We start from the raw sequence: 57266 nt of genomic DNA, 5'->3' as shown, positions 1-57266 counted from the left end.
TAAAGTCATTTGAATTATGGCCAATGGAAAACTATATATAGCTACCTATGAAATACAGAATTTTATTCCTTTTATTAATTTTCAGTTTATCTTCCTTTAAGAAAACCCATAAATTTTATGTAAGCGTAACAGAAATTGAATATAATGAGGAGATTCAAAGTCTTCAGATAATCTCACGTGTTTTTACCGACGATCTGGAAGCGCTTCTTCAGGAACGTTACGATCTATCTATTAAATTGCTGTCCTCCGGAGATGAAGGCGACGTAGTGGCAAATCTTAATAAGTACCTTGGTCAGAAATTTCGGGTTCAGGTAAATGGAAAGTCGTACGAGGTTAATTATTTGGGGAAGGAATATGAAGATGATATGACCTTATTGTACCTGGAAGTTCCAAATGTTTCTTCAGTAAAATCTGTAAAAATCAAAAATGCCGTTCTTACCGATCTTTTTTCGGAACAGAAAAATTTGGTTCATGTTGAAGTAAGGGGGAAAACCAAGAGTTTGATTTTGACGGGAGAACGGGATGAAGATGAATTAATTTTCAACGAATAAATTGGCTTAATCATATAAATTCTTAATTTTAGCAACTTAAAATAACAAAAAACAGAATGAAAAAAATCAATATTGCGATTTTATCAATTTCACTAATTTTTTCAACAGGAATTTTTGCTCAGGAAACCGAAGCGCCTAAAGAAGAAGTTAAGGAAATGGGGCATTTTAATGAAAATAAATTCAGGCAGATGTACCAGGAATTTTCAACGCCCAATCAATATCGTACAGGTTCCGGTGCTCCCGGAGAAGCCTATTATCAGAACCAGGCCGATTATAAAATGGATATCGAACTGGACGATAAAAACAAAAAATTAACCGGTGTAGAAACCATTACCTACCATAATAACTCTCCGGATGATCTGGAATACTTATGGGTTCAGCTGGATCAAAACATAAGGTCAAAAAATTCTCCGGCTTTGGATAAAGATGGCAGCGGAATTGCTCCGGTAGCTCAACCCGGAGGATTTGTAAATCAGTTCATGAAGGAGCCATTTGATGGTGGTTTCAATATTGAAGAAGTTTCCAAAGACGGAAAAAATTTACCCTACACCATTAACTATACAATGATGCGTGTAGATTTGCCTCAGCCTCTAAAAGCAGGGGAAAGTTATAGTTTTACCATAAAATGGAACTATACTATCAATAATCACGTAACCGATAGAGCCAGGTCTGGTTATGAGCATTTCCCAAAAGACGGAAATGATGTGTATGTAATCGCGCAATTCTTCCCAAGAATGGCGGTTTATAATGATGTAGAAGGATGGCAAAATATGCAATTCTTCGGAAATGGGGAATTCGCATTGCCTTTTGGAAACTATGAAGTGAACATAACCGTGCCGGCAGATCATATTTTGGATGGAACAGGAGAAATAGTAAACAGAAAGGAAGTCTATTCAAAAGAGATGATGAACCGCTATGAGCGGGCAAAAAAAGAAACTGAAAACCCTGTAATAATCGTTACTCAGGAAGAAGCGGAAGCTGCAGAAAAAGGATTTTCAGATAAAAAGAAAACCTGGAAATTAAAAGCTGAAATGGTACGTGATTTTGCATTTTCTTCATCCAGAAAGTTCATCGTGGATATGATGAATGTAAATGTGATGGGAAAAGATGTGATGGCTGTTTCTATGTATCCAAAAGAGGGAAATCCTTTATGGGAAGAATATTCAACAAGAGCTGTTGCAAGCACTTTGAAAACCTTTTCAAATCACACCTTCCAATATCCATATCATAAAGCAATCTCTGTTCACGCAAAAAATCAGGGGATGGAATATCCTATGATTTGCTGGAATTATGGTCGTCCTGAAGAAGACGGAACCTACAGTGACAGAGTGAAATACGGAATGATAAGCGTTATTATCCACGAGATTGGTCATAACTTTTTCCCAATGATCGTTAATAGTGATGAGCGCCAATGGGGTTGGATGGACGAAGGTTTAACTACCTTTTTACAGTATTTGGCTGAACAGGAATTTGGAAAAGAATATCCTGCGGCAATTGCTCCTAAAGAGGTTTATCCTTCAAGGAGGGGAATTCCCGCCAATATAGTTCCTTATATGAAAGGTGATCAAAAGTTTATTTCGCCAATTATGAGCAATCCTGAAAATGTGTATCAGCTGGGAAATAATGCCTATGGAAAACCGGCTACTGCATTAAATATTTTGAGAGAAACTGTAATGGGACATGAGCTGTTCGATTATTCATTTAAAACATATTCACAACGATGGATGTTCAAACATCCTACCCCCGAGGACTTTTTCAGGACGATGGAAGATGCTTCCGGAGTTGATCTTGACTGGTTTTGGAGAGGTTGGTTCTACGGTACAGATTTCGTGGATATAGGAGTAAAAGATGTTAAAAAATATTATGTAACCGATAAAGCTACCAAAGAAGGCGCAGCCTTTTTAGAGCGATATGGAGTAACAGATCCATCTTCGGTAGAAGCCGTTTATGTAGTGGAGGAAGGTAGTGAAGAATTTATCGAGGATATGAAGGGTAAAAATCTTCTGGAAACCGCACCAAAATTGAACGAATATCTAATGGATAATTTTTCAACCGCAGAACGCGAAGGAATGAAGGTCCCCAAGTATTTCTATGAAGTTACATTTTCAAAACCCGGAGGACTTGTAATGCCACTAATAGTGGAATATACCTATGCAGATGGGACTACGCAAAATGTAACCTATCCTGTACAAATTTGGCGTAAAAATGACGACCAGGTGAGTAAAGCAATTGCTACAGATAAGGAGATCATTAAAGTAGTGGTAGATCCCAATATGGAAACCGCCGATATTGACTTAGAAAACAACAGCTGGCCACAACAGGTAAAAGAAGATAAATTCCAGCAGTTTAAAAATTTAGAAGGAAATTAATCAGGAAATATTTTTTTTAAATTAAGCCGACTTTAACGAGTCGGCTTCTTTTTTTAAAAGAAATTGTCATTATCTTTGTCTCTATGATAACACTTCCTTTATTTATAAGTGGTGCAGAAATAGCCTTTATCATGTTTATATTGGTGATGGTTTTTGGTGCCGATAAAATCCCTGATATCGCACGGGGATTAGGAAAAGGTATGCGTACACTCCGTAACGCCTCAAATGACATTAAAAGCGAAATTCAAAAAAGTGCCGAGAAGCAAGGTATAGATACCGACATTTCTAAAGATGTACGCAGTGAGATAAGCAAGGTAAAAGAGGATATCGAAGAAATCACGGGCTCGGTAAAACGAAGGTTGTAACGCGAACTTTGTATAAGAAAGTGCGATCAGGAACTTAAATTCATTAGCTAGTTTCAGGATTTATTTTTGGGAATCCCTCTCTTTCCCCTTTTGCATTAATTATCCTTTACCCTGCTTATGCTCAGGCCATCTCTAATAGGGAGCATAACCGTTTCTAACCGCTTGTCTTCCACCACCATTTTATTATAACGCAGGAGCGCTATAGTAGATGCATCATCTTCTTTTACTTTTTCAACCACTTTTCCGCTCCAAAGGACATTATCGGTTATAATAATTCCTCCAGGATTCATTTTTTCTATGATTAATTCAAAATAGGCGGGATAATTTGGTTTATCAGCATCTATAAAAACCAGATCAAATTTCAATTCAAGCCTTGGAATAATTTCCAGTGCGTTTCCCAAATATTGACGGATCTGTTCTTTATATTCTGAAAGATCAAAATATTTTTTCTGGATTTCGGCCAGTTCCTCATTAATATCAATGGTTTGTAAACTCCCTTCTTTTTGTAAACCTTCAGAAAGACACAAAGCAGAATACCCGGTATAAGTGCCAATTTCCAAAATATTTTTCGGGTTCACCAATTTAGAGATCATACTTAACAACCTTCCCTGGTAATGGCCGCTTAGCATCCGCGGCTGAAGGATCTTTTGAAAAGTTTCCCGTGTGAGCTTAGCCAGTAATTCCGGTTCCTTTTGAGTATGTTTTACTGCGTAATCGTCTATATTCGTCGGAATAAAATGCATCAGATTCTTAATTTCAGCAAATTTAAGCATATCAAATGAGCATAATGGAAATTCGAAGCAAATACCAATAAAGAATCAGCCGGAAATACAATCCGCAGGCAGGAATAAATAGTATTTTTACAAAAAAAACCGCTTATATGGAATTCAGAAATACAAGGGAATTTGCACGCACATTGGACAAAGAAGATCCTTTAGCAAAGTATAAAGATGAATTTATATTTCCTGAAATAAATAATAAGAAGGTGATTTATTTCACCGGAAATTCCCTCGGTTTACAACCTAAATCGGCTAAAAAATATGTAGATGAGGTAATGGATGATTGGGCAAAGCTCGCGGTGGAAGGCCATTTTTATGCGGAAAAACCCTGGTGGGATTATCATGAGCGGTTTTCTGAAAAACTTGCTAAAGTGGTTGGAGCAAAACCCTCAGAGATTACCGTAATGAATACGCTTACCGTGAATCTTCATTTATTGATGGTGTCTTTTTACAGGCCTGATAAAAAGCGCTTTAAGATCATTTGTGAGGAAAAGGCCTTCCCAAGTGATCAGTATATGATCGCTTCTCAGGTGAAATTCCATGGGTTTAACCCGGAAGATGCCGTTGTTGAAGTGAAAAAGAGACCTGGTGAAAATCACTTCAGAACAGAAGATATTCTCAAGAAAATTGAAGAAATAGGAGATGAGTGTGCTTTGGTTCTTTTTGGAGGTGTTAATTATTACTCTGGACAGGTGTTGGATATGGAAACAATTACCAAGGCCGGGCATAAAGCAGGAGCAAAGGTAGGCTGGGATCTCGCCCATGCTGCCGGAAATATTGAACTTAAATTACACGAATGGGATGTGGATTTTGCTGCCTGGTGCAGTTATAAATACATGAATTCCGGCCCCGGAAATGCCTCGGGATGTTTCATACACGAGCGCTACCACGGGCTTAAAGAAATTCCCCGTTTTGAAGGCTGGTGGGGTCATTCTAAAGATCGCCGTTTTCTAATGGAACCAGAATTCCTACCAGAACCGGGCGCACATGCCTGGCAAATAAGCAATGCACCTATTTTGGCACTTGCGCCTTACCTAGCATCGCTCGATATATTTGATAAGGTGGGAATGCCTGCGCTTATTGAGAAACGGGATAAAATTGTGGCTTACCTGGAATTTATTTTACATCAAATTGATGAAGAGGTGGAAAGTGATTTTGAGATCATTACTCCATCGAACCAAAACGAGCGTGGAACCCAACTTTCGGTTTTTCTGCACGGGGAAGGAAAGGAATTGTTTAATTTTTTAATGAAAAATGGGGTGATAACCGATTGGAGGGAACCAAATGTGATACGACTGGCTCCGGCACCATTTTATTGTTCTTATGAGGATATGTATGAATTTGGTCAGATTTTAAAAAGAGGGATCCTGAAGATTTAAAAACAGTAATGTCTGGTAAAGAGTCAAGATCGTGAGATGTGAGTATTGAGAAATTTTCATTAACTGATAAACATTTAGATATGATTTCTGTTTTTTCAGGGCATTTTAATTCTCAATATAATTGAAAAACTGAGAATAGTAAGGTTTGTTTATTAAAAATTTAATTGAAATGCCAAATGGATGTGTAATTTCAGCTTTCACATAAATGTTTACCGGATAACAATGATGTTTATATAAAAAATGTAAATACCGCTGGAATTTCCAGCGGTATTTACATTTTAATACTCGATAGTCTTCCTGAATTTGAAGGATTTACTTTACCATGATATCTGTAAAAAATAACTGGAAACTTCCATCTTCAGATTTGTGCATTTTGGCAATAGTTATCCCGTTGAAGGTTTCATAATCTTCCCAGGTAGTGGAAAGACTTCTTCCCCCTGCAGACTGATACGTCCATTCACGAATCATTTTGTCATTTTCATCAAAGTATATCAAATAGGTGTCCCCGGGAGTATACCCGCTGGTATCTGAATATTTAACTGTTATTTGGTGCATTTTCTTTTGACTTAATGGTGCAACCGAATTTCGGTTATGCGCGAATTCATATTCGCTCCATATCAATTCATACGGAAACAATAACCAATACTTATCATTGATGAATTTTTGATCGATTTTAGTTTCTTCTTCATTTAGATCCCCAACTGTGCTGTAACCGGATGTTTCTCCTTTTTCTGTAAGTTCTACTTTGTTCTTTTTTGGAAACCATTTCCAGGAGCGTTCAGAACGCAAGGTATCATTCACTTTTACATTAAAAGTGAAATTGATTTGATTCACGTCTTTAAAATTTTTAAATCCGTTTGCGTAAGCGATCTCTTTTGTAATTGGTTCTTCAAAAGCAGATTCATTTTGAGTGGTTTCGGCTTTTTCAGGATCATTTTTACATGAAACAATAAAGATTAGTAGTGCTAAAAGAGTTAAGATTTTCTTCATGTTTAAATTTTTTACAAAAATAGGCTAAAAGTAGTAAGGTATTTATACTTATATGGCATTTATACTCATTCCACCGTCGGCAATAATATTTTGACCGGTTATATAAGAGGATTTTTCCATGGCAAGAAAAGCTATAATCGAGGCCATTTCTTCTGCTTTCGCAATTCTTTTTAAAGGAGTTCTTCCTAAAATACCATTCATTCTTTCGTCTTGTTTTAGAAATCCTTCGGTAAGCGGAGTTTCTGTAAACCATGGGGAAACAGCATTCACACGAATTCCTTCCTGTGCCCATTCTACAGCCAGACTTCTGGTTTGTTGAAGCAAGCCCGATTTTGCCATGGCATACGGAGTTCCCGTCCCTACATCCTGCAGTGCAGCAACAGATGCAACATTGATTACCGTACCAACTTTCGATTTTTTCAGAAAAGGATGCAATGCCCTGCTTAATTCAAAGGGCGCTATCAAATTGATATTTAAAACTTTTTGAAATTCTTCTTCTGAGTAGTCCAAAGCTTTTTTGCGTATGTTAACCCCTGCATTGTTCACAAGTATATCCAGAGCTTGCCAGTTATTCTGAACCCAGTGTACTGTTTTTTCTCTGTCTTCTTGAACTGAAACATCCGAAACGATCCCAATAGCTTCAAATCCTTTATCCTGAAGTTCTTTTTCAAAATTTACAACGTCTTGTTTATTCCTGGCTGTAAATAAAACTCTTGCTCCCAATTCCAGAAATTCCAGAACGGTTGCCTTGCCAATTCCTTTAGTTCCTCCAGTGACAACAGCAGTTTGTCCTTTTAAATCCCACATACATTTTTGATCCTAAAAATTCAACACTAAGGTAAGTTATAGAAACGATATAAAAAGCGAAGCCCCCTGATAAATCAAGGGGCTTACTTATTTAATGGTATTTACTCCTATTACAATCTTCTTCCGGTAAGTAGTTTGTACAAAATCAATATTACCGCAATCACAATTAAAATGTGAATAATGGCTCCTAAATCGGGAAATGCAAAATATCCTATCAGCCATCCGATAATCAATAAAACTACAATAAGCCAAATTAAATCTCTCATAATTGTTGGTTGTTTAGCGCAACTTGAAGTTGCTATTAATGGTTTAGATTTTTAAAATCGATAGATATTAAATCAGGTAAATCACATCCTGTCATTTTCAAAATCATATAACCCGGTTAGTAATTCTTCTCAAATTTATATAAATAACCATCTATCCTAAACATTTTTAACGTGCGTTTAACTCTAATTTTAAAAATTATCTAAATTTTTAATAATATAGCTGGCTCTTTCTATTATTGCGTTCATTTCAGCGGCCGATTTTTTTTCCAGCATACTCATCATCATGGACATTCTATGGTTGTCCTTAAAAAATTCCCTCTTTACATCAAGAAAATTCCAGTAAAGGCTATTAAAAGGACAGGAGTCCTCTTCAACCTTTTTTGAAACCTTGTAATGACAATCTGCACAATAATTACTCATTTTATTGATATAACTTCCACTTGAGATGTAAGGTTTTGTGGCTACAATTCCGCCATCGGCATATTGACTCATTCCTCTGGTATTTGTTATTTCAACCCATTCGATAGCATCTATATAAATCCCCAAATACCAGGAATCAACCTCGTCCGGATGAGTTTGGGTAAGAAGCGCAAAATTTCCTGTAATCATTAGCCGTTGTATATGGTGGGCATAGGCGTGTTCCAGACTTTGGTTTATTGCGTGTTTTAAACAATTCATTTTGGTCTTTCCTGTCCAATAAAACTCCGGAAGTTTATTGTGGTTTTCGAGTTCATTTTTTTGCTTGTAACCCGGCATTTCTTTCCAGTAAATTCCCCGCATATATTCACGCCATCCCAAAATTTGCCTAATGAAACCTTCAATTTGGGAAATATCTATTTCGTCTTTATGTTCCCTCCAATATTCAATGGTTTTTTCAATAACCTCCATGGGATGAAGCATCTTGGAATTCAAAGCAAAGGATAATCTTGAATGAAAGAGAAAAACCTGTTCTGTATTCATGGCATCCTGGTAATCTCCAAAATGTATCAGCAGGTTTTTACAGAAATAATCAAGAATAGCAAGAGATTCTTTCCTGGTGGTTGGCCAGTTGAATTTTTCAGGATCTATGAATCCTATAGTTTTGATATTTGCTTTTTCAATTTCCTTTTTTATTTCTGAAACATCCTGGTTAAAATAGTACGCATCGGGAATTTCCGGAGAACCCTTCCATTTTTGTCGGTTGCTTTTGTCAAAATTCCATTTTCCACCTTCGGGATCATTATTTATCATCATCACATCGTACTTTTTCCGCATGTCGCGGTAAAAATATTCCATGGTCAATTGCTTTTTCCCCTTGAAGAATGTTGTAAGGTCGGTTCTTTTAGTTAAAAAGTGTTCTGTTTCAAATGCTTCAGAATCGATTTTTAAATCTTTACAGAAGGCTTTCAGTTGTTCATCAAGGCGGTATTCATCCGGAAGTTGATATTCAAACTTTTCAATATCATTTTCTGAAATCAATTGTGAAATATTTTCCTCTAAACTTTGATGGTTATCCTTGTCCGATATATAGTAATAAGTTACCTGGTGGCCACGATCTTTGAGATTCTTTGCAAAATTTCGCATCGCACTGAAAAAGGCAACCACTTTTTGTATGTGATGAACAACATAATCTGTCTCCTGTCGCATTTCCATAAGGACATACGTGACATCTTCATTGGTGTTGTCAAACCAACTGTGTGAATGGTTAAGCTGATCGCCTAAAATAAGTCGAAGTTTACGCATAGTTTAAAAGAGTCTTTCCTGAAGCCAGGTTTGTTGATACTTCCCCGCAGGATCATAGCGCTCTGCCTGGGATTTTATATTGAATTTTCTGTCCCGTGGGTCATTGCCCACGCCGCTGTTATACATCCAGTTTCCCCAATTGCTATGTACGTCGTAATCTATTAACATACTTTCAAAATAAGCAGCACCAATACGCCAGTCCTGTTGTAATTCTTTAGACCAAAAGCTGCATACATTTTGTCGTCCCCGGTTGCTCATGAATCCTGTTTGAGCGAGTTCCTTCATGTTTGCATTCACGAAATTCTCTGTGGTTTTTCCCTGTATCCAGCTATCTTTGATGTGCCCATCCTTTCCCCAGGAATATTCTTTTTTAAGAATTCCACCAACTTTAAAGATCTCATTTCCGTGTTTTAGGGAGATATATTTGAAAAAATCCCTCCATAGAAGTTCAAAAACCAACCAATAGGTATCTTCGTTTTTTGTTACTTCCTCTTCAAATTTCTTAAGCTCCCGGTAAATTAGTGTTGGAGAAATGGATCCATTTGCTAACCAAGGTGAAAATTTTGAACTGTAATCCTTTCCCAAAAGTCCGTTACGTGTTTTTTTATACACTGCAAGCTTTTTGGTCTCCCAAAAATAGTGGTTCATCCTACTTTTCGCCTGATCTTCTCCACCCTTAAATGGAAAAGCAGATCTTGTATCGGTTTCAAAATGCTCAAATCCCAGTTCATTTAAACTTGGTAGGTTTAGATCCTCTGAAAGTAAATTTTCTTCCGGAAATTTTTCAGGAATTGGAACCACCGGTCTAACCCCGGTGTATTTTTCACATTTTTTCCTGAATTCGGTAAAAACCTGAGGGATGTTTTGCAAGGTAGTAAATGGAATATCTTCCGGATGGTATAGAAACTGATTATAGTGTTCTTTAACATTCACATGCTCCGGCAAAATTGATCTTACCTCCTTGAGGGTATTGGTTTCCTCCGGCGTCCATTCTTTTTGAAGATGAACTGATGTGATCTCGAAACGCTCCACCAACTCAGCAAATTTTGCTGGCTTATGCCGGATCACCAGAAGACTGATATTTAATTTTTTTAGATTATCCCGGAGTTCCTGCAAACTTTCCAAAAGGAATCTGGCACGGAATTTTTCGGTTTTTTTAAATCCAAATTTCCCGATTTCAAATGCTTCAGGATCCAGGTAATAAACTCCAATAACCAAATCACTGCTTTTACAAGCCTCGCTTAAACTTTTATTGTCTTCAATTCTTAGATCATTTCTAAACCAAACTATGCTTTTTTCCATTTTTCTGACTGCTGCATTTTTTACTGCAATATTTTACATTGGCCCAGTTTTTTTCCCATTTTTTACGCCAGGAAAATATAAGACCACAGGATTCACATATTTTCGTAGGAAGATCCTGTTTTCTAACCTGTTTCATTCGTAAATTATTCTTTTTTGAAAAAAGATTTGATTTCCTGGCCTGGCCTTGCGTAATGGAACCGATCCAGGAGACCTGGTAGTGCATAGCCATCTAAACCATTTATGGCAACAGTATCGGCATCATCCAATCGCAGCCATCCATCTGGAGTTTGTATTCCCTCTTCAAAATATAGGTGCTCTATCGCTGCAACAACCAAAATGGTGTCGTTTTCAGTGATATGATATTCATTTAAATAGCGGCAACCCATTTTTACGGAAGATTGTTTAACGTAGGGTGCAAAAAAACCGTCCAGATATTCTTCCTCCAAACCTGTTTGGTTGAATTCAGAAATATTATTTTCATATTTTGCCGCGGTTTGATGTGCCTGTTCAATCATATCTTTATGAATATGATTTACAGTAAAAAACCCGGTTTTTTTTATGTTTTCAAAGGTGTTTCTGGGCGCCGTAGTAGGTCTTAATATAAAACCTAACATCGCCGGATTGCTCCCTATATGGTGTACCGAGTTAAAAACAGCCACATTGGTTTGTCCGCTTTTGGATTTGGTTGCCAATAAATTTGCAGATTTATATCCAGTACAACTATTGATTAGATTAAGCCGGAAGAGCTTGTCTAAATTTTTAATATCGGAGGTTGTGTAGTGTTTCATGAAAATAGGTCAGTTAATATTAACTGACCTAAATTTAGCAATACTTAAAAGAATATCCTGTTAATCAATCTTTAAAATCATTCCCTGATTTCTTCCTGATTGATTCTTATTTCATATTCTTCAATTATTTCCCGAATTGCATCTACGTTATCTGATGAATTTTGATGTGCTACTTCCATTGCTTTTTCCAGTTCTTTATCCGGGTTTTGAAAAAGATCTGTAATCACATGGTTAATCTTATCAATAATACTTTCCTGACTGTTTTTTATGTCTTCCAGTTTATTCAACATTGACCTCATTTGTTCCATTTTTGCCTCATCCATAATTTAATCGTTTTATTTAAGGTTAAATTAAAATTATACTCACTAATCTAAAGTTCTGTTAACCAATATTTAGTTCTTTTTAAATCTATTTTAAGAGCTTTTGGCATTTCAGCCTTTATAACGTGGATAATCGGTATATCCTTTTTTTCCGGGAGTGTAAAAGGTGTCTTCATTCCATTCGGCCAAGGGTGCATTTTTTTCGAAACGCTCGGGAAGATCCGGGTTGGAAATAAATAATTTGGCAAAGGAAACCAAATCGGCATTTCCATTTTCAATGATCTTATTTCCTTTTTCCTGATCGAATCCTCCATTTATCATTAAGGTTCCTTTATATATAGGCCGATAGTGTTTTGCGATTTCAGGTTCCAGGAAGGGAATTGCACTCACATCTGTAAAAGGTTCTGAAAGGTGCACATAAGCCAAATCGTATGCATTGAGTTTTTCTATTATATAATCGAATGTTGGAATGCTGTCTTCAGTAGCGATAATTCCGAAGGCGTTATGAAGCGAAGGGTTTAACCTAACCCCAATTTTATTTTCTTGCCAAACCTCGGAAACCGCTTCTATAATTTCAAAAAAGAAACGTGCTTTATTAGGAATACTTCCTCCGTAATCGTCATTACGTTTATTTGAGTTGCTGTTAAAAAACTGGTGGATTAAATAGCCATTTGAGGAATGAATTTCAATTCCATCAAATCCAGCCTTTTTCGCATTTTGAGCTGCTGTTTTAAATTCAAGAACTGTTTCTTTGATCTCTGCCAGGCTCATGTCTTTTGGTTCTTCGGAATCTTCAAAACCATCTTCGGTAAACACCTTTTCATTAGCATTTACGGTGCTGGGAGCAAGAGGTTTATCGCCATTGTGAAATTTTGAATGAGAAATCCGCCCGCAATGCCACAGCTGTATAAAAATTTTTCCACCTTCTTCATGAACTGCTTTTGTAACTTTCCCCCAAGCTTCTGTTTGAGTTGAGGTATAAATCCCGGGAGTGTTGATGTATCCGACCGCCCTTTTAGACACCTGGGAGCCTTCTGTTATAATTAATCCGGAACCACTGCGCTGCCGGTAATATTCTACATGGAGATCGGTGGGGGCATTTTCGCTATTATCTGCCCGGTTACGGGTCATAGGAGCCATAATTACTCTGTTCTTCAGGGTTATTTCTCCCAATTGGTAAGATTGCAGAAGGGGTTGATCCAAATTCATTTTTAGGTTGATTTTATATTCAAAATAAAGTTACAGGTTGTGGGAGTAATGCTTGTTAAACATATTATAAATACGCATATTTTTAACTTATTTTAAGAAGTAATCAATTTATAATAAGAGTAATTATTCACCAAAATAAGATGTTTGGTTTCTAAAGTTTACGGCTAATAAACTCTGAAAATTTTAACCAATCACTAAAATAATCGGTATTTTTGAAGCTTAAGTATATCAATAAAACCCTTACTCCATCCGGTAAATAACTCAACTATATGCAACAAACTAAAAATATAGCAATTATAGGCTCCGGATTAGTAGGTTCCTTATTGGCTATTTACCTGATAAAAAGAGGTCATAGGGTAACGGTTTTTGACAGACGAAAGGATGTTAGAACTATTGAATTCTCCGGAAGATCTATAAACCTGGCAATGTCCAACCGGGGCTGGAGCGCCTTAAGAAAGGTTGGGATTGAGGAAGAAATAAGAAAAATTGCTTTGCCACTGGATAAGAGAGCAATGCATGTGAATGAAAAGCCCGTTTATTTTCAGAAATACGGAAAAGAAGGAGAGGCAATATATTCTATTTCCCGGGGAGTGCTAAATAGAAAAATGATAGATCTCGCAGAGGAAGCCGGAGTGGTTTTTAAATTTGAGGAAAAAGTGTGGGATATCAATCTTCAGGAAGCCACAATTTATACGGGGGAAAGTGAGAAAGGAGAATGGAAAGAATATCAGTTTGATATAGTTTTTGGTGCAGATGGGGCATTTTCAAGGGTGCGGCATAAAATGCAGCGACAAAGCCGTTTCAATTACTCTCAATTCTTTATAGATGTTGGTTATAAGGAGCTCACTATTCCGGCTAATGCCGATGGTTCTCATAAACTCGATAATGCCTCTTTTCACATCTGGCCTCGTGGAGAATTTATGTTGATTGCCATGCCTAACCTGGATGGAAGCTTTACCTGTACCTTATTCCTCCCTTTTGAAGGTGAAGTTTCTTTTGAAAGTATAAAAACCGAAAAAGATGCTGAAGCTTTTTTCGCCATTTATTTCCCAGATATACGAAATGATATTTCAAATTTAACCAGGGATTTTTTTAAAAATCCTACCAGTGCGATGGTAACTATGAAATGTTTTCCCTGGACTTATTGGGATAAAGTTGCGCTCGTGGGAGATGCTGCCCATGCAATAGTCCCTTTTTATGGACAGGGGATGAATGCCGGCTTTGAGGATATTTCTGTTTTGGATGATTTCATGGAAGCGTATGGAGATGATTGGGAACAGATATTTTCGGAATATCAAAACGCCAGAAAGCCTAATACGGATGCTATTGCAGAATTGAGTTACAGGAATTTTATTGAAATGAGCAGTAAAACTGCGGATGCAAAATTTCTTCTTCGGAAAAAAATTGAAAAGCATTTTTCTGAAAAACATCCCGAGCAATGGATCCCGCTCTATTCCAGAGTTACATTTTCAGATAAGCCTTATGCCGAAGCACTTGCTATAGGCGATCATCAGCGCAGAATTATGGATGAGGTAATGAAATTGAAAAATATAGAAGATCGATGGGATAGCAAGGAGGTAGAGAATTTGATTTTGGAACTTCTGGATGAAAATTAAAATAAATCCCTAGGTAAAACTTTCTTCTTCTTCGTTAATCATATCAAGCCCCAGGCTTTCATAGACTTCTTTAAGGGTTTCACTGTCTTCTGTAAGAACAATAAGCATATCATTCGGTTCAATTTCAGTTGTACCGTTTGGAGTAAGAAATTTATCATCCCGGGAAATCATTGCAATAATCGCTTTCCTTGGAAATTTTAATCGCACAATTGGTTTCCCAACTGAATGATTATTTTCCGGAATAATTATTTCTCTTATAAAAGATTTTGCTCCATCTGCCAAAAATGCATCCACAGGAGATTTTGGTTTCACTTTAAATGGAAGTGCGACATGCAGCCATTTTGCAACCAGGGATAAAGTGGTTCCCTGAACCAATACGGAGGAAAGCGACACAAAAAATACAATATTAAAAATCATATTGGCTTTCTCAATTCCGGCCAATAGTGGATAGGTTGCGAAAACTATAGGAACCGCTCCCCGAAGTCCAACCCAGGAAATATACCATCTTCTTCGCATTTTCATTTTAAAGAACATCAAACTTATAAAGACGCTCAAGGGCCTGGCTATAAATATGAGAAATACCGAAACAAACATTCCTATTCCCACTACAGGCAGTACCTGGCTTGGAAAAACCAGCAAACCAAGGGTTAGGAACAGCACTATTTGCATAAGCCAGGCAAGACCATCAAACATTTTCATAATGGTCTTTTTATGGATGATATTATGATTTCCCAAATACACGGCACATAAGTACACCGCTAAAAACCCATTTCCGCCAACAAAATCGGTAAAGGAAAAGGTTATAAACATAAGCGCTATGGCTAAAACCGGATATAATCCTTCAAAATCCAGCCTGATGCGGTTGATCATGTATTTACTCAGTTTTCCAAAAGCAAAACCAAGTGCTCCACCTATTAAAATTTGTTTTAGAAAAAGTGGGATTATGCTGTAAATGCTAAGATCCTGATTGATTACCAATCCTAAAAAGGCAATGGTGAGGAAATAGGCCATAGGGTCGTTACTACCGCTTTCCAATTCCAGGGTTGGCCGAAGGTTTGTTTTTAGGCCAAGGTTTTTGGCCCTGAGAATTGAAAATACCGCTGCAGCATCTGTGGAAGATACAATGGCACCTAATAAAAGGCCTTCATATATGGTGAAATCTGTGATAAATGACACAAAAAAGCCAACAGAAACTGCCGTTAGCAAAACCCCCAGCGTAGATAGGCTTACTCCCTGCCATACCACCGGTTTTATGCTTTTCCAACTTGTATCCAGACCCCCTGAAAACAGTATGAAATTAAGGGAAACGATGCCGATGAACTGAGCTAATTGGGGATCGTCAAAGTTAATTTTTCCTATTCCTTCAGATCCCGCCAAAACCCCAACGAGTAGGAACAAAATTAGGGTGGGAACCCCAAATTTATAGGATGTTTTACCAGCGAGAATGCTTATTAAAAGTAGGAGAGAACCTATTAAAAGTACATTTTCTGTGGTAATGTTCATGGAAGGAGGTTAGGAATTTTCTTGAAAGCTGTAAAAATAATCAAATAAATCCTTTGGGGAAATTAATTAAGGGATACATAAAAAAAATAAGTGAACCCAAAAGATTCACTTTATCAATAATTACGACGGAAGTTTAATGACTATTTTCCTTCAGTAATTCGGGAAATTTTTCCTTAAATCTATTAAGTCTTGGAATAGAAACATTTTGAATATAGGGATTCCCAGGATTATTTTTTTCGTAATTCTGATGATAATCTTCTGCAATCCAAAATTTTTGAAAAGGTAAAATTTCTGCAGCCAGCGGTTTTTCATAATTTTTCGCAACTTCTGCTTTTACGTTTTCAATAATTCCTTTTTGATCCTTGTTTTGATAAAAAATTATAGAACGGTATTGCGAACCATTATCCGGGCCTTGTCCATTTACCTGAGTTGGGTTTTGTGAGCCATAATATACCTTTACCAGAGTTTTAAAATTGATTATTTCAGGATCATAAATCACTTCCACCGCTTCTGCATGTCCGGTTCTTCCGGTATTGCTGGACTCGTAGGTTGGATTTTTTGTATGTCCGCCGGAATATCCTGAAATTACTTCGTCTACTCCCTCAATACTCTCATAAATAGCTTCTACACACCAGAAACAACCGCTGGCGAAATATGCTCTTGCCATTCCGTCCTGAACAGGCACTTCTACCGGTTCTACAGTGGTGATATTTTCTTTGGATACCGTTTGGGTGTTTCCGTTTCCACAGGATAACATAAATAGGGAAAAAGATATTAAAAAAATAGATTTCATATATGTTTTATTTTATTGAAATATAGTTTTGTAGTAGCAACTATAAAAAAATTAACCTTGCACGATTACTTTTTGATGTAATTGCCTTCCAGTGTTTTTTTTCCGAAAAGGGCATAATCCTTTGCTATGTCGCCATTAATTGTGAAACCTAACCAATCAAAATCTATTTCTCCAATATTTTGTGATGTAATAGTAGCAACCGGAATATTTCTGCTGAATTTTGACCATGGGATCGCATCTCCTTCAGTATTTCTATCGGAAGGAGCAATCAGGTATACATTACCCAGTTTTTCATTGACTTTTTCAAATCTTACATTGATATACATCTTATCCGGAGTAAGACATAATTGAGAAGTGGAATTAAATTGTACGTCCAGACAATAACAGGTGCAATTAGCATCATTTTCCAGACCTGCCTTGATATAATTCCCAGCTAAAGTTGCAGTAGAATTGTTTTTTGAATTTGAATCCTGCTTCTGGGATTTCAATTCTGAAGAATCTTTCTGTTTTGAAGTAGCAATGTTTTGATTTTCCCTGTTCTTATTTTCTGTTTCTGAATTTTCTTCCTCCAGGTAGACTTCCTGATTCCGGACATCTTTTTCTGTATCGTTTTTACACGAAGAAACAATAAAAATCATTGTAAGAACTGTAAGAAATAGTTTCATATGTGTTTTTATTGGTTATATGTAATTCGCATATCTCTATCGGTGTTTGTTTCGCGTTTCCGATATGCTCATTTCATACATAGTTATTTATTGACGCTCAAAGTTAGATAGCAAATTGACTCAGACTGTTAAAATGCTGTTATTTTACAATAGGGATTAGATTTTCACGGGATTTGTTTAAAAAGACGATTGTTTTTCGTTTTCTTAATGAAGGTCGCCTGGTGAGTTTTCTAAAAAAAATAAAAGCACAAAAAAAAAAGGATAGTCAAATAGAAATCGGTTTTAGATTCCTTCTGAATATCCTTTTCAATAAGATTTTTTGTCTAGATTTTAGAAAAAAGCTTTTCCATCTTTTCATGCTCTTCTTTTGCAAGCTCTTCATCAACCAAAATTCTACCACTATGTTCATCTGTGATAATCTTTCTTCTGCTTGAAATTTCAACTATTACCTGTGGTGGAATAGTGAAATAAGAACCACCTGAAGCTCCACGTTCTACGGCTACAACCGCCAACCCGTTTTTAACATTGGTCCTTATACGCTTATAGGCACTTATCAACCTATCCTCAATTAGAGTTTCAAATTCATTGGATTTTTTCACCAACTGTTCTTCCTCTTTTTGAGTTTCAGCCAGAATGGCATCCAATTCTCCTTTTTTGTGGGTAAGATGTTTATCACGATCGTTTAACCTTTCTTTGGTTTGAGTGATCACATCCTTTTTGTGCTCGATTTGAGCTTTGTGTTCTTTAATGTGTTTTTCAGCTAGTTCAATTTCAAGTTCCTGAAATTCTATCTCTTTGCTTAAAGCATTAAATTCACGGTTATTACGAACATTTTTTTGTTGTTCGGTATATTTTTTTATTGCTGCTTTGGAATCATCAATAAGAATTTTTTTGTTCTTAATGTCTGCATCAACCGACTCCAAATCAGTTTCTAACTTTTGTATACGCGTGTTTAACCCGGCTACTTCGTCTTCCAGATCTTCTACCTCCAGGGGAAGTTCACCTCGTACATTTCTAATTTCATCGATTCTGGAATCAATTAGTTGAAGATCGTACAACGCTCTTAACTTCTCTTCTACAGTAACATCGGTTTTTTTTGCCATAGTTAATAATACTTGATTGGATTGGTTTTTGTATTCGATAAAATAAGTGCAAAATTACTAATTTTTTTACTAAGATACGAATGTAATAGGTTTTTTGTGTATTGCTCACTTTCATAGTGTCCAATATCTGCAAGTACCAGCTTTTGTTCAGCTTTATAGAAATCGTGATACTTGAAATCTGCCGATATAAAGATGTCGGCACCGGCTTTTTTTGCGTTTTCAATGGCGAAGCTGCCACTCCCTCCTAAAACTGCTACTTTTTTTACTGGTTTTCCCAACAATTCTGAATGCCGGATGCATCCTGTTTTGAATATTTTTTTTATTTCAGAAAGAAAAACAACTTCCTCCATTTCCTGCTTTAGCTCTCCAATCATTCCCATTCCTATTTGCTGGTTTGAATTATCCAGGGTAGTAACTTCATAAGCCACTTCTTCATAAGGGTGGTTTTTAAAGAGCGCTTTAAGAATCTGGGATTCCACATTTAAAGGAAAAGTTACATTTATCTGGGTTTCTTTCTCAAAATGAGTTTCTCCACTTGTGCCTATAACGGGGTTGGCTTGCTCTCCTGGTTTAAAACTTCCAATTCCTTCAAGGTTGAAGCTGCATTCATCATAATTTCCAATACTTCCGGCACCTGCTTCAAACAATTTTTGTCTTAGTTGTGCAGCTTTCGCAGTTGGGATGTAGGTTGTTAATTTTTTGATGTTGTTTTTTTTAGGGATCAGGATCCTGGTATTAAGGAGTTCCAGCTTGTCACAAATCATTTTATTGACCCCTAAATGGTGATTGTCCAAGGCTGTATGTATAGCGTAAATCGCTATGTTGTTTTGAATCGCTTTTATCACGGTTCTTTCTACATAATTGGCACCATTCAATCTCTTTAATCCTGAAAATATGATTGGATGAAAACTCACGATTAAATTACAGTTTGTAGCGATGGCTTCTTCTACAACTTCCTCAAGGGTATCCAGTGTGATGAGAATACCAGTTACTGTTGTTTCTGGCTGGCCAACCAATAAGCCTACATTGTCAAAATCTTCGGCGGTGGAAACAGGCGCGAAATCTTCCAGATGTTTGATTATCTCTGCAATTATCATAAATCTTATTTTATTTCAAATATAAATATTATACTTTCGTCTGGATGAGAATCTTTAGAAAATTCCTTTTTCCATTTGCGCTTCTGTATGGTTTGGTGATGCGTTTTCGCAATTATTTATACGATACAGGTTTTTTAAAATCCACGAAATTTCTATTTCCTGTTATTTGTGTTGGAAATCTTAGTGCAGGCGGAACGGGAAAAACCCCAATGATAGAATATCTTCTGGATTTGCTTTCACAGAGCTATAAAGTTGCTGCGCTTAGCCGGGGTTACGGTCGGGAGACCAAAGGTTTTATTTTGCTGAATGGAAGTGAATCTGCCAGGGAAGTAGGGGATGAGCCGCTTCAATTTAAATCGCATTTTAAGAATGCTATAATTGCTGTAGATGAAAACCGTGTTCATGGGATTTCAATTTTAAAAAACAGGTTTTCTCCGGAAGTGGTATTGTTGGATGACGCTTTTCAGCATAGAAAGGTGAAAGCAGGGCTCAATATACTTTTAACCAGTTATGGCGATTTATATTTGGATGATTTTATTTTGCCAATGGGAAATTTAAGAGAGCCGCTTAGCGGAGCTGAAAGAGCCAGGATTATTGTGGTTACCAAATGTCCTGCGGATTTGTCAAAAATAGAGCAGGATAAAATACGCAAAAGGCTGAAATTAGAGCGCTATCAAAAACTATACTTCAGTTATATCGAGTATGCTGAAAAAATTTATAATGAACATGAAGAAATCTCTTTAAGTGCTATTTTAAATGAAAAAATATCCCTGGTTACGGGAATAGCAAATCCCATTCCTTTGTGCAATCATCTGGATAAAATGAACATGTACTTTACCCATTTTAAATTTCCAGATCATCATAATTTTTCTTCTTCAGATTTGCAGAAGTTTACTTCTGCCACCAGAATTCTTACCACAGAAAAGGACTTTATGAGATTGAAGAATTTAATTTCTCATCCGGGATTATACTACCTGCCTATTAAAATGAAATTTATTAGCAATGCTGAAGGGTTCAACAGGGAATTATCACAATATGTTTTAACTGAAAAATGAGGTGCCACTGGCACCTCATTTAATATTGGCTAACTCAAACCATATATTCTTTTTCGGTATATAATTTTAATTACAATGCCTTTTTCAAAGTTTATGCCAATAGGCTAAACCTGAACTTTATTTGCGGCCAGGTGTAGATTGATCTTATGGAAAAATTCTTCTGTTTTATAGGGTTTGGGTATAATATCCGTAAATCCGTTTAAATAAAATTCATCAAGATTCTCGTCGAGTGTAACTGCTGTTAAGGCAACAATAGGGATTTGGTCATCAAACTTTCTTATTTCAATAGTTGCCTCAATCCCGCTTATTCCAGGCATATGTATGTCCATAAGGATGAGGTCAAAATGATTGTTTTTCACCTTTTCAATAGCAATTGTACCATTATCTGCAATATCACATATCACCTTATGTTTTTCCAGGATCTTGCGGGTAATCATTTGGTTGATCTTGTTATCCTCTACAATAAGAATGCGTTTGTTGTGCATTATATCATTGGAAAGAGGAACATTGGCATCGCCGGGGTTAGTAGTTCCTGCTACTTCTTCGAATGCTTCAAACTTAAGGTCGAAAGTAAAGGCTGAACCTTTGCCTAATTCACTCTCAAGGTGAATATCACTGCCCATTAAATTCAATAAATTCTTAACGATTGAAAGACCTAAACCTGTTCCCCCAAATTTCCTGTTTATTTGTAAGGATCCCTGTGTAAAATTATCAAAAATTGCACTCTGTTTTTCTTTAGTGATCCCTTCCCCGTTATCTTTTATTTCAAAATGAAGAAATAATTGTTTTCCAACCTGGTTCACCTTTTTAACGGCTATCCATATGTCTCCATTATCGGTGAATTTTATAGAGTTTCCTATCAGGTTGATCAGGATCTGGGAGATTTTAAGCGGATCACCTTTTAATTTCTCCGGAATTGTAGGGTCAAAATCAAAATGTAAAGTCGTCTTTTTGTCATCGGCTGAATTTTTCAGGGCGATAAGCACATCAGAAATACGTTTCTCAAGGTCAAATGAAGTTTCCAGGATTTCAACTTTTTTCGCTTCCAGTTTATTGAGGTCTAAAATATTGTTGATGAGGGAAAGCAGGTATTCTCCTGAAAATTTCAGCGAATTTAAATGTTCCTTCTGATTTTCGGTAGGGCTTTCTTCTAAAAGTAAATGTGTTAATCCTGTTACAGCATATAATGGCGTGCGAAGTTCATGGGTGATAGTGGAAAGGAACTGTGCCTTAGCCATAGATGCTTTTTCAGCATTTTCTTTGGCGATGGTCAATTCATCATTTTTCTTCTGGAGCAATTCATTTGCACGGGCGCGAAGATTGTTGTTTTTATATAGCGATAGGGTTAATAAAGACAAAATAGTAATAAGTGCCACACTTAAAATGGTTGTGAGTTTATTGACTTTTAAAGATCGCTCCTGTTCAGCATTTTTTTGTAAAACCTTCTTTAAGTTGCTTCTCATAGCATCAACACCGTAGCGGGCATTCGCGTCAATGGCCAGAACTTCCCTATTCATGTCGAAAATTGAATCCTTTAACCTATTGCTAATTTTGAGATAGCTTAGGGAATTCTTAAAATCTCCTTGTTCTTCAGCAATCTTACTTAAAATTTTGGTGGACTGTATGTACATACTTCCATAATTGTGGTCCTTAGCAATCTTGAGGGATTTTAAAGCTTCAGATTGAGCACTGCCATATTGACCATTTATGAAATAAACCCGTGCTTTATAATAATATAATCTTGATTTTTCATATTGATTTGTACTTTCCGATAAATAGGCCTCCGCATTATTTAATTGGGTAAGTGCGAGCTGCCTGCCTTTTTCGGAATTTTCAGAATTCAGGTTATTTATTCCCCTGTTTAAGGCTACAATTCCCAGATATTCAGTATCATTTACTTTTAAATAATGATCTTCGGCTGAATCTAAATAATTATTAGCCCGATCGAATTTATCCTGAGCGCTAAAAATCTTCGCATAATTAATATAACTGTAAGCAAGTCCTGCCTCATCGTTTATTTCTCTTTGAATTGAAATGGCACGTTGGAGTTCGGTAGCTGCGCGGTTATATTCGTGGCGTATGTAATAAAGTGAGGAAAGAATACTGCTGGATAGAGCAATGTGTTTTTGATCGTTAATTTGTTTTGCTTTATCGAGTGCCTCATTTAGCTGTGTATGGGCCCGCTCAAAATCTAAAACATTTATCGAAATTTCGGCTTCATTTAGTAATTGAAGAATTTCTGTGTTCTTTCTGGAAATTTCATCCTGGTTTTCTTGCTGAAAAGCGTAGGAGGAGTAGCAACTGAATAGTAAAATAAGCGAAAAAAATAGGTTCTTCATCAGGGGGGTGGCTCGTGCTTAATATTGTTAAATATAGTTATTTCTTTGAAACCAAAGAAATTAAATCTATTAACCGGCTGGAATATCCTATTTCATTGTCATACCAGCCTATTAGTTTTACCAGATCCCCTCCAATTACCGATGTCATTTGAGCATCGAAAATACAGGAATGCGGATCGCCGGAAATATCTATGGAAACAAGGGGTTCTTCGGTATAACTAAGATAATTTTTAAGGTAGGTTTTAGCTGCCTCCTTAAATGCCTTATTGATTTCTTCAATTGTGGTGGGTTGCAGAACATTTATAGTCATATCTGTAAGCGAACCATTTGGTACCGGAACCCGTATTCCGCAACCACCAATAACTTCCTTTAAATCTGGAAATATTTTGGTTAAGGCTTTCGCAGCTCCCGTTGTTGTTGGGATGATGGAAAGTGTTGCGGCTCTTGATCTTCTTAGATCCCGATGTGGTTTGTCATGTAAGCTTTGATCGGAAGTATAGGAATGAATTGTGGAAATATAGGCGTGTTTTACACCAAAGTTTCTTTTGATTACATCCAGCATAGGTGCTGCGTTATTTGTAGTACAGGAAGCATTGGAAATTATTTTTTCGCTTCCATCAAGAATATTTTCATTAACTCCTAAAACAATCATTTTTATATGATCATCATCCGGCGGTGCAGAGAGTATTACTTTTTTGACCCCTTCCTGAAGATGAAATTCCAGATCTTCTGTTTTTTTGAATTTCCCGGAACATTCTATTACATATTCTACTCCATATTTTGTCCAGGGAATATCTTTAGGGTGGAGGTGATTTAAAACCGGGATTTTCCAGTCCTCTATTTGGATACTAGCGTTTTCAGAAGAAATATTCTGCTGTAACCTGCCGTGAATACTGTCGTATTTTAAAAGGTGGGATAGGGTAGTAGCATCTGCAATATCGTTGATTGCCACGACTTCTATCTGATTATTTCCGATTAAAATTCTGAATAAGTTGCGACCAATACGACCAAAACCGTTGATCCCAATTTTTATTTTTTCAGCCATATTCCTAGCAGAAGAGAATTAAGTTAAATGTTTTTGGGCCTTATAGGAAGATCTTACAAGTGCGCTGCTTTCTACATGTCGAAACCCTAATTCCAAACCAATAGTTTCGTATTTTTCGAATTGTTCCGGAGTTATAAAATCTTTTACAGGTAAATGTTTTTTACTTGGTTGCAAATATTGACCTATGGTAACAATATCAACATTTACGCTTCGCAAATCTTTAAGACTTTGAATAACTTCATCCTCTTCTTCCCCAAGACCTAGCATGATCCCGGATTTAGTCCTTTTGATCCCGTTCTTTTTTAAATAATTGAGCACTTCCAGACTGCGTTCATATTTAGCCTGAATGCGGACTTCCCGGGTAAGACGTTTTACGGTTTCCATATTGTGGGAAACAACTTCAGGGTTTACAGCAATTATTCTGTCAATATTACGCTCATTTCCCTGAAAATCGGGAATAAGGGTTTCCAGAGTTGTTTCAGGGTTCATTCTCCGGATAGCCTTCACGGTTTCCGCCCATAGAATGGAGCCCATATCTTTCAGGTCATCACGGTCTACGCTGGTTACAACGGCATGTTTTATTTTCATCAATTTAATGGAACGGGCAACTTTTTCAGGTTCATCCCAATCTAAAGTGTCCGGTCTTCCCGTTTTTACGCCACAAAATCCACAGGAACGTGTACATACATTTCCCAGGATCATGAAAGTGGCAGTTCCTTCAGACCAGCATTCCCCCATATTGGGGCAGCTTCCGGAGGTGCAAATCGTATGCAAATCGTATTTATCTACCAATCCTCTTAACTCGGTATATTTTTTTCCGGTAGGCAGTTTTACACGCAGCCATTTAGGTTTTGGAGTTCGTATTGGTGCAGGTATAGTATCTGTAGTCATATCAAAATTCTATGCTTCAAAGATACAATAATATGATGAAACGAGTAATTTAAGAATAGGAGTCTTTCGGGTTTAAATCCCCGATGGAAGCCTGTGCCCCACAATCCGTATTTCATCCAAAAACCAGGGATTTATTCTCCATATTTACCTCGTGAGCGTACCTACTGGTAGGTGATTTAGCTCTTTCGGGATTCGATAATCTGGGATAATAATTTTTTTGCACGCAACAATTTCACCTTGATATTATTCATAGGTTCTTCCAATTCTGTAGCGATCTCCTTGTAGGATTTTTCCTGAAAATATCTAAGGTTTATCACTTTTTGATAATGCGGTTTTAATTGTTTGATATCGCTTAGCAATTGCGCAAGATGTTGCTCCTTGATAAGGATGTCTTCTATGGTAGGAGTTTCATCGGCGATTCTGTATACCTTTTCGTTTGATTCATCTGCGGTATTGCCACGAATGGAAGCTTTCTTTTTTCGAATAAGGTCTATATGGATATTCCTGGAAATGGTTATAAGCCAGGTTTTGAAATTGTAATTCTCATCAAAAGATAAGAGTTTATCAAAGGCTTTCGAGAATGTCTGAATGGTGATTTCTTCCGCATCATACTCATTTCTGGTCCTTTTTAGCTGAAATGCATATACATCACTCCAAAAGGTATCCAGTAAATATTTATAGGCGGCCTGATGCCCGGCTTTTGCTTGCTCTATTTGCTGAATAAGGAAAACAGAATTTATTTCCAATGAGTTGGCTTTGAGAATATATTACTGATAAAGATATAGAATTGCGAGGAAATTAAAAACAATTCCAGAACCGGAAATAACCAAACCAAATCCATTTCATCCAGTTTTTTGGCCGATTTCCAGAAAACAATATATTGAAGTAATAATCTAAAGGCCAAAACACCTAAAACCAATGGCCAGCTAATTTGAAGGATCAATAAAAGGACAAGAAGGCCCCAAAACATTATTTGGGAACTGTAAAAGGTGCCAAGTAGCACTTTATGTTGGAATTTATAATAGGAAGCAGTCGAGGAATGCCTGCGCTTTTGCAGGAACCAGTTTTTATAATTTGATTTTGGAACACTGCGGGTAATTGATTCCCTGTTAAAACATATTGCTGTATTTTTTGAGGTTCCAGCCTGATTTACAAACAGGTCGTCATCTCCCGAGCGTAAGTGTAAATGTGTAGCAAACCCATTTTGATTGTAAAACTCTTCCGAAGAATAGGCTAGATTTCTTCCCACTCCCATGTACGACATTCCCCATTTGGAATAAGAGAAATACTGCACGGCGGTAAGCAGCGTTTCAAAACGTATCAGTAAATTTAAAAATGAATTCTTTTGCTTAAAATATCCACCATAACCCAGGACAATGGTTTTTTCATCCTCAAATCCTGAAGCCATAGAAGTGATCCATTGATCACTTACAGGAGCGCAATCGGCATCGGTAAAAAGAAGACGGTTGTTTTTGGCTTTTTTAATTCCCAGGGTAAGCGCATATTTTTTCTTTCCCCAAAAGGCTTCATTGTTTAAAACATTTACCAGTTTCACACGCCTGTCTTCAGCAGCAAAATTTTCCATCACCTCCAGCGTGTTATCGGTGGAGGCATCATTAATAAGGATTATCTCAAAATTGGGATAATCCTGGTTTAAAATTGAGGGTATAAATTGCTGAAGGTTTTCTGCTTCGTTTTTTGCGCAAATTATTACAGAAACAGGGAAGTCAACTTTTTTAGGATCATGGCTAGCCGCATTGGCAAAACTAAAATATCCTATGTAAAATAGGATATTTATAAATGAGATTATTAAAAAGTAGACCACGAAAAATGTTACCATACAGGTTTAGTTCGTCTTTTTAGGTTCAGCGCAGTCTTTGGCTTCATCTGGCAATTTTCCGCAAAAACTGCAAGCTTCGCCGTCCTTATTTAAAAAAGGACTTTGACTTGCACAGGTTCCTGCAAATTTCCCGTCTTTTTTTCCCCAAATTTTTATGGCAATTCCAGCGAATGCCAGTGCTAATAAAACGAATGTTATAATAAATAATTCCATAATTAAATTTCTTACTGCAAAAATAAGGATAAAATGGATGTTAAGGAAATGAATTGTATTTATTGTGGAGGTAGTTTAATTTTAACTTAAATTTAATTATTATATCGGCAATAATTAGGGATTCATTGTTAAATTGCATCGATTAATTAACAGAAAAAAACTAAATTATGAAATTAAGAAATTTATTTATGATCGCTATAATTTCTGCGGTTACTTTTACTTCTTGTGAAGATAAAGAGAAAAAAGCACAGGAAGAAAAAGAGCGCATGGAAATGGAGCAAATGGAGGCTGAAAGAAAAGCTGAAATGAAGGCTCAGGAGAAAAAAATGGAGATGGAATCCAATTCTATCGCTGCCAAAGCAATGGCAACTCCAACTTTGAGTACTTTGGTAAGTGCACTTCAAAATGCTGAACTTGCCCAAATGATGAAAGAGGATGAAGGTCCTTTTACCGTTTTTGCTCCAACCAACGATGCTTTTTCTAAAGTAGATAAAGCTGCAATGGATAATTTAATGAAACCAGAGAATAAAAAGCAGTTACAAAATGTTCTTAAGTATCACGTGGTTTCAGGAAAAATTACTTCTTCAGATCTTGCTGCAGAAATCCAGGCTAACAACGGAACTTTTAATTTCTCTACCGTAGAAGGTGCTGAATTAACAGCTACAATGAGCGGAGATAAGATTATCCTGAAAGATGGAAATGGTAAAACTGCAAATATCGTACAGGCAGATGTAGATGCATCGAATGGTGTGGTGCATGTTATTGATGCTGTTGTTATGAAAAAATCATAATCACATAAAACTTAAAAATCCCGCCGAAGCGGGATTTTTTTATGATCTTTTTTGTCTAGAATATATTCACTTCCGGTTCAAGGTCAATATGAAATTGTTCCTTTATTTTTTTCTGTACCTTTTGTGCCAGTAAAAGAATTTCCTTTCCGCTGGCATTACCATAATTAACCAACACCAATGCCTGATTCTTATGAACACCCGCATCGCCTTCCCTATATCCTTTTAAGCCGGCTTGATCTATAAGCCAACCCGCAGGGATTTTAGCTTCGTTTTCAGAGACTTTATAATACGGGATTTCTGGATATTCTATAATTAAATGAGTTAACTCTTCCGCGCTAATTACCGGATTTTTAAAGAAACTTCCGCTGTTTCCAAGAACCCGTGGGTCTGGCAGTTTTTGTTGCCTTATTTTTATTATCGCTTTAGAAACGTCCTGAATAGTTGGATCGCTGATTCCGGAACCTTTTAAAAATTCATCAATCGCTCCATAATTCGTCCGGATTTCGTGATTCTTTTTCTTTAGCTTAAAAGTAACTCCGGTAATAATGTATTTTCCTTTAACCTTATTCTTGAAAATGGAATTCCGGTATCCAAACTCGCATTCTTCTGCCGTAAAACTTCTGGATTCCAGGGTTTGTATGTCAATGGCATCACAGGATACAAAAGTATCCTTGAGTTCAACGCCATAAGCACCAATATTCTGAATTGGGGCAGTACCGATATTTCCGGGTATTAAAGATAAGTTCTCAAGCCCTCCCCAGTTATTTTCCAGTGTCCATAACACAAACTGATGCCAATTCTCTCCTGCCAGCGCTTCTACATAAACACTGTTTTTTGTTTTTCTAAGGATCCTTTTGCCCAGGATATTGATATGCGTAACTGTAGCATCAATATCTTTTGTGAGAAGCATATTGCTTCCGCCTCCTAAAATGAACAAATCCCCCGAATAATTCTGTTTTAAAAGCTCCTTCAGTTCATCGATGGTGTTTATAGATATAAACTGTTTTGCGTTTACATCAATTCCAAAGGTGTTATAGGATTTTAAAGAAGTATTGCGGGAAATATTCATTATTTGTTGTATTCCTTTAAAGCCACTTTAAGGATATTAATAGCCTTTTCTAAATTTTCCTTTTTAAGTACATACGCAATTCTTACCTGGTTCATCCCTGTATTTGGGGTAGAATAAAATCCCGCTGCAGGTGCTACCATGACCGTTTCATTATCCATTTGAAAGTCCTCTAACAACCACTTGGCAAATTTATCGGCATTGTCTATCGGTAATTCAGCGATACAATAAAATGCCCCTTTGGGAACCGCCACTTTCACCCCTTCTATTTGTTTTAGTCCTTCGATGAGAAGATTTCTTCTGGAAGTATATTCTTCTATTACATCGTCAAAATAACTTTGCGGAGTTTCTAGGGCAGCTTCACTGGCAATTTGCTCAAAGGTAGGTGGGCTTAAACGTGCCTGTGCAAATTTCATTGCCGTGGCTATCACCTCTTTGTTTTTTGAAACCAGACACCCTATTCTGGCTCCGCACATGCTGTAGCGTTTTGATACAGAATCTATCATGATCGCATGATCCTTCAATTGGGGAAGGCTCATGATTGAAAAGTGTTGGATTCCATCATAGGCGAATTCACGATATACCTCATCGGCCACTATAAAAATGTCATGTTTTAGAGCGAGATCGGCAAGTTGTTTTATCTCTTCTTCTGTATAGAGATATCCTGTAGGATTTCCAGGGTTACAAATTAAAATTGCCTTGGTTTTTGGGCTGATTAATTTTTCAAATTCTGAAATAGGAGGAAGTGCAAAATCGGTTTCGATCTTAGATTCAACCGGAACAATTTTAACCCCGGAAGCAACAGCAAATCCATTGTAATTCGCATAAAATGGTTCCGGAATAATAATTTCATCCCCGGCATCGGCAATGCTACCCATCGCAAAGAGCAAAGCTTCAGATCCACCTGTGGTAATAATAATTTCTTCTCCGGTAACCGGAATGTTCTTTTTCTGGTAATATCCGGCCAGTTTGTTCCTGTAACCTTCAAAACCGGCAGAGTGACTGTATGATAAAACTTCTATAGTATGATTTCTTACAGCGTCTAAAGCAACATCCGGGGTTTTAATATCGGGCTGACCAATATTTAATTGGTATATTTTGCGACCTTTTTTTATGGCTGCTTCTGCAAATGGTACTAATTTTCTAATTGGCGATTCCGGCATGGAACTTCCTTTAACTGAAATTTTGGGCATAACTTATTTATTTTTTTTCTCTGTGCAAAAATGCAAAATTAAAAGCAAATTACCTTCCATCTTAGGGGCATTTATATTTCGCGCTTTTTGTGTTTTAAATCCCTCATTGAGGGTTTTATTCCCCAAGGCATGCCAGGTTGAAAGGCCAGTTTTTCTGTTACCATTATTTTCTGATTTGCTTTTCTTCTGAAAGGGAATAGAATAAAACTTTTATTATTGCTAAATATTGTACCGGAATTTGGTTGCCAAATTGTTTAAAAATCAGAATGGAAAGCTTTTAGGGGGGTATAGAGGGAGAATTTTATAATATCCTGCTTATTTACAATTTAAAAATACTTCAAAAAAAGCTCCCGGATTTCGGGAGCTTTAAGTTTTTTATGATTTATGATTTTTCATCGGGGTCGAGAACCCTGCCTTTTATTTTTATCGCCTTCGGATTTTCTTCGGCGTTGGAATAAACTGTTATGGTTCTTCTTATAGGACCAACAATAGTGGTGTTGTATTTTACTTCAATTTTACCGGATGCTCCAGGGGCAACCGCAGTTTTTGTCCAGGATGGTGTAGTACATCCACAACTTGAATACACATTTTCAATAATTAGTGGAGCATTACCGGTATTTGTGAATTCAAAAACCCGAAGTCCGTCTGCGCCTTTTTCAATTTCCCCGTAGTCTATCACTTCAGATTTAAACTGAAATTTCGCGGTGTCTTGTGCGGTTATCGTGGATAATCCGCCAAAAATTACTATTAATATGGATAAGATTGTTTTCATATGTAAGTTCTTATTGTTTTTCATTTGTCTCCCGATAGCTATCGGGAGTAATTCGCATATCTTCATCGGTGTTTGTATCGTGTTTCCGTTATGCTCATTTCATCATTTTAAATTTAATTATTAGTAAAGATAAGTTCTTTAAGGCCAAATTCAAAAGTATTAACTAAAACTACTTCTTTTATAATCCTCAACTTATAAGTACTTTTGCAGATATTTCAAAAATCAGACCAACTATGTCCTTATCCCAAAAATACGATACTCAACAAATAGAAGAAAAATGGTACAACTACTGGTTGGAACAAGGCTATTTTCATTCTGAAGTTGACGAAAGGACTCCCTATACTATTGTAATACCGCCCCCAAATGTAACCGGGGTATTGCATATGGGCCATATGCTTAATAATACAATTCAGGATGTGCTCATACGCAGGGCACGATTAAAAGGGTTTAACGCCTGTTGGGTGCCTGGTACCGATCATGCCTCTATTGCAACCGAAGCAAAAGTTGTTGCAAAATTAAAGGCTGAAGGAATCAACAAAAATGATCTTTCACGGGAAGAGTTTCTGGCTCATGCCTGGGACTGGACCCATAAACATGGCGGTATTATCCTTGAACAACTAAAAAAGCTTGGAGCTTCCTGTGACTGGGAACGCACCAAGTTTACAATGGATGAAGAAATGTCTGCATCTGTGATAAAGGTGTTTGTAAATTTATACGAAAAAGGCTTGATATATCGCGGTTACCGAATGGTTAATTGGGATCCTGAAGCTAAAACTACCTTATCTGACGAAGAGGTGATCTATCAGGAAAAGCAGGGGAATTTATATTACCTGACATATAAAATTGAAAACAGCGATGAAACTGTAACTATTGCAACTACAAGGCCGGAGACCATTTTGGGAGATACGGCAATTTGCATTAATCCTAATGATGAGCGATTCTACCATTTAAAGGGTAAAAAGGCAATAGTTCCCTTGGTGAACAGGGCTGTTCCTATTATTGAAGATGATTATGTGGATATGGAGTTTGGGACCGGTTGCTTAAAAGTTACTCCGGCGCATGATGAAAATGATAAGGCAATAGGAGAGCGTCACAATTTGGAGGTGATAGACATTTTTAACGATGATGCAAGCCTTAATTCCTTCGGAATGCATTATCAGGGAATGGATAGATTTGAGGCCAGGAAGGCGATGGTAAAAGAACTTGAAGATCTTGGGATTCTTATCAAAACAGAAACCCACATCAATAAAATTGGAACCAGTGAGCGTACAGGTGCGGTAATAGAGCCTAAACTAAGCGATCAATGGTTCTTAAAGATGAAAGATCTTGCACAACCGGCTTTAGATGCGGTTTTGGATAAAGAAGTAAATCTGGTTCCTGATAAATTCGTGAACACCTATAGGCATTGGATGGAAAATGTTCGGGATTGGAATATTTCAAGGCAATTACTATGGGGGCATCAAATTCCAGCTTTCTTTTACGGAGAAGGAAAGGAAGATTTCGTAGTTGCCGAAACCATTGAAGCAGCTTTGGAGAAAGCAATCGCTAAATCCGGAAAAAGGGATCTTCAGCTTAAGGATCTAAAACAGGATTCAGATGCTCTGGATACCTGGTTTTCTTCCTGGTTATGGCCTATAAGTGTTTTCAATGGGATTATGGAACCTGATAATAAAGAGATAAACTATTATTATCCAACAAATGATCTGGTTACAGCTCCCGAAATTTTATTCTTTTGGGTTGCAAGAATGATCATTGCCGGGTATGAATTTAGAGGAGAAAAACCTTTTACGAATGTTTATTTAACAGGGATTGTTCGGGATAAACAACGCCGGAAAATGTCGAAATCCCTCGGAAATTCACCCGATCCTATTTTGTTGATCAATCAATATGGAGCCGATGGAGTAAGAGTTGGGATGTTGTTGAGTTCACCCGCAGGAAACGATTTGATGTTTGAAGAGGATCTTTGTAAGCAGGGGAGTGGGTTTGTAAATAAAATATGGAACTCTTTTAAATTGGTGAAGAGCTGGGAAATTGATCCGTCAAAGGAGCAAAATATCACCTCAAAAATTGCAATAGACTGGTACAAATCGAAATTTCAAAAAGTTTTGCTGGAGATCGAGGATCATTATTCCAAATACCGAATGAGTGATGCTTTAATGGCTACTTATAAACTTATTTGGGACGACTACTGTTCCTGGTTACTCGAGATGGTAAAACCCTCTTATGGAGATTCCATGGATCAGAAAACCTATGATGAGATCCTATCTGTTTTAGAGAATAATTTAAAAATATTACATCCTTTTGTTCCTTTTATTTCTGAAGAGATCTGGCAACAATTGAAACCAAGAACTTCTGAAGAAGCTTTAATAATTTCAAAATGGCCGGAACCTGAAAAAATTGATTTGGTTATCATCAATGAATTCAATATTGCTTCTGAAGTTATTTCAGGTATCAGGAACATCAGAAAAGACAAGAATATTTCTTTTAAAGATTCAATTAAACTGGATGTTCTTAATTCTGAAAAAATTTCAGAAACCTTTAATCCGGTTATTATAAAACTGGGAAATATTTCTGAATTGAATTACGTAGAAAAGCAGGTGGAGGGAACGCTTTCATTCAGGGTAAGATCCAATGAATATTTTATTCCTATTGAAGGTGCGATTGATGTTGAAGCCGAAAGAAGCAAACTTCAGGAAGAGTTAAAATATACTGAGGGCTTTTTAAAATCGGTGGAAAAGAAGTTGTCAAATGAACGTTTTGTAAATAATGCACCTGAAGATGTTGTGGCTATTGAAAAGGCTAAACAGGCAGATGCAGAAGCTAAAATTGAGGTTTTAAACTCCAGCCTGGCAGCTTTAAAATAGGCTATGGAATTAAACGCAAATTGGAAGGGTTTTAAACTTTTCCAATATGTTCTTCTACCATTTCCACATATTTGTTCTTCGCGACGGCCTGACTTATATTTTTTACCTGTAATAAGGCATTTGCCTTAAATCCATTACGAATATCCTCTTCATTTCCGGGGTTGTAAAAACCATCATGGTGTGTTGCTCGTTTGTAATAGGCATAAAAACGCAACATCACATCTGGCGGAAATTTCAAGCCGGTAGTGGATGCCATTTCGTAGGCTTTAAGAAATTTTTGATCAGATATTTCTGTCATATCTTAATTTTTGGTATTGGCAATTACACTAACGCCGCCCTTAACTTTATCATTCAGTTTGACGTTTACCTTAGTGTTTAACGGGAGAAAAACATCTACCCGGGAGCCAAATTTTATAAATCCACTATCACTACCCTGCACAATTTCCATTCCTTCTTCTGCATAATTTACAATACGCTTGGCAAGGGCGCCGGCGATTTGTCTATATAATACTTCCCCGGCGGTTTTGTTTTCTATAACTACGGTAGTTCGTTCATTTTCTTCACTGGACTTTGGATGCCAGGCTACCAAAAATTTCCCGGGATGATACTTGCTTAATTTTATAATTCCACCTATTGGGTAGCGGGTAACGTGCACATTGATAGGAGACATGAATATGGAAATTTGAAGGCGTTTGTCCTTAAAATATTCCTTTTCAAAAACCTCTTCAATCACTACCACCTTCCCGTCTACCGGAGAAACTATATTTAAATCATTTAATTGGGTGGGGCGTCCTGGATTTCTGAAAAACTGTAAAATTAACAACAGGATCAGTATGCTTATTGCTAAAACAGAAAATTTTACCCAATAGATATTAATGGATAAATAGGATATCACATTTATTGCCAGCAGCAGCAAAACTGTGATGAATATTATTTTATTTCCTTCTTTATGAAACATGGTTTATTATTAATAAGTATGCATAAACAAATGGACTTGAAAATATGATACTGTCCAGCCTGTCATAGAGTCCACCGTGACCGGGCATTAGGTTTCCGCTATCTTTTACCCCTGCCTGTCTTTTGAATTTAGATTGGATTAGATCTCCAAGGGTTCCAAAAATACTTAATATTATGGCTAATCCCAACCAAAAAGAAAAGTCGCGATAGAGTGTAAACTGAAATATAAAATAACCACCCACAATACTAAAGATAAGTCCTCCAATAAAACCTTCAATGGTCTTGTTGGGAGAAATTCGCTCATAGAGTTTATTCTTGCCAAAATTCTTTCCTGTGATATAGGCAAAGGTATCATTGATCCAGATAAGCGCAAAAATTCCTACAATAAGTTCCTTATTAAAAATTCCGTTATAGGTTGGAATAAGGGTTAAGAAAACGATTGAGGAGATAAGGTAAAAAATAAGGATGATATACTTCTTTTTTTCAAAGACAGGAATTGTACGAATAAACAGGAGATCCTTTATGAGAAAAAGGTTTACAAAGATCGTAATACACAACAATAAAATTGTGGCATTACTTTCAAATTTTATATAGCTGAATAATATGAAGAAGATGATATGAACCCCGTACAAGGCATAGCTTTTTAAACGCAATAATTTCTCAAGTTCCAATAGACAGATGAAGCCAAGAAGAAAAAAAAGTGAAATAAAGATAAATTCTGATGAAATTATGGAAACTACCAAAATAGCAATATACAATAATCCAGATATTGTTCTTATAATAGATTCCTTCATATGTTATAGATCTTCCCTAAGCAGCAAATATAGGTTTTTTGTGCTACTGCCATAGCTCATAAAATCGCCTTCCTTTTGGGTCTCAAAACTTTTGATAGTAGTAATGTTGGAAGGGATACGTTGCTTATTATTGGATTTAATGCCTCTTAAGCCTTCTCCAATAGTGTCAACCAGCTGGCTGGTGGATGCAAGAATAATGAAGTTATCGGGTAATTCGTTGAATTTTTTCTCTTTTATCTGGTTGGAAGAAATTAAAATTGAACCATCATTGGCAATTAAATATTCACAAGTGGAAAGAAAAAAAGAGGAACTTCCACTTTTGGTAAATTCCAGGTTAAATTTGTCAAATTTGCTTTTTAAATTATCATCAAAACAACAGCAGGAAGTTTCATACCAATCATTTTCCAATAAAATATTGTCAAAAGCCTCTATAATTTCGGTGTCATTTTCGCAATATAAAAACTTACCCCCGTTGTTTTTAAAATTCAACATGAACCGTTCGTCTGTGGGAAGTTTTAAATCTGGCATATATTTGCCACGGTCAGCCTTTTCGGGGATGTCCTGACCTTTGTCTGATTTAGATTTAGGGTTTAAAAAATTTCTAAATAGACTCATATTGCAGTATAGGGGTTATTATGGCGCCTTTAAACCAAAGGTAAAAAAATCTTAATCTAACGCTACATTAAATTAAGATTTTTTACAAGAGATTATGATTTATTTATTAACCGAAGTATCTTCGGGGATTTCCGAATCTTCCGATGGTTTGTCGTCACCATCTTTATCCTCTTCCTTATTGTTCACTTTTTTATCCTTTGGGAAGTAGTCAATTTCTTCCCTTTCTGCGAATGGACGGTCTCCAAAAATCTTTTGAAGGTCGTCTTTAAAGATAACTTCTTTTTCCAGGAGGATATCCGCCAACTGGGTTAGCTTATCTTTATTGGCTTCCAGCAACGCAATAGCTCTTTGATATTGTGTTTCTATTAAGTTGGAAATTTCCTTATCTATTAATTCTGAAGTTTTCTCACTGTAAGGCTTGGTGAAATTATATTCACTTTGGCCTGTGGAATCATAGAATGTAAGATTTCCAATTTTTTCGTTAAGTCCATAGACTGTAACCATAGCACGTGCTTGTTTTGTCACTTTTTCAAGATCGCTTAACGCCCCGGTTGATATCTGGTTGAACATTACCTTCTCTGCAGCTCTACCGCCCATAGTGGCACACATTTCATCCAGCATTTGTTCCGGTCTAACAATAAGTCTTTCTTCTGGCAGGTACCAGGCAGCTCCCAGGGATTGTCCACGGGGAACTATAGTTACTTTCACCAAAGGAGCAGCATGCTCCAACATCCAGCTTGCGGTTGCGTGACCGGCTTCATGGTACGCGATTGCTTTTTTCTCCTCCTGGGTCATGATTTTATTCTTCTTCTCAAGTCCGCCAACAATTCTGTCAACAGCATCCAGAAAATCTTGTTTTCCTACCGCTTTATGTCCTTTACGGGCAGCTATTAAAGCCGCTTCGTTACAAACATTGGCAATATCTGCTCCAGAAAATCCAGGGGTTTGCTTGGCAAGAAATTCTATATCAAGTTCTTCCGCAACTTTAATAATTGGCCTTAAATGGACTTCAAAGATCTCTTTACGTTCCCTTACATCCGGAAGGTCTACATATATCTGCCGATCAAATCGTCCTGCACGCATTAAGGCTTTATCTAATACATCTGCACGGTTTGTGGCAGCTATTACAATCACATTCGTGTTTGTGCCAAAACCATCCATTTCAGTAAGCAGCTGGTTTAGTGTGTTTTCTCGTTCGTCATTAGAACCAGACATGTTGTTTTTTCCTCTGGCCCGGCCAATCGCATCAATTTCATCAATAAAGATGATTGAGGGGGATTTTTCTTTTGCCTGTTTAAACAAATCCCGAACCCTGGAGGCTCCAACTCCTACAAACATCTCTACAAAGTCTGATCCAGATAAAGAAAAGAAAGGGACCTTTGCTTCACCGGCTACGGCTTTTGCTAAAAGGGTTTTTCCTGTCCCCGGAGGCCCTACCAATAAAGCTCCTTTAGGGATTTTACCTCCCAATGAGGTGTATTTATCCGGTGTTTTAAGAAAGTCTACTATTTCCTGTATTTCTTCTTTAGCTCCTTCCAGCCCTGCAACATCTTTAAAGGAAGTTTTTACGTCGGTATTTTGGTCAAAGAGCTTTGCTTTGGATTTCCCAATATTGAAAATCTGCCCGCCAGGACCTCCTCCGCCACCGGAACTCATTTTTTTCATGATAAATATCCAGATCCCAATTATTAAAACAAAAGGTAAAAGGGTAAGTAGAATATCTCCCCAAACATTTGCCTGCGTATCGTAGGTTACTATGGTGTCCAGATTGTACTCGGATTTTATATCCTTGATCGAATTTTCGAAATTTTGAAGATCACCTATTTCAAAGGAATAGGCAGGAGCTTCACCAGAAGCAAACATCTCACTTTCTGTAGCTTTTTTATGAATTTCCTTTGCTTTGGCTTCTTCTGTAAGAAAAACTTTGGCCTGATTTCGGTTTACTATTAAAACCTTTTTAACATCCCCATTTCTTAAATACGTTTCAAATTCAGCCGGATTGGTTTTAACCGGTTCATTGAAACCCGATCCTCCAAAAATCTGAATTCCTAAAAAGATAACTATAATCGCAGCATAAATCCAATATGCATTGAATTTAGGTTTTTTAGGTTCTAATTTTTTATTCGGTTCCTTATTTGCCATTCTTAGTTGCTTATTTTTTAATAATTTGTCTCAATTTGAGTGATCTTAGCATCACCCCATAGACTTTCAATATCATAATATTCTCTTATATGTTTTTGAAAAACATGAACTACAACATTCACGTAATCCATCAACACCCATTCCGCATTATCACTGCCTTCTATGTGCCATGGTTTGTCTTTAAGAGCCTTGCTAACTGTTTTTTGGATGGAATTTACTATGGCGTTTACCTGAGTGTTGGAAGAACCATTACAGATGACAAAATAATCACAGACAGTATTTTCAATTTCCCTTAAATCAAGAATTTCGATGTTATTTCCTTTAACTTCCTCTATTCCTTTTATAATTTGAGCTATAAGTTGATCGTTGTTTATTTCCTTTTTAATCATTAAATTTTGTTCTTTGCGCAAAGTTATTACTTTTTAGTCTTTATTAGGCTGTGTTTACGTAACAATTAACGCCTTAACGAGCCCTTTTTATACATGCGTATTATCAAAGTTAGTGCCACCGAATCTACTAATATCCTTGCCAGGGAATGGTATCAATTAAACCGAAATACCGCTCCGGTTTGTATTCACGCCTATGAGCAAACTTCAGGAAGAGGTCAACGCGGGGCAAGTTGGATTTCTAATGCGGGGGAGAACCTTACTTTTAGTGTACTTCTTCCTAAACCTAAAGTAAAAATTCAGGATCAATTTATCTTAAGCGCAGGAATTGGACTGGCTATTCTATTGGCCTTAAAAGAATTGAAAATTAATAACTTGAAGCTGAAATGGCCAAACGACATTATGGCAGAAAATCTTAAAATTGGCGGAATCCTCATTGAAAACATTCTGAATAATGGCAGTATAGGGGCTGCGATTATTGGTATTGGTATTAATGTTAATCAAACTGCTTTTTCGGGATTGCCAAAGGCTTCATCGCTAAATCTCGTTACCGGAAGGACTTTTGAATTAGAAAAAGTGCGGGATGTTATTTTGCAAAATATCGAAGGTATCATGCTAAATTTTAAAGAGGGAAATACCGGGGGTATTCTGGCTGATTATGAGAAAAAACTCTTCCGGAAAAATAAAATATCCACCTTTCAAATGCAGGATAATTCTTTTCTAACCGGAATTATTAAAGGAATAACCTCCACCGGACTTCTTAAAATCGAGGTGGAGGATAGTATAATCAGAACTTTTGATTTAAAAGAACTGAAACTGCTCTTTTAAAGCTTGCCCATGTTTTCACTAAGGTTGGTAATGAATTTGGTAAGGGGGCCTTTCACCATCATCGACATCATTGCGTTGAATTTTCCTTCAAAAAGCAATTGAACAACGCTCTGATTTTCACCTTCAGGTGCTACCAGAATGTTAAGTGAGAAGTTGAATTTTTCAGAAGTTGACCCCAGAACAACCAAATCCGGTTCCCTGGTTTCTGTGATTTTAAGCGCTATTTGCGGCATTCCTTTAAGTGTGAACAGGAACGTGTCTGAAGCGATTACTTCAAATTTCTCCATACTTTCAGGCATAACCTGTTTGTAATTTTCTACGTTGGTAAGAAAATCATACATTTCCTGCTGACTTTTTTGAGTTGTTACTCTTGGACTTTCTAATTTCATATTATTTTTTCCAGTTTTCCGGATCTTTTCTCCAGGTTTTTAAAGTTTCGGCTTCAGATGAATTAATATACCTTGTTTTTAAAGCTGTTTCGATAAGAAATTCATAATTGCTCAAAGTATAAAGATCTACATTGGCCTTTTTGAAATTTTCTTCTGAAACATCGAAACCATAGGTAAAAATTGCCAGCAATCCCTTAATGGTTACTTTTGCCTCCTTAAGCGCATTAATCGCGTTTAGACTACTTTTTCCAGTGCTTATAAGGTCTTCAATCACCACCACGGTTTGTCCGCTTTCCAGTTTTCCTTCTATTTGATTTTTTCTGCCATGACCTTTTGCCTCCGGCCTTACATAAACAAAAGGAAGGTTCATATAATCTGCCACCAGCATCCCAATCCCAATGGCTCCGGTAGCAACACCTGCTATTACATCCGGTCTTCCGTAGAGTTCCTCAATTTGCCGGGAAAAATTTTCCCTGATGAAATTCCTTATGGGAGGATAGGACAACACGATCCGGTTATCGCAATAGATTGGAGATTTCCACCCGCTTGCCCAGGTAAAGGGTTGTTGTGGTTCTAATTTTATTGCTTTAATTTGCAAAAGCAATTCAGCTGTTTTAACGGCTGTTTCTTTATTTAAAATCATACTGCAAATGTATAAAGTTTTTGTTAATGATATTCCAATTATTCTTTCAACGAATAAAGATGTTGGTAATAACTATACTTCTTTCCCTATTAAAACTGTAAAGTTAAAACAGATCATTAAGCGAATTCAGGATGGGGAGCTTTTATATGTCAATCTCTATCACGAAAATGAAGAAAAACTTTTAAAGCATCTTGTAAAGAAATTAAAAGTTGTTCATGCCGCCGGTGGAATGGTTTACAACGATAAAAAAGAAATTTTATTTATCTACAGAAATAAGCGTTGGGATCTTCCAAAAGGAAAGGTGGAGGAAGGAGAAACCTTGGAGGAATCTGCCGTTCGCGAAGTGATGGAAGAAACAGGGGTGAAGGATCTCGAAATAGTTCGGTTTTTAAGAAAGACCTATCACATATTTAAACGAAAGGACAAATACAGGTTAAAAGTTACCCATTGGTACGAGATGTATTCTCCATATACCGGGGAATTAATTCCGGAACATTCTGAAGGAATAAAAAAAGTTAAATGGAAAAATTTTGCCAAATCACAAAAGGCCCTGACAAAATCCTATGCCAATATTAAATTGTTGTTTCCCAAGGAATATTTAACGACTCACCCGGAAGACCGGATAGCGTAAATGTGCTTTCTCATAATGGTCAGACTGTTTATGAATCCAGCTTAACTGTGCATAGGAGTTTTGTGAAAATTCCCTGTCTGAGCGTTTCTTTTCATCAAATTCTTTTTTCAATTCCGGGTTTCCTTCCAGTAATTTTTTAGCGGTGTCTTCAAAAACATAGGGAGAAAACCCCTCTTTTTGTTGCAGGATACTGTCGAAAAAATTCCAGTTGAAAAAAGAGTCCTCTGCAGTGGGTTCCAGGGTTTCTATTAAATATCTCACCGCCGGCTGAAAGGTCTTTATATAAAGATCTCCTTTTCGGAATTTTATGCTGTCCCGTGTTTTTTTAACACTGGTATTATAATGTGGGTAGTGGCCTTCATAAACCTTATCCCTGGTGCTGTAATCATCGATATGAGACACTTCTACCAGGATGGTGGTATCATTTTTAAAAGGGGTCATTATTACCTTATTGCTTTTTAAAATTTCAAGCACATTCCACCATCCCTTGGGAATTACATACGCCCTGGGAATTTCGATTCTTTCAGTTGGAATAAAATTATCGTAATATTCTATTTCTTTGGTGAAGGGTTTTGATTGGTCGTATTCCAGTCGTTTCTCACCAGTAACATCACTTTCAACTCTTTTGGCTTCATAACCTTTAAATTGCAATTTTGAAATATTACTGCTATCGGCCTTAAAATCCAGTGGGTAATAACGCTCTGTAAGATATTTACGCTGTGCCCTTGCTCTAAGATCCTTGATGGTAGCCCTATCTCTTTCGCCTATTTCAATAATTGTTTGCAGGGCGCGGTAAGTTCCCTTTACCCGCTCTTTGTAAGGTTTTAGCATATGCGTTTCAATCATAATTCCCAACGTGTTCCAAAGAGTCGTGTAGCCTGTGGAATAGCGTGGGGAATCCAAAAACTGAACAAATCCTTTTTCGGGAACCTCATTAAAAACATTAACATAAGGAGTGATCTCCCATTCATGTTCCCATAATGATTTTTCAAAAGATGGTTTCATTCTTTTATCCATATAATCGCCCAGTTCTCCTCCCAGTTTATCTTTTTGGGTGAATAAGTGCGTGAGTGTATATTGGTAATCGGCACCATTGCTCACATGGGTGTCTACAAAAATATCCGGTTGAACCAAATGAAAGATTTCGGAAAAACTTCGGGTGTTTCGTGTGTCGGCCTTTATGAAATCCCGGTTGAGATCATAATTTCGTGCATTCCCTCTAAAACCGTATTCTAAAGGGCCATTTTGATTTGTTCGCGAGCTTGAATTTCTGTTCAAAGCTCCACCAATATTATAAACAGGAATAGTGGCTAAAATCGTGTTTTTTGGAACAGGAACAGAGTCTTGTGCCAAATCCCGGAATAGCATCATCGTGGCATCAATCCCGTCACTTTCACCCGGATGTATGCCGTTATTTATAAGAATGATAGTATGGTCTTCCCTTAACTGTGCAAAATCGAAATTTTCACCTTTACTGAAAACAGCTAAATGAAGTGGTTCCCCGCTATCTGTTTTTCCAAACTCCATGAGTTTTATAGTTGGGTAAGCGGTCCCGAGTTGCTTGTAATATTTTATGACTTGAGCGTAAGTTGCAGTTTCTTTTCCTGTCGATTTTTCAAAAACCGTTTCGAAATCAAATTCCTCAACAAGTTGATATTTAGATAAATCACAGCCTGAAAGGCAAAAAACCGCAAATAGTGCAACAAAGATCTTTTTCATAAAAGTTCAATCTATTAACTTATAAACTTATTCAAATCTGCAAATCATCCAAAATTAAGTAAATCGAATGTAATTAGAACATTTTGTTAAAGCAAACTTAATACATTCTTAAATTTAATCCCTCATTGAGGGTTTAATTCTCTGGGGCCTGCCTCGAGTTTTTAAAAATATTTTTCAATCCATATCTCTTGGGTTTGCCTCGAGGTTTTTGATTCAGGTTTTAAATAAAAAGTTAATCTTGAATATTTTATCCCTTGAATAACCTTGTGAGCTTGTTCCGATGCTATTGATTTTTAAAATAGTTTCCATTTTAGGCTAAAAAATGTCGCCAGGTCTTTGTCTATTCGCTTACTTTTGATGAAAAATAACATTAATTTTAGGGCTTTATCTCTACTGAATAAAATTACCATCTTGAAGAAAACACTTTTTGCACTTATTTTTTTAATTTGCTTCGGAAAAATTTATAGCCAAACAATTCAGGGAACCATTTTAAATGCTTCAACTTTACAACCTATTGAAAATGTTAGCATTCTCAATTTGAAAACCGAAGTGGTGGCTTTTTCAAATGCTGAAGGTAAATTTAGATTACAAACAGAAGGCTTTCCTGTAATCCTTAAAATAACCGCTATAGGATTTGAGCGGGAAAGGATTGTAGTAAATGCTGTGACGGATGAAATTCAGGTATTTCTGAAAAATTCTACGGAAGTACTTTCCGAAGTATTGATAAAAAGCATCCTTATTCCTATTGAACTGCGTAAAATCCCAGCATCTGTAAGCGTGATTTCTTCCGAAGATCTTAAACGAATAGATGCGGTTAACCTGGCGCAGGCATTCAATAATATTCCCGGTGTGTATGTAAACCAGGGAGCACTAAACACCACTAAACTCAATATTCGCGGAATTGGAGCCCGATCGCAATATAGCACCAACAGGATACAGGCTTACTTTAATGGGATTCCTCTTTCTACTGCCGAAGGAGAATTAACCCTGGATGATATAGATCCCGAATCTCTTTCCAGAATTGAAATAATAAAAGGGCCAGCCTCCAGTATTTATGGGGCCGGTTTGGGAGGAGTTATCAATCTTTATGCTGCAGAAGGGGAAATGGATAAAACTGAAGCCGCAGGCGAAGTATTATTTGGCAGTTTTGGGATGTTGAAAAAAACTATTTCTGCTTCTCACGGTACCGAAACCACTTCTCTTTTTGCAAATTTCAGCGATCTTCAAACCGATGGATATCGGGAAAATGGAGATTATAGCAGGAAGTCAGGACTTGTTCACGGAAGCCTGAAAACCGCAGAAAATAATAAGTTAAGTTTTCTCGCTAATTTCACACGATTAAAAGCTTTTATTCCAAGTTCCATAAATGAGAGTGATTTCAGGAACAATCCATCGGTTGCGGCTTCAAACTGGGCAGCATCTCAAGGTTTCGAATCTTATGATAAAGGCTTGCTGGGAGTTTCCTATGATCATCAGTTCTCCTCATCTTTCACAAATACCACCAGTGTATATGTTAGTTTCAGGGATGCCTATGAACCAAGGCCTTTTGATATTTTGAAAGAGGAACGGATTTCGGCAGGGGTAAGAACAAAATTTAATCTTTCTGCTGAACTTTTTGATCGTCCTTCAAAATTAAGTTTTGGGGCAGAATATTATAATGAATGGTATGAGATTGGAACCTTTGAAAATTTATATCGGGATTTTCAGGATCAGGGAAGTGTTTTGGGAGAGCGTTTAAGCAATAATGAACAGGATAGAAATTACTCGAATCTTTTCGGACAAATTAACCTGGATTTATCCGATAAATGGGGTTTGGAAACAGGCTTCAATGTAAATATAACAAAGTATAATCTAACCGATCTTTTTATACAGGATGCTGTGGATCAATCCGGTGATTATGCATTTAAAACAATTTTATCTCCCAGGATTGCTACAACCTTTGAGGTTTCTAACGGTAAAAACATCTATGCTTCTGTAAGCCATGGTTTTTCAACTCCCACGGTTGCAGAGACCCTTACTCCAGATGGGCAATTAAACACAGATCTTCAACCGGAAACGGGCATCAATTATGAAATTGGGTTTAAAGGTAACTGGTTGAATAATTCATTATATACTGAAGTTGCTCTGTATTCCATTCAAATAGATGATCTTTTGGTAGCTCAAAGAGTTGCAGAAGATCGTTACGTGGGAGTAAATGCAGGAAAAACCAATCATAACGGAATAGAGCTTTTTGCAGCCTACACCAAAAGGCTGATCCCCGAATTGATTATAAAACCTTATATAAATGCATCGATCAACTTTTTTGAATTTGAGGAATTTCTGGATCGTGAGTCAAATTTTTCCGGTAATAAATTACCCGGAGTTCCGGCCAGTACCGTAAATGTTGGTTTGGATTTGAATATCTGGAACGCGTTAAATATTTACAGCAATTTTTTCGCCGTAGGTGAAATTCCTTTAAATGATGCAAATTCTGCTTTTTCAGATAATTCTACACTTCTGAATTTAAAGGCAGTTTACACCATTGATCTTATCGAAGATCTTAACCTGAGTTTTACAGCAGGAATAAACAATCTTACCGATGAAAAATATGCGGCCAGCGTGCTTCCTAACGCGGTTGGTTTTGGTGGAGCAGCTCCAAGGTTTTATTATCCCGGAAATCCACGGAATTATTTTGGTGGTGTGGGATTGAATTATCAGTTTTAAGTTGAAAAACCAGCTTAATTCTCCGTTGGATTCATATGGATTTCTGAAGGTTTAATCCTTACATATTGCGAATTTAAGTTCCGGGTGCTTTATTGTTTATTATTAAGGTGATGAACTTCCCTGATTAGTATGGACCTTAGGCAGCTATCGGGATTCGCAGAAATTAATCTTCATTGCGAGTAAATACAAGAATAATTTTGTCTCTTTTCTCTTCTCTGTTTTCTTGACAAAAGTCTTGTGTCCTGGATCTTGGATCTTTACTTCCGCTTTTTTTTTCCGTCTCTTTTCTTTATTTTATTTTATCTTTTCCCAACTTTTTGTCTTTCCTTTATTATCTATTTTCTTTCGTCTGGTTAATAACCGCATCGGGAACCATGAAAGAATAATCTCCCCCATGTTTTCTAACATCCCTGACTACCGATGAGGAAATATGGCTTTTCCCGGAAGACGCTATTAAAAACACGGTTTCTATTCCTGCCATTTTAAAGTTTGTTTGGCCAATGGTTTTTTCAAACTCCATATCGCCGGTGTTTCGGAGTCCGCGAAGTATAAAGGCAGCCTCTTGTTCTTTGCAAAAATCTACTGTAAGTCCTTCGTAGGTCATCACCTTAATCTTAGGTTCAGAGCTAAAGGTTTTTTCCATAAACTGAACTCGTTCTTCCAGGGAGAACATGTATTTTTTATCGGCATTCACTCCAATTGCGAGGATGATCTCATCAAAAAGGGGCAAGGCCCGCTCGATAATATCTATGTGTCCAAGAGTGATAGGGTCAAAAGATCCCGGGAATACAGCTCGTTTCATGGTTGGAATGAATTTTAACAAATATAATCAAATACAAATGGAATTTATTAAAGCAAGTGAAATCAGGCTTTCCTGCGATCTAAAGTATTAGAGAAACCTAACCTGAAAGCCTTTATTTTTATAACACTCTGTACTAAATCGCGGCTTCAACGGCACTTCCAAAAAGATCTTTTAAACTTATGCCTGCTGCAGCTGCCTGTTGAGGCAATATACTGGCTTCGCTTAGGCCGGGAGTGGTATTCATCTCGATAAAATGGGCTTGATTGTTATGGAAAATAAATTCCGATCTTGTAAATCCGTTCATTTTCAGTTTGGAATAGATTAATTTCGCGATGTCCTGTACCTCTTTGGTTTGTTCCGCCGAAATTCGTGCAGGAGTAATTTCCTGGGATTTCCCTAAATATTTAGCCTCATAATCAAAAAACTCATTTTCTGAAATGATTTCCGTTACAGGTAATGCCAGGATTTCACCTTTATAAGTAATCACCCCAACCGAAACTTCAATTCCATCTAAAAAGGATTCTATAATCACTTCATCATCTTCCTTAAAGGCAACTTTTGTCGCCTGTTCCAAAGCGTTTGCTTCCTTAACTTTAGTGATACCAAAACTGCTTCCGGCTTTGTTTGCCTTTACAAAACAGGGTAATCCTACGCGTGTAATAATTTCATCCACCTTAACTTCATCTCCTTTGTTAAGAAAATAATTCACCGCAGCTTTTATCCCATAGGGTTTTAAAACACTTATTAAATCCCGTTTATTAAAAGTAAGCGCTGCCTGATAAAAATCGCAGGAAGTTTGAGGAATGCCAACCAGATTTAAATAAGCCTGTAGCAATCCATTTTCCCCGGGAGTTCCGTGAATAGTGTTGAAAACACAGTCAAAAACGATAACATTATCATTGATTTTCACCGTGAAATTACTCTTATTTATAGGGAAGGGCGTGCCATCATCGGCCACTACAAACCATTCTTTTTGCATAATATGCACGCGATAGGGTTCATAAAGAGCGCGATCCAGGTTTTTGTAAACCATATTCCCACTGTTGATAGAGATACGGTATTCACTGGAATACCCGCCCATAGCGATTGCGATTTTTTTCTTCATATTAATATTCAGGCTTGATTTGTCCTAACAAAAATATGACTATTCAAGTGTGCTACCAAAACCCGGCCGTTTTTATATCTTTGCATATTATAAAAAAATTTATGGGCCTATTTAGATTTATATTTAGCAAAACCTTTTTTATTCAATTGGTTTTGGCTGCAGTTGTATTAATAGTGCTGGCTTTTCTAGCCTTACAATGGTTGAATGTTTCTACAAATCAGGATGAACGCATTGAAGTGCCGGATCTCTCTCGATTATCGTTGGATGTGGTGGAAGATCGGCTTGATGAAAAGGATCTCCGTTTTGAAATACTGGATTCTGCCAATTTTAACCCCGATTATCCCCGATATTCCGTAATCGATCAGGTTCCTGCACCCGGGAAACACGTAAAAGAAAACAGAAAAATATACCTTACATTAAATCCTTCTGGTTACCGGAAAATAAAAATGCCGGATCTCATAAGGACCACACGCCGCCAGGTAGAACCTACACTGCGATCTCTGGGGTTCGTTATTGGGGATGTTACCTTTAAACCGGACATTGCCAAGGATGCCGTTTTGGAATTAAGGCATAAAGGAAAACTTGTAAATCCAGGAGATGAATTGATGAAAACATCGGTGATCGATCTCGTATTAGGGGATGGTTCCGGTCGATACGGAAGTGAAGAAGATAGCTTACAGGTAGATGAACCTGAAATTGAAACAGACTATAATGACGAATTCTAATATTGATCCTGAATTGGAAATTCAGGATGATGAACTTTACGAACACCATAAATTTACGGCAGATAAAGGTCAGCAACCCCTGCGTGTAGATAAATATTTGATGAATTACATCGAAAATGCTACCAGGAGTAAGATCCAGAAGGCAGCAAAAGATGGGAATATCCACGTTAACGGAATTCCAGTAAAGTCAAATTACAAAGTAAAACCAGGGGATGTGGTACAGGTGTTATTTGAACATCCTCCGTATGAATTTTTGCTTACACCGGAGGATATTCCGCTGGACATTGTTTATGAAGATGAATCTTTGCTTGTGGTAAATAAAACCGCCGGTATGGTGGTGCACCCGGGACATGGGAATTACAGTGGAACGCTTATAAATGCGCTCATTTTTCATATAGATAATCTGCCTAACAACAGCAGTGAACGTCCTGGCCTTGTGCACAGGATAGATAAGGACACTTCAGGTTTATTGGTAATTGCAAAGACCGAAACCGCGATGACACATCTTTCCAAACAGTTTTTTAAGAAAACCAGCTCCAGGGAATATATCGCACTGGTTTGGGGAAATATGGAGGAGGACGAAGGCACCATTGAAGGAAATATTGGCAGGCATCCCAAAAACAGACTTCAGAATACAGTGTATCTTGAGGATGATAATGAACAGGGGAAACCTGCAGTTACGCATTATAAAGTATTGGAGCGTTTTGGATATGTTACCCTGGTTTCCTGTAAGCTGGAAACCGGAAGGACACATCAAATCCGGGTGCATTTAAAACATATTGGCCACACCTTGTTCAATGACGAACGCTATGGAGGAGAAAAAATCCTCAAGGGTACTACTTTTACAAAATACAAGCAGTTTGTAGACAACTGTTTTAAAATACTTCCCCGGCAGGCATTGCACGCAAAAACCCTTGGTTTCACCCATCCTGTTACCAAGGAATGGATGAGTTTTGACACCAACTTGCCCCAGGATATGGAAGATTGTATAGAGAAATGGCGTAAATATTCTAAAAATCAAAAGGATTTTATAGACGAATAGGGCGTGCCCCCAAAAGGGGTCGCGCTTTCGGCAGTCGCTTCCCGGGAAAAAAAACCGGGAGAGCTCCAACAATGCCTCAATCGCTCACGCAAATAAAAACCCTCAATAATGCTATTGGCAATAAATACCGTTAAGCATCTAAAAGCATGATGCTTCTTATTATTTTCGTGGGATACTTGAACTTTTCAGCAGAAAAATATACAAACAATGAAACATCCATTAGAATAAAATTTCGCACATAGAAAAATTATTATATGGATGTTAAATATGTCCGCAAAAACAATATTATAAGCATATGAAAATAGTCTTATCCCCGGCCAAAAGTCTTGATTTTAAAAGTGAACTTCCTACTTCCCGTGGAACGCAACCTGCGTTTCTTAATACCACGGCCAAAATAAACCGGAAGCTTTCCAGAATGACCAAAGAAGAGATCGGGGAGTTGATGAGCATTAGCGACAAATTAGCCGATCTTAATTACATACGGTATAAAGAGTTTGAAGAAACTCATACCAAAGATAATTCCCGTCCCGCCATATATGCTTTTGATGGCGATGTATATTCTGGTTTAAATGCGTATACCATCCCGGTAGATAAATTGGATCGTTTACAGGATTCCCTCAGGATTTTATCTGGAATGTATGGGATTTTAAAACCTTTGGATCTCATACAGCCTTACAGGTTGGAAATGGGAACTTCAATAAGGATAGAGCGAAAAGATAATTTATATGAGGTCTGGCAAAAAAAAATCACCGATTCCCTTAATAATGAACTGAAGGAAGATGAGCTGTTTATAAATCTTGCCAGCAACGAATATTTTAAAGCCGTAGATACAAAAAAATTAAAAGTCCCGGTAATTACACCTGTCTTCAAGGATCTTAAAAACGGGAAATTAAAGATCATTAGTTTTTTTGCGAAAAAAGCGCGTGGAGCAATGGTTCGCTATATAATTGATGAAGATGTTAATACCGTTGAAGAATTAAAAGGATTTAATTATGAACAATATCGATATAGTGAGCCGGATTCTAAAAAACCTGATGAATTTGTATTTATCAGATAGCATAATTAAACAGAAAATCATACCTTAGAGGGCTGCCATTGGCAGCTTTTTTTATTTTAACTAAGTATTAACCACAATCATATTTTAAAGTCTTTTACAACCATCATTTATTTAATAACTTTCAAAACGAAAAAAAAGGCTTTAATAAAAATAATAAGATCAAATGGATATTAAAAAGGTATTAGTAGCAAACAGGGGAGAAATAGCGATCAGAATTTTTCGCGCCTGTACGGAGATAGGATTAAAAACCGTAGGGATCTATACCTTTGAAGACAGGTATTCCCTGCATCGCTATAAAGCCGATGAATCTTATCAAATTGGGGAGAACAACGATCCTCTCAAACCTTATTTGAATATTAAAGCAATCATTCAGGTTGCTAAAAACAATGGAGTGGATGCCATTCACCCGGGCTACGGTTTCCTTTCAGAAAATGCTGAATTTGCCAAACAATGTGAGGAAAATGGAATCATCTTTATAGGACCAAAAGTAAGCGTTTTAAAATCTCTGGGCGATAAAGTTAAGGCCAAAGAAGTTGCAGTGGCGAGCAATGTTCCGGTAATTGAAAGCAATAAAAGAGAACTGACTTCTGTCGAAATTGCCGTTGAAGAGGCAAATCGCATTGGCTATCCATTGATGTTAAAAGCTGCTTCCGGTGGAGGTGGACGCGGAATGCGGGTGATTAGAGATGAAAAACAGTTAAAATCGGCTTTTCCCGAATCAAAAAGGGAAGCCGGGAATGCTTTTGGAGATGACACGGTTTTTATCGAAAAATTCGTTGAAAATCCCAAACATATAGAAATCCAGATAGTGGCCGATAACCATGGTGATATGGTTCATCTTTTTGAAAGGGATTGTTCTGTTCAAAGACGCTATCAAAAGGTTATAGAATTTGCTCCTTCCCTTGGTTTGGGTGAGGAAATTAAGGATAAGTTATATAAATATGCGCTGGACATCTGCAAGGCCGTAAAATATAACAATATTGGAACGGTGGAATTTCTTGTAGAAGATGGGGAAATATATTTTATTGAAGTAAATCCAAGGATACAGGTTGAACACACAGTAACTGAAATTGTTACCGGGATCGATCTTGTAAAAGCCCAGATATTCATAGCCGGCGGTTATAAATTAAGTGATGACCAAATCAAAATCCACGGGCAGGAAAGTCTTAAGATAAATGGATTTGCCCTTCAGTGCAGAATTACAACAGAAGATCCGGAAAATGATTTTAAACCGGATTATGGAACCATTACCACTTATAGAAGTGCTTCCGGTTTTGGAATAAGGCTGGATGCCGGGAGTGTTTATCAGGGTGTTACCATTTCACCATTCTTTGATTCTATGCTGGTAAAAGTTTCAGCAAGCAGCCGGACTTTAGACGGTGCCTGTAGAAAAATGCGTCGTACCCTGGCCGAATTCAGGGTACGTGGAGTAAAGACCAATATGGCATTTCTCGATAATATTCTTCAGCATGAGAAATTCAGGGAAGGAAAGGTTACCGTAAACTTCATAAAAGATAACCCGGATTTATTTATAATAAAGCCAAGTCGCAACCGTGCAACCAAGCTGGTTAAATTCCTTGGAGATATCACTGTAAACGGAAATCCGGATGTAAAGGAAATAGATCGCTCCAAAAAATTCATACTTCCTCATGTTCCTAAATTTGATGAATATGGGAACTATCCAAAAGGCACCAAGGATAGGCTCACCGAATTGGGACCTGAGAAATTTTCAAGATGGTTAAGGCATCAAAATGAAATTAAATTTACGGATACCACAATGCGGGATGCCCATCAAAGTTTGCTGGCAACACGCATGCGAACCTATGATATGATGAAAGTGGCAGAAGGCTTTGCCAAAAATCATCCCAACGTGTTCAGTATGGAAGTTTGGGGTGGTGCCACCTTTGATGTTTGTCTTAGGTTTTTAAAGGAAAATCCATGGGAACGTTTGCAATTGCTTAGAAAAGCTATGCCAAACGTGCTTTTACAAATGCTTTTACGAGGTTCAAACGGAGTGGGTTATACCGCATATCCGGATAATCTAATAGAGCGTTTTGTGACCGAAGCCTGGGAGAACGGAGTGGATGTTTTCAGGATTTTCGATTCACTTAACTGGATGGAATCCATAGAACCTTGTATAAAATATGTTCGGGAAAATACTTCGGGTCTTGCAGAGGCTTCCATTTGTTATACCGGAGATATTCTGGATACCAAACAAACCAAATACACTATTGAATATTATGTAAATCTCGCCAAGCAAATGGAGGATGCCGGGGCACATATCCTGGGAATAAAAGATATGGCGGGAATTTTAAAACCTTATGCGGCAGAGGAGCTGATCCATGCTCTGAAATCCAGGATCAACATTCCAATTCACCTGCATACACATGATACCTCTTCCATCCAAGCTGCAACCTACTTAAAGGCTATTGAAGCAGGCGTAGATGTTGTAGATGTAGCCCTGGGAGGTCTGTCCGGACTTACATCACAACCTAATTTTAATTCCATCGTGGAAATGATGAAATTTCAGAGTAGAAGTCCCGAATTTGATATGGATAAGCTGAATGAGTATTCTCATTACTGGGAATCTGTCCGCAATTATTACTATCCTTTTGAAAGCGGACTTAAAGCCGGTACTGCCGATGTTTACAAACATGAAATTCCGGGAGGACAGTATTCCAACCTGAAACCACAAGCAGAATCCCTTGGTTTAGCCGACAGATTTAATGAAATTACCGATATGTATTCCCAGGTAAATGACCTTTTTGGAGATATTATAAAAGTAACACCAAGCTCAAAAGTGGTAGGGGATATGGCTCAATATCTGGTTAGTAATAATTATAGCATAGCAGATGTTCTGGAACGGGGAGAAGAAATGTCCTTTCCTGCTTCGGTAAAAAGTTTCTTTCGCGGAGACCTGGGGCAACCCGTAGGTGGTTTCCCCGAAAAAATTCAGAAGATCATTCTAAAAGATGAAAAGCCCTATACCAACAGGCCAAATGCTCATATGGAACCTATAGATTTTGAAGCTGAATTTGCTGAATTTGATAAAACCTTTAAAGAAGCCATGGGTAGAAAACTGGATATGACCGATTTTCTTTCCTATAAGTTATATCCAAAGGTCTTTACAGATGCCTATAACCATCATAAGGAGTACGGAAATGTCGTAAATATTCCTACCAAAAATTTCTTTTACGGAATGGATCCCGGAGAAGAGATTATCGTTGAAATGGATAAGGGGAAAACCTTATTGATCCAGTTGATGTCAGTAAGTGAACCTAACAGCGATGGAATGGTTGATGCATATTTCAAGGTGAACGGGCAAACCCGGGCAGTGAAAATTCAGGATAAATCGATCAAGGTGGAAAAGCTTGTTCATCAAAAAGCAGATAAAACAAATCCGAAGGAAATTGGTGCTCCGCTTCAGGGTTCCTTATCTTCTATTTTGGTTAAAAAGGGACAAAAAGTCGATAAAAATGAACCATTGTTTATAATTGAAGCAATGAAGATGGAAACCACAATCACCTCCAATGCTCAAGGGGAAATAGATAAAATTATTTTGCCTCAGGGAGAAATGGTTTTTTCAGAAGACCTTATTGTTACTATGAAGTAATTCTGACAAATTGAAAGCATGGAGTCAAATAAAGAGGATAATAAAAAGCTTTTTTACCACATCCATCCTTATGGTCCTTTTATTCCTGAAAATGCAACAAAATTAATTGTAGGAACACTTCCACCACCAAGATTTACGACCGGCTTGTTGAAAGAAGGAGATGTTGATTTTTGCTATGGAAGCAGGGATGGCTTGCTTTGGCTGGTGCTGGATAAGTTATTTGATCTAAACCTGAAATACGAAAATACAGCGGAAGCCATTGAGCAGCGCGAAAATTTTTTAAGAAGAAGGGGAATTGGGATATGTGATATGCTTGATAGCAGCAAACGTGCCAAGATAGATGCTTCCGATATTGGAATGCAGCATCCGGAACTCCGGAATATGATTCAAATCCTTCGGAATTATCCAAAAATTGAAACATTGCTTTTTACAGGAGGGAATAGTAAAAACGGACCGGAATATTTTTTCAGAAAACATTTAAAGGAAATACAGGAAGACATTAAATTAAAAGTGATCTCCAGTGAAGTTCCACGGGAGCATCAGTTTTTGCTGGATGAGAGGTTTATAACAACCGTTTCATTAACCGCTCCTTCCGGATCTGCAAACCGGGCGATAGGAAGCATGGAATCCTATAAAAGTTTAAAAAAGAAGCACCCTGAATTCAATACCATTGATTTCAGGGTGCTTCAATATAAGGGATATTTCTAAATTATTTTAATTCTTTTTGATCCTGCTGGGCCATGGTGGTAGGCTTAATTTTAAATTTTTTACGTTTTGGCCTAAGTCTACCATGGGTTCCAATAGCTATTTTCCCTCGTTTGGTTTTCTTATCTCCTCTTCCCATTCTTATTTTTTATTTTGCTGTTTTTTGATGGTTTTTTCATCAATATCAAATTTGTTGGTTTTTTGATTTCTATCTCCGGTAGGATTAGTAGGATTTTTTTGTTTTTCCTTTCTTTCAAATTTCTTTTCCATGGTTGCTGATTTTAATATTCACAGGAAAAATACAGAATAATAGAGAAAAACTCTATTAATGGGATGTTAGAATTTGGTTAAAAGTCTCGTATTTCTTTAATAAAGGATGCGGTTTTATTGGTTCCGTATGCCGTTATATAATTAACAAAAGCGCTGCCTATTATGGCTCCGGCAGCAAATTCTGTCGCCTGATTAAAAGTTTCCTTATCATTTATCCCAAATCCTATAATTTGTGGATTTTTTAAATTCATCGCTGCAATTCGTTTAAAATATGCTTTGGTGTCTTCACCAAATCCCTTTGTGGAGCCTGTTACACTGGCACTGCTCACCATATAAATGAATCCGCCGGAAACAGAATCTATGAACCGGATTCGTTCTTCTGAAGTTTGAGGTGTAATAAGGAAAATATTGAGAAGTCTATATTTTTCAAAAATCGCTTTATATTCCTCATTATAAACGTCTACGGGAAGATCTGGAATTATCAATCCATCTATCCCAGCTTTCTGACATTTCTGGCAGAATTTCTCCACCCCAAATTGAAGCATCGGATTGAAATACCCCATAATGATCAAAGGTATTTTAACCGTTTCCCGAATATCCTTTAATTGGTCAAAAAGCTTATTGGTAGTCATTCCGTTTTTTAAAGCTTGCGTAGAACTTTCCTGAATCGTTGGGCCATCTGCCAAAGGATCGCTGAAGGGAAGTCCAATTTCTAAAAAGTCAACCCCGCTTGTTTCCAGATCTTTTATAATCTTTATGGTATCCTCTAATTTTGGATAGCCGGCGGTAAAATAGATGGAAAGCAGTTTTTTCTGCTTATTTTCAGATTGGTCGGTTTCCTTTAATTTTTGAATTATTCGGTTCATTTTACAGTGTTTGACTGGACCTCACAGGTTTTAAAAACCTGTGAGGTCTGTTAAAAATAGATTTTTTATAAATTAAAATAATCGATATAGGTGCTCAGGTCTTTATCTCCCCGGCCTGAAAGATTGACAACCACAATATCATCTTCTTTAAATTTCCGATCTTTAAAAATCGCCAGGGCGTGTGCGGTTTCAATGGCGGGAATAATTCCTTCCAGTTTGGCCAGTTCAATTCCTGCCTGCATCGCGGCATCATCGGTTATGGAAATAAATTCCCCGCGGCCGGTTCTAAATAAATTGGCGTGCATAGGCCCTACTCCAGGATAATCCAATCCTGCCGAAATTGAATAAGGCTCGGTGATTTGTCCATCATCGGTTTGCATCAATAAGGTCTTGCTGCCATGAATTATCCCTTCTTTACCCAATGCTGAGGTTGCAGCGCTTTCGCCGGTATAAATTCCTTTCCCTGCTGCTTCTACCGCAATAATTCCTACTTCAGGATTATCCAGGTAATGAAAATAAGCTCCGGCAGCATTGCTCCCGCCACCAACGCAGGCAACGATATAATCCGGATTTTCACGGTTCTCCTTTTCCTTCAACTGGACTTTTATCTCAGCCGAGATCACCGCCTGAAACCTGGCAACCATATCCGGATAAGGATGAGGTCCAACCACAGATCCTATGATGTAATGCGTATTTACAGGATTATTGATCCAGTCTCTAATCGCCTCATTCGTGGCGTCCTTTAAAGTTTTGCTGCCCGATTTTGCGGGAACCACAGTTGCTCCAAGCATTTTCATTCTGGCTACATTGGGAGCTTGCCGTTCAATATCCACCTCTCCCATGTAAACAATACATTCAATTCCCATCAAAGCACAAACTGTCGCTGTCGCTACCCCATGTTGTCCTGCGCCGGTTTCAGCAATGATCCGGGTTTTGCCAAGGCGTTTTGCCATTAAAATCTGCCCTACCGTATTATTGATTTTATGAGCGCCGGTGTGACAAAGATCCTCGCGTTTTAAATATACTTTGGTCTTGTATTTATTGCTGAATCGCTCCGCAAAATAAAGCGGGGTAGGTCTCCCCACATATTCTTTCAATAAAAAGTTGAATTCTTTCTGAAAGGATTCCTCCTTCATAATATCCAGATATTGGGAACGTAATTCCTCAACATTCGGATAGAGCATTTCGGGAATATAAGCTCCTCCAAAATCCCCGTAATATCCTTTTTCGTTTGCCTGATATGTCATTTTAATCAGTTTTTAATTTTATAGTTTTATATACTTTTTACTTTTAATCACAAAGTGCGCTAAGTTTTCGCAAAGATCTCAAAGCCTTGCAATCGCTTTAGGTACTTTTAATAAGTGTTCCCTTTCTTATTTTTAAATTCAGTTTCAGAAATTGTTTTTTCTTTGTGCCTTTTGTGTTTTTTTTCTTTGTGTGCTTTGCTGTTAAAAACATTAGCGTTTAAAATCAACCGGTGTTTTTTTAACCACCAAAATCCAAAAGATCTGATGATAGAAATTTTAGGTTTTTCTGAAATTTCGCTAAAACTTCCATGTTTTTAACTCCCGGCTCAATTTC

Annotated in this window: 56 protein-coding genes (1 of these 56 only partly in view); 16 read left to right on the top strand and 40 right to left on the bottom strand. The window is 37.2% G+C overall.

The features are described 5' to 3' along the window. Nucleotides 1-47: 47 nt before the first annotated feature. The 3 genes from ACKGJN_RS15380 (at nucleotide 48) to ACKGJN_RS15370 (ending at nucleotide 3285) form a co-directional block, all read left to right on the top strand. Nucleotides 48-551, top strand: a complete 504-nt coding sequence (locus ACKGJN_RS15380) for a DUF6702 family protein (RefSeq protein WP_409540441.1) — start codon at nucleotides 48-50, stop codon at nucleotides 549-551. Nucleotides 552-607: 56 nt separating this feature from the next. Beyond that, on the top strand, nucleotides 608-2920 hold the full coding sequence (locus tag ACKGJN_RS15375) for a M1 family metallopeptidase (protein ID WP_409540440.1): 2313 nt from the start codon (nucleotides 608-610) through the stop codon (nucleotides 2918-2920). A gap of 83 nt (nucleotides 2921-3003) precedes the next feature. Beyond that, nucleotides 3004-3285, top strand: coding sequence for a Sec-independent protein translocase subunit TatA/TatB (locus ACKGJN_RS15370; RefSeq protein ID WP_409540439.1), 282 nt, complete (start codon nucleotides 3004-3006; stop codon nucleotides 3283-3285). Nucleotides 3286-3380: 95 nt separating this feature from the next. On the opposite strand, the gene ACKGJN_RS15365 is transcribed toward ACKGJN_RS15370, so the two are convergent. After that, the gene (locus ACKGJN_RS15365; protein WP_409540438.1) at nucleotides 3381-4028 is read right to left on the bottom strand and encodes an O-methyltransferase; all 648 of its coding nucleotides are present in this window, start codon (nucleotides 4026-4028) and stop codon (nucleotides 3381-3383) included. A gap of 137 nt (nucleotides 4029-4165) precedes the next feature. Here ACKGJN_RS15365 and kynU point away from each other — a divergent pair, with 137 nt between their 5' ends. Continuing rightward, the gene (kynU, locus tag ACKGJN_RS15360) at nucleotides 4166-5443 is read left to right on the top strand and encodes a kynureninase (protein ID WP_409540437.1); all 1278 of its coding nucleotides are present in this window, start codon (nucleotides 4166-4168) and stop codon (nucleotides 5441-5443) included. A 312-nt stretch (nucleotides 5444-5755) separates the two neighbouring features. On the opposite strand, the gene ACKGJN_RS15355 is transcribed toward kynU, so the two are convergent. The 9 genes from ACKGJN_RS15355 to ACKGJN_RS15315 form a co-directional block, all read right to left on the bottom strand. Further along, entirely contained in the window at nucleotides 5756-6433 is a 678-nt protein-coding gene (locus tag ACKGJN_RS15355) for a hypothetical protein (RefSeq protein WP_409540436.1), read from the bottom strand. 48 nt (nucleotides 6434-6481) lie between these two features. After that, nucleotides 6482-7240 carry an SDR family oxidoreductase gene (locus ACKGJN_RS15350; RefSeq protein ID WP_409540435.1) on the bottom strand — a complete coding sequence of 253 codons (759 nt, stop codon included), beginning with the start codon at nucleotides 7238-7240 and terminating at the stop codon, nucleotides 6482-6484. 110 nt (nucleotides 7241-7350) lie between these two features. Further along, nucleotides 7351-7506 (bottom strand): lmo0937 family membrane protein, encoded by a 156-nt coding sequence (locus ACKGJN_RS15345; protein WP_409540434.1) that lies wholly within the window; start codon nucleotides 7504-7506, stop codon nucleotides 7351-7353. Nucleotides 7507-7695: 189 nt separating this feature from the next. Next, nucleotides 7696-9228 carry a cryptochrome/photolyase family protein gene (locus ACKGJN_RS15340; protein WP_409540433.1) on the bottom strand — a complete coding sequence of 511 codons (1533 nt, stop codon included), beginning with the start codon at nucleotides 9226-9228 and terminating at the stop codon, nucleotides 7696-7698. 3 nt (nucleotides 9229-9231) lie between these two features. After that, on the bottom strand, nucleotides 9232-10530 hold the full coding sequence (locus ACKGJN_RS15335; RefSeq protein ID WP_409540432.1) for a DASH family cryptochrome: 1299 nt from the start codon (nucleotides 10528-10530) through the stop codon (nucleotides 9232-9234). Then, on the bottom strand, nucleotides 10505-10666 hold the full coding sequence (locus ACKGJN_RS15330; protein ID WP_409540431.1) for a DUF2256 domain-containing protein: 162 nt from the start codon (nucleotides 10664-10666) through the stop codon (nucleotides 10505-10507). Before ACKGJN_RS15330 ends, ACKGJN_RS15335 begins: the two co-directional genes overlap by 26 nt. 7 nt (nucleotides 10667-10673) lie before the next feature. Next, nucleotides 10674-11318 carry a flavin reductase family protein gene (locus ACKGJN_RS15325; RefSeq protein WP_409540430.1) on the bottom strand — a complete coding sequence of 215 codons (645 nt, stop codon included), beginning with the start codon at nucleotides 11316-11318 and terminating at the stop codon, nucleotides 10674-10676. Nucleotides 11319-11395: 77 nt separating this feature from the next. Then, nucleotides 11396-11641: a hypothetical protein gene (locus ACKGJN_RS15320; protein ID WP_409540429.1), complete on the bottom strand. Its 246-nt coding sequence runs from the start codon at nucleotides 11639-11641 to the stop codon at nucleotides 11396-11398. A gap of 108 nt (nucleotides 11642-11749) precedes the next feature. Further along, nucleotides 11750-12847 carry an alkene reductase gene (locus tag ACKGJN_RS15315; protein ID WP_409540428.1) on the bottom strand — a complete coding sequence of 366 codons (1098 nt, stop codon included), beginning with the start codon at nucleotides 12845-12847 and terminating at the stop codon, nucleotides 11750-11752. A gap of 269 nt (nucleotides 12848-13116) precedes the next feature. Here ACKGJN_RS15315 and ACKGJN_RS15310 point away from each other — a divergent pair, with 269 nt between their 5' ends. Continuing rightward, nucleotides 13117-14463, top strand: a complete 1347-nt coding sequence (locus tag ACKGJN_RS15310; protein WP_409540427.1) for an FAD-dependent oxidoreductase — start codon at nucleotides 13117-13119, stop codon at nucleotides 14461-14463. 9 nt (nucleotides 14464-14472) lie between these two features. On the opposite strand, the gene ACKGJN_RS15305 is transcribed toward ACKGJN_RS15310, so the two are convergent. The 5 genes from ACKGJN_RS15305 to ACKGJN_RS15285 all read right to left on the bottom strand — a co-directional run bounded on the left by ACKGJN_RS15305 (nucleotide 14473) and on the right by ACKGJN_RS15285 (nucleotide 19624). Continuing rightward, complete coding sequence (locus ACKGJN_RS15305; protein WP_409540426.1) at nucleotides 14473-15966, bottom strand: potassium/proton antiporter; 1494 nt, start codon at nucleotides 15964-15966, stop codon at nucleotides 14473-14475. Between the two features lie 133 nt (nucleotides 15967-16099). Next, nucleotides 16100-16759, bottom strand: coding sequence for a peptide-methionine (S)-S-oxide reductase MsrA (msrA, locus tag ACKGJN_RS15300; RefSeq protein WP_409540425.1), 660 nt, complete (start codon nucleotides 16757-16759; stop codon nucleotides 16100-16102). Between the two features lie 65 nt (nucleotides 16760-16824). Then, nucleotides 16825-17424: a hypothetical protein gene (locus tag ACKGJN_RS15295; protein WP_409540424.1), complete on the bottom strand. Its 600-nt coding sequence runs from the start codon at nucleotides 17422-17424 to the stop codon at nucleotides 16825-16827. 323 nt (nucleotides 17425-17747) lie between these two features. Beyond that, nucleotides 17748-18527 carry a zinc ribbon domain-containing protein gene (locus ACKGJN_RS15290; protein ID WP_409540423.1) on the bottom strand — a complete coding sequence of 260 codons (780 nt, stop codon included), beginning with the start codon at nucleotides 18525-18527 and terminating at the stop codon, nucleotides 17748-17750. Between the two features lie 2 nt (nucleotides 18528-18529). Next, nucleotides 18530-19624, bottom strand: coding sequence for a Nif3-like dinuclear metal center hexameric protein (locus ACKGJN_RS15285; RefSeq protein WP_409540421.1), 1095 nt, complete (start codon nucleotides 19622-19624; stop codon nucleotides 18530-18532). A gap of 44 nt (nucleotides 19625-19668) precedes the next feature. Between ACKGJN_RS15285 and lpxK the strand changes: the two genes are divergently transcribed. Beyond that, nucleotides 19669-20679, top strand: a complete 1011-nt coding sequence (gene lpxK / locus ACKGJN_RS15280) for a tetraacyldisaccharide 4'-kinase (protein ID WP_409540420.1) — start codon at nucleotides 19669-19671, stop codon at nucleotides 20677-20679. Between the two features lie 104 nt (nucleotides 20680-20783). On the opposite strand, the gene ACKGJN_RS15275 is transcribed toward lpxK, so the two are convergent. From ACKGJN_RS15275 to ACKGJN_RS15250, 6 genes are all read right to left on the bottom strand, one after another. Next, nucleotides 20784-23018, bottom strand: coding sequence for a hybrid sensor histidine kinase/response regulator (locus ACKGJN_RS15275; protein WP_409540419.1), 2235 nt, complete (start codon nucleotides 23016-23018; stop codon nucleotides 20784-20786). 37 nt (nucleotides 23019-23055) lie between these two features. Next, complete coding sequence (gene gap / locus ACKGJN_RS15270; protein ID WP_409540417.1) at nucleotides 23056-24063, bottom strand: type I glyceraldehyde-3-phosphate dehydrogenase; 1008 nt, start codon at nucleotides 24061-24063, stop codon at nucleotides 23056-23058. 18 nt (nucleotides 24064-24081) lie between these two features. Continuing rightward, entirely contained in the window at nucleotides 24082-24954 is an 873-nt protein-coding gene (gene lipA / locus ACKGJN_RS15265; protein WP_409540416.1) for a lipoyl synthase, read from the bottom strand. 176 nt (nucleotides 24955-25130) lie between these two features. Beyond that, nucleotides 25131-25700, bottom strand: coding sequence for an RNA polymerase sigma factor (locus ACKGJN_RS15260; protein WP_409540415.1), 570 nt, complete (start codon nucleotides 25698-25700; stop codon nucleotides 25131-25133). Next, nucleotides 25691-26794: a glycosyltransferase gene (locus ACKGJN_RS15255; protein WP_409540414.1), complete on the bottom strand. Its 1104-nt coding sequence runs from the start codon at nucleotides 26792-26794 to the stop codon at nucleotides 25691-25693. The genes ACKGJN_RS15260 and ACKGJN_RS15255 overlap by 10 nt, the downstream gene beginning before the upstream one ends. Before the next feature lie 6 nt (nucleotides 26795-26800). Beyond that, nucleotides 26801-27007: a hypothetical protein gene (locus ACKGJN_RS15250; protein ID WP_006989727.1), complete on the bottom strand. Its 207-nt coding sequence runs from the start codon at nucleotides 27005-27007 to the stop codon at nucleotides 26801-26803. A gap of 167 nt (nucleotides 27008-27174) precedes the next feature. Between ACKGJN_RS15250 and ACKGJN_RS15245 the strand changes: the two genes are divergently transcribed. After that, a complete protein-coding gene (locus ACKGJN_RS15245; RefSeq protein ID WP_409540413.1) occupies nucleotides 27175-27798 on the top strand; it encodes a fasciclin domain-containing protein in 624 nt (207 codons plus the stop codon). A gap of 55 nt (nucleotides 27799-27853) precedes the next feature. On the opposite strand, the gene murB is transcribed toward ACKGJN_RS15245, so the two are convergent. The 3 genes from murB to ACKGJN_RS15230 form a co-directional block, all read right to left on the bottom strand. Further along, entirely contained in the window at nucleotides 27854-28867 is a 1014-nt protein-coding gene (gene murB / locus ACKGJN_RS15240) for a UDP-N-acetylmuramate dehydrogenase (RefSeq protein WP_409540412.1), read from the bottom strand. After that, nucleotides 28867-30057, bottom strand: coding sequence for a pyridoxal phosphate-dependent aminotransferase (locus ACKGJN_RS15235; RefSeq protein ID WP_409540411.1), 1191 nt, complete (start codon nucleotides 30055-30057; stop codon nucleotides 28867-28869). The genes murB and ACKGJN_RS15235 overlap by 1 nt, the downstream gene beginning before the upstream one ends. Nucleotides 30058-30439: 382 nt before the next feature. Then, nucleotides 30440-30829 (bottom strand): DUF1573 domain-containing protein, encoded by a 390-nt coding sequence (locus tag ACKGJN_RS15230; protein ID WP_409540410.1) that lies wholly within the window; start codon nucleotides 30827-30829, stop codon nucleotides 30440-30442. A 233-nt stretch (nucleotides 30830-31062) separates the two neighbouring features. Here ACKGJN_RS15230 and ACKGJN_RS15225 point away from each other — a divergent pair, with 233 nt between their 5' ends. Then, complete coding sequence (locus ACKGJN_RS15225) at nucleotides 31063-33693, top strand: valine--tRNA ligase (RefSeq protein ID WP_409540409.1); 2631 nt, start codon at nucleotides 31063-31065, stop codon at nucleotides 33691-33693. A gap of 31 nt (nucleotides 33694-33724) precedes the next feature. Here ACKGJN_RS15225 and ACKGJN_RS15220 read toward each other — a convergent pair whose 3' ends face one another. The 6 genes from ACKGJN_RS15220 to rsfS all read right to left on the bottom strand — a co-directional run bounded on the left by ACKGJN_RS15220 (nucleotide 33725) and on the right by rsfS (nucleotide 38590). Then, nucleotides 33725-33991 (bottom strand): acyl-CoA-binding protein, encoded by a 267-nt coding sequence (locus ACKGJN_RS15220; RefSeq protein WP_409540408.1) that lies wholly within the window; start codon nucleotides 33989-33991, stop codon nucleotides 33725-33727. A 3-nt stretch (nucleotides 33992-33994) separates the two neighbouring features. Beyond that, the gene (locus ACKGJN_RS15215; RefSeq protein ID WP_409540407.1) at nucleotides 33995-34651 is read right to left on the bottom strand and encodes a phosphatidylserine decarboxylase family protein; all 657 of its coding nucleotides are present in this window, start codon (nucleotides 34649-34651) and stop codon (nucleotides 33995-33997) included. Continuing rightward, nucleotides 34641-35444 (bottom strand): phosphatidate cytidylyltransferase, encoded by an 804-nt coding sequence (locus ACKGJN_RS15210; RefSeq protein WP_409540406.1) that lies wholly within the window; start codon nucleotides 35442-35444, stop codon nucleotides 34641-34643. Before ACKGJN_RS15210 ends, ACKGJN_RS15215 begins: the two co-directional genes overlap by 11 nt. Nucleotides 35445-35447: 3 nt before the next feature. Next, nucleotides 35448-36059 carry an LUD domain-containing protein gene (locus ACKGJN_RS15205; protein WP_409540405.1) on the bottom strand — a complete coding sequence of 204 codons (612 nt, stop codon included), beginning with the start codon at nucleotides 36057-36059 and terminating at the stop codon, nucleotides 35448-35450. A gap of 99 nt (nucleotides 36060-36158) precedes the next feature. After that, on the bottom strand, nucleotides 36159-38201 hold the full coding sequence (gene ftsH, locus ACKGJN_RS15200; protein ID WP_409540403.1) for an ATP-dependent zinc metalloprotease FtsH: 2043 nt from the start codon (nucleotides 38199-38201) through the stop codon (nucleotides 36159-36161). A gap of 17 nt (nucleotides 38202-38218) precedes the next feature. Continuing rightward, nucleotides 38219-38590, bottom strand: coding sequence for a ribosome silencing factor (gene rsfS / locus ACKGJN_RS15195; RefSeq protein ID WP_409540483.1), 372 nt, complete (start codon nucleotides 38588-38590; stop codon nucleotides 38219-38221). Nucleotides 38591-38683: 93 nt separating this feature from the next. Between rsfS and ACKGJN_RS15190 the strand changes: the two genes are divergently transcribed. Then, nucleotides 38684-39415: a biotin--[acetyl-CoA-carboxylase] ligase gene (locus ACKGJN_RS15190; protein ID WP_409540402.1), complete on the top strand. Its 732-nt coding sequence runs from the start codon at nucleotides 38684-38686 to the stop codon at nucleotides 39413-39415. On the opposite strand, the gene ACKGJN_RS15185 is transcribed toward ACKGJN_RS15190, so the two are convergent. Continuing rightward, nucleotides 39412-39804 (bottom strand): SRPBCC family protein, encoded by a 393-nt coding sequence (locus ACKGJN_RS15185; protein ID WP_409540401.1) that lies wholly within the window; start codon nucleotides 39802-39804, stop codon nucleotides 39412-39414. The genes ACKGJN_RS15190 and ACKGJN_RS15185 overlap by 4 nt on opposite strands. A 1-nt stretch (nucleotide 39805) precedes the next feature. Beyond that, a complete protein-coding gene (pyrE, locus tag ACKGJN_RS15180) occupies nucleotides 39806-40447 on the bottom strand; it encodes an orotate phosphoribosyltransferase (protein ID WP_409540400.1) in 642 nt (213 codons plus the stop codon). A 7-nt stretch (nucleotides 40448-40454) separates the two neighbouring features. Between pyrE and ACKGJN_RS15175 the strand changes: the two genes are divergently transcribed. Further along, entirely contained in the window at nucleotides 40455-41078 is a 624-nt protein-coding gene (locus tag ACKGJN_RS15175; protein WP_409540399.1) for an NUDIX hydrolase, read from the top strand. On the opposite strand, the gene ACKGJN_RS15170 is transcribed toward ACKGJN_RS15175, so the two are convergent. Next, nucleotides 41046-42797, bottom strand: coding sequence for a M14 family metallopeptidase (locus ACKGJN_RS15170; protein WP_409540398.1), 1752 nt, complete (start codon nucleotides 42795-42797; stop codon nucleotides 41046-41048). The two genes, ACKGJN_RS15175 and ACKGJN_RS15170, sit on opposite strands and share 33 nt — an antisense overlap. 411 nt (nucleotides 42798-43208) lie before the next feature. Between ACKGJN_RS15170 and ACKGJN_RS15165 the strand changes: the two genes are divergently transcribed. Further along, complete coding sequence (locus tag ACKGJN_RS15165; RefSeq protein ID WP_409540397.1) at nucleotides 43209-45500, top strand: TonB-dependent receptor domain-containing protein; 2292 nt, start codon at nucleotides 43209-43211, stop codon at nucleotides 45498-45500. Nucleotides 45501-45831: 331 nt separating this feature from the next. On the opposite strand, the gene coaD is transcribed toward ACKGJN_RS15165, so the two are convergent. Together coaD and ACKGJN_RS15155 are read right to left on the bottom strand one after the other, a co-directional pair. Then, nucleotides 45832-46302 (bottom strand): pantetheine-phosphate adenylyltransferase, encoded by a 471-nt coding sequence (gene coaD, locus ACKGJN_RS15160; RefSeq protein WP_409540396.1) that lies wholly within the window; start codon nucleotides 46300-46302, stop codon nucleotides 45832-45834. A 133-nt stretch (nucleotides 46303-46435) separates the two neighbouring features. Next, a complete protein-coding gene (locus tag ACKGJN_RS15155; RefSeq protein ID WP_409540395.1) occupies nucleotides 46436-47407 on the bottom strand; it encodes a D-alanine--D-alanine ligase in 972 nt (323 codons plus the stop codon). A 101-nt stretch (nucleotides 47408-47508) separates the two neighbouring features. On the opposite strand from ACKGJN_RS15155, the gene ACKGJN_RS15150 reads away from it, so the two are divergent. The 5 genes from ACKGJN_RS15150 (at nucleotide 47509) to ACKGJN_RS15130 (ending at nucleotide 54552) form a co-directional block, all read left to right on the top strand. Beyond that, nucleotides 47509-48132, top strand: a complete 624-nt coding sequence (locus ACKGJN_RS15150; RefSeq protein ID WP_409540394.1) for a PASTA domain-containing protein — start codon at nucleotides 47509-47511, stop codon at nucleotides 48130-48132. Next, nucleotides 48119-49174, top strand: a complete 1056-nt coding sequence (locus tag ACKGJN_RS15145; RefSeq protein WP_409540393.1) for an RluA family pseudouridine synthase — start codon at nucleotides 48119-48121, stop codon at nucleotides 49172-49174. The genes ACKGJN_RS15150 and ACKGJN_RS15145 overlap by 14 nt, the downstream gene beginning before the upstream one ends. 295 nt (nucleotides 49175-49469) lie before the next feature. Next, the gene (yaaA, locus tag ACKGJN_RS15140; RefSeq protein WP_409540392.1) at nucleotides 49470-50231 is read left to right on the top strand and encodes a peroxide stress protein YaaA; all 762 of its coding nucleotides are present in this window, start codon (nucleotides 49470-49472) and stop codon (nucleotides 50229-50231) included. A 163-nt stretch (nucleotides 50232-50394) separates the two neighbouring features. Then, entirely contained in the window at nucleotides 50395-53844 is a 3450-nt protein-coding gene (locus tag ACKGJN_RS15135) for a pyruvate carboxylase (protein WP_409540391.1), read from the top strand. A gap of 18 nt (nucleotides 53845-53862) precedes the next feature. Continuing rightward, complete coding sequence (locus ACKGJN_RS15130; protein WP_409540390.1) at nucleotides 53863-54552, top strand: uracil-DNA glycosylase family protein; 690 nt, start codon at nucleotides 53863-53865, stop codon at nucleotides 54550-54552. A 1-nt stretch (nucleotide 54553) separates the two neighbouring features. On the opposite strand, the gene ACKGJN_RS15125 is transcribed toward ACKGJN_RS15130, so the two are convergent. The 5 genes from ACKGJN_RS15125 to ACKGJN_RS15105 form a co-directional block, all read right to left on the bottom strand. Beyond that, on the bottom strand, nucleotides 54554-54688 hold the full coding sequence (locus ACKGJN_RS15125; RefSeq protein ID WP_409540389.1) for a 30S ribosomal protein THX: 135 nt from the start codon (nucleotides 54686-54688) through the stop codon (nucleotides 54554-54556). 2 nt (nucleotides 54689-54690) lie between these two features. Further along, on the bottom strand, nucleotides 54691-54819 hold the full coding sequence (locus tag ACKGJN_RS15120; protein WP_409540388.1) for a hypothetical protein: 129 nt from the start codon (nucleotides 54817-54819) through the stop codon (nucleotides 54691-54693). A 77-nt stretch (nucleotides 54820-54896) separates the two neighbouring features. After that, entirely contained in the window at nucleotides 54897-55685 is a 789-nt protein-coding gene (gene trpA / locus ACKGJN_RS15115; RefSeq protein WP_409540387.1) for a tryptophan synthase subunit alpha, read from the bottom strand. Between the two features lie 65 nt (nucleotides 55686-55750). Then, on the bottom strand, nucleotides 55751-56932 hold the full coding sequence (gene trpB / locus ACKGJN_RS15110) for a tryptophan synthase subunit beta (RefSeq protein ID WP_409540386.1): 1182 nt from the start codon (nucleotides 56930-56932) through the stop codon (nucleotides 55751-55753). A gap of 238 nt (nucleotides 56933-57170) precedes the next feature. After that, on the bottom strand, nucleotides 57171-57266 hold the 3' portion of the coding sequence (locus tag ACKGJN_RS15105) for a phosphoribosylanthranilate isomerase (RefSeq protein WP_409540385.1). 624 nt of this gene lie beyond the right edge of the window; 96 of the gene's 720 nt are visible here — the last part of the coding sequence; the start codon falls outside the window, past its right edge — the gene reads right to left on this strand; it ends in the stop codon at nucleotides 57171-57173.

The sequence above is a fragment of the Gillisia xinjiangensis genome, from assembly GCF_046298265.1.
GTDB classification, from domain to species: domain Bacteria; phylum Bacteroidota; class Bacteroidia; order Flavobacteriales; family Flavobacteriaceae; genus Gillisia; species Gillisia xinjiangensis.
This window is presented reverse-complemented; position numbering and strand designations above follow the sequence as displayed.

What these genes read in the sequence shown, in the direction of transcription:
- ACKGJN_RS15340 (WP_409540433.1), bottom strand. Translation starts at nt 9,228, where the DNA reads ATGCGTAAACTTCGACTTATTTTAGGCGATCAGCTTAACCATTCACAC.
- ACKGJN_RS15135 (WP_409540391.1), top strand. Translation starts at nt 50,395, where the DNA reads ATGGATATTAAAAAGGTATTAGTAGCAAACAGGGGAGAAATAGCGATC.
- ACKGJN_RS15230 (WP_409540410.1), bottom strand. Translation starts at nt 30,829, where the DNA reads ATGAAAACAATCTTATCCATATTAATAGTAATTTTTGGCGGATTATCC.
- ACKGJN_RS15145 (WP_409540393.1), top strand. Translation starts at nt 48,119, where the DNA reads ATGACGAATTCTAATATTGATCCTGAATTGGAAATTCAGGATGATGAA.
- rsfS (WP_409540483.1), bottom strand. Translation starts at nt 38,590, where the DNA reads ATGATTAAAAAGGAAATAAACAACGATCAACTTATAGCTCAAATTATA.
- coaD (WP_409540396.1), bottom strand. Translation starts at nt 46,302, where the DNA reads ATGAAACGAGCTGTATTCCCGGGATCTTTTGACCCTATCACTCTTGGA.
- ACKGJN_RS15255 (WP_409540414.1), bottom strand. Translation starts at nt 26,794, where the DNA reads ATGGTAACATTTTTCGTGGTCTACTTTTTAATAATCTCATTTATAAAT.
- ACKGJN_RS15250 (WP_006989727.1), bottom strand. Translation starts at nt 27,007, where the DNA reads ATGGAATTATTTATTATAACATTCGTTTTATTAGCACTGGCATTCGCT.
- ACKGJN_RS15235 (WP_409540411.1), bottom strand. Translation starts at nt 30,057, where the DNA reads ATGCCCAAAATTTCAGTTAAAGGAAGTTCCATGCCGGAATCGCCAATT.
- ACKGJN_RS15290 (WP_409540423.1), bottom strand. Translation starts at nt 18,527, where the DNA reads ATGGCAAAAAAAACCGATGTTACTGTAGAAGAGAAGTTAAGAGCGTTG.
- ACKGJN_RS15170 (WP_409540398.1), bottom strand. Translation starts at nt 42,797, where the DNA reads ATGAAAAAGATCTTTGTTGCACTATTTGCGGTTTTTTGCCTTTCAGGC.
- ACKGJN_RS15245 (WP_409540413.1), top strand. Translation starts at nt 27,175, where the DNA reads ATGAAATTAAGAAATTTATTTATGATCGCTATAATTTCTGCGGTTACT.
- gap (WP_409540417.1), bottom strand. Translation starts at nt 24,063, where the DNA reads ATGGCTGAAAAAATAAAAATTGGGATCAACGGTTTTGGTCGTATTGGT.
- kynU (WP_409540437.1), top strand. Translation starts at nt 4,166, where the DNA reads ATGGAATTCAGAAATACAAGGGAATTTGCACGCACATTGGACAAAGAA.
- yaaA (WP_409540392.1), top strand. Translation starts at nt 49,470, where the DNA reads ATGAAAATAGTCTTATCCCCGGCCAAAAGTCTTGATTTTAAAAGTGAA.
- murB (WP_409540412.1), bottom strand. Translation starts at nt 28,867, where the DNA reads ATGAATATTTCCCGCAATACTTCTTTAAAATCCTATAACACCTTTGGA.
- ACKGJN_RS15315 (WP_409540428.1), bottom strand. Translation starts at nt 12,847, where the DNA reads ATGAATTTGGATCAACCCCTTCTGCAATCTTACCAATTGGGAGAAATA.
- ftsH (WP_409540403.1), bottom strand. Translation starts at nt 38,201, where the DNA reads ATGGCAAATAAGGAACCGAATAAAAAATTAGAACCTAAAAAACCTAAA.
- ACKGJN_RS15120 (WP_409540388.1), bottom strand. Translation starts at nt 54,819, where the DNA reads ATGGAAAAGAAATTTGAAAGAAAGGAAAAACAAAAAAATCCTACTAAT.
- pyrE (WP_409540400.1), bottom strand. Translation starts at nt 40,447, where the DNA reads ATGATTTTAAATAAAGAAACAGCCGTTAAAACAGCTGAATTGCTTTTG.
- ACKGJN_RS15220 (WP_409540408.1), bottom strand. Translation starts at nt 33,991, where the DNA reads ATGACAGAAATATCTGATCAAAAATTTCTTAAAGCCTACGAAATGGCA.
- lipA (WP_409540416.1), bottom strand. Translation starts at nt 24,954, where the DNA reads ATGACTACAGATACTATACCTGCACCAATACGAACTCCAAAACCTAAA.
- ACKGJN_RS15150 (WP_409540394.1), top strand. Translation starts at nt 47,509, where the DNA reads ATGGGCCTATTTAGATTTATATTTAGCAAAACCTTTTTTATTCAATTG.
- ACKGJN_RS15205 (WP_409540405.1), bottom strand. Translation starts at nt 36,059, where the DNA reads ATGAGTCTATTTAGAAATTTTTTAAACCCTAAATCTAAATCAGACAAA.
- ACKGJN_RS15365 (WP_409540438.1), bottom strand. Translation starts at nt 4,028, where the DNA reads ATGCATTTTATTCCGACGAATATAGACGATTACGCAGTAAAACATACT.
- ACKGJN_RS15225 (WP_409540409.1), top strand. Translation starts at nt 31,063, where the DNA reads ATGTCCTTATCCCAAAAATACGATACTCAACAAATAGAAGAAAAATGG.
- ACKGJN_RS15345 (WP_409540434.1), bottom strand. Translation starts at nt 7,506, where the DNA reads ATGAGAGATTTAATTTGGCTTATTGTAGTTTTATTGATTATCGGATGG.
- ACKGJN_RS15350 (WP_409540435.1), bottom strand. Translation starts at nt 7,240, where the DNA reads ATGTGGGATTTAAAAGGACAAACTGCTGTTGTCACTGGAGGAACTAAA.
- ACKGJN_RS15285 (WP_409540421.1), bottom strand. Translation starts at nt 19,624, where the DNA reads ATGATAATTGCAGAGATAATCAAACATCTGGAAGATTTCGCGCCTGTT.
- ACKGJN_RS15275 (WP_409540419.1), bottom strand. Translation starts at nt 23,018, where the DNA reads ATGAAGAACCTATTTTTTTCGCTTATTTTACTATTCAGTTGCTACTCC.
- ACKGJN_RS15320 (WP_409540429.1), bottom strand. Translation starts at nt 11,641, where the DNA reads ATGGATGAGGCAAAAATGGAACAAATGAGGTCAATGTTGAATAAACTG.
- ACKGJN_RS15130 (WP_409540390.1), top strand. Translation starts at nt 53,863, where the DNA reads ATGGAGTCAAATAAAGAGGATAATAAAAAGCTTTTTTACCACATCCAT.
- ACKGJN_RS15295 (WP_409540424.1), bottom strand. Translation starts at nt 17,424, where the DNA reads ATGAAACTATTTCTTACAGTTCTTACAATGATTTTTATTGTTTCTTCG.
- ACKGJN_RS15215 (WP_409540407.1), bottom strand. Translation starts at nt 34,651, where the DNA reads ATGTTTCATAAAGAAGGAAATAAAATAATATTCATCACAGTTTTGCTG.
- ACKGJN_RS15380 (WP_409540441.1), top strand. Translation starts at nt 48, where the DNA reads ATGAAATACAGAATTTTATTCCTTTTATTAATTTTCAGTTTATCTTCC.
- ACKGJN_RS15190 (WP_409540402.1), top strand. Translation starts at nt 38,684, where the DNA reads ATGCGTATTATCAAAGTTAGTGCCACCGAATCTACTAATATCCTTGCC.
- ACKGJN_RS15185 (WP_409540401.1), bottom strand. Translation starts at nt 39,804, where the DNA reads ATGAAATTAGAAAGTCCAAGAGTAACAACTCAAAAAAGTCAGCAGGAA.
- msrA (WP_409540425.1), bottom strand. Translation starts at nt 16,759, where the DNA reads ATGAAATCTATTTTTTTAATATCTTTTTCCCTATTTATGTTATCCTGT.
- ACKGJN_RS15355 (WP_409540436.1), bottom strand. Translation starts at nt 6,433, where the DNA reads ATGAAGAAAATCTTAACTCTTTTAGCACTACTAATCTTTATTGTTTCA.
- ACKGJN_RS15335 (WP_409540432.1), bottom strand. Translation starts at nt 10,530, where the DNA reads ATGGAAAAAAGCATAGTTTGGTTTAGAAATGATCTAAGAATTGAAGAC.
- ACKGJN_RS15325 (WP_409540430.1), bottom strand. Translation starts at nt 11,318, where the DNA reads ATGAAACACTACACAACCTCCGATATTAAAAATTTAGACAAGCTCTTC.
- trpA (WP_409540387.1), bottom strand. Translation starts at nt 55,685, where the DNA reads ATGAACCGAATAATTCAAAAATTAAAGGAAACCGACCAATCTGAAAAT.
- trpB (WP_409540386.1), bottom strand. Translation starts at nt 56,932, where the DNA reads ATGACATATCAGGCAAACGAAAAAGGATATTACGGGGATTTTGGAGGA.
- ACKGJN_RS15155 (WP_409540395.1), bottom strand. Translation starts at nt 47,407, where the DNA reads ATGAAGAAAAAAATCGCAATCGCTATGGGCGGGTATTCCAGTGAATAC.
- lpxK (WP_409540420.1), top strand. Translation starts at nt 19,669, where the DNA reads ATGAGAATCTTTAGAAAATTCCTTTTTCCATTTGCGCTTCTGTATGGT.
- ACKGJN_RS15370 (WP_409540439.1), top strand. Translation starts at nt 3,004, where the DNA reads ATGATAACACTTCCTTTATTTATAAGTGGTGCAGAAATAGCCTTTATC.
- ACKGJN_RS15210 (WP_409540406.1), bottom strand. Translation starts at nt 35,444, where the DNA reads ATGAAGGAATCTATTATAAGAACAATATCTGGATTATTGTATATTGCT.
- ACKGJN_RS15305 (WP_409540426.1), bottom strand. Translation starts at nt 15,966, where the DNA reads ATGAACATTACCACAGAAAATGTACTTTTAATAGGTTCTCTCCTACTT.
- ACKGJN_RS15310 (WP_409540427.1), top strand. Translation starts at nt 13,117, where the DNA reads ATGCAACAAACTAAAAATATAGCAATTATAGGCTCCGGATTAGTAGGT.
- ACKGJN_RS15175 (WP_409540399.1), top strand. Translation starts at nt 40,455, where the DNA reads ATGTATAAAGTTTTTGTTAATGATATTCCAATTATTCTTTCAACGAAT.
- ACKGJN_RS15330 (WP_409540431.1), bottom strand. Translation starts at nt 10,666, where the DNA reads ATGAAACAGGTTAGAAAACAGGATCTTCCTACGAAAATATGTGAATCC.
- ACKGJN_RS15125 (WP_409540389.1), bottom strand. Translation starts at nt 54,688, where the DNA reads ATGGGAAGAGGAGATAAGAAAACCAAACGAGGGAAAATAGCTATTGGA.
- ACKGJN_RS15375 (WP_409540440.1), top strand. Translation starts at nt 608, where the DNA reads ATGAAAAAAATCAATATTGCGATTTTATCAATTTCACTAATTTTTTCA.